This is a genomic window from Mesorhizobium sp. WSM4832 (assembly GCF_055811115.1).
In genome coordinates this window covers 54,763-98,183 of sequence record NZ_JBVVQH010000024.1, presented here as the reverse complement: position 1 = coordinate 98,183, position 43,421 = coordinate 54,763, and the positions used below count along the sequence as shown (strand labels likewise).

General features: G+C 60.1%; 47 protein-coding genes and 3 pseudogenes (1 of these 50 running past the window's edge). 26 read left to right on the top strand and 24 right to left on the bottom strand.

Going from position 1 to position 43,421, the window contains the following annotated elements; all coding sequences use genetic code 11:
* Positions 1–400: 400 nt before the first annotated feature.
* The 4 genes from tig (at position 401) to AC0L2L_RS28085 (ending at position 4,417) form a co-directional block, all read left to right on the top strand.
* On the top strand, positions 401–1,900 hold the full coding sequence (gene tig / locus AC0L2L_RS28100; protein ID WP_473583147.1) for a trigger factor: 1,500 nt from the start codon (positions 401–403) through the stop codon (positions 1,898–1,900).
* Positions 1,901–2,092: 192 nt separating this feature from the next.
* Positions 2,093–2,602 carry a hypothetical protein gene (locus tag AC0L2L_RS28095; protein WP_473583145.1) on the top strand — a complete coding sequence of 170 codons (510 nt, stop codon included), beginning with the start codon at positions 2,093–2,095 and terminating at the stop codon, positions 2,600–2,602.
* A gap of 236 nt (positions 2,603–2,838) precedes the next feature.
* Entirely contained in the window at positions 2,839–3,219 is a 381-nt protein-coding gene (locus tag AC0L2L_RS28090) for a c-type cytochrome (RefSeq protein ID WP_473583143.1), read from the top strand.
* 379 nt (positions 3,220–3,598) lie between these two features.
* A complete protein-coding gene (locus AC0L2L_RS28085; RefSeq protein WP_473583141.1) occupies positions 3,599–4,417 on the top strand; it encodes a DUF2189 domain-containing protein in 819 nt (272 codons plus the stop codon).
* A gap of 37 nt (positions 4,418–4,454) precedes the next feature.
* On the opposite strand, the gene AC0L2L_RS28080 is transcribed toward AC0L2L_RS28085, so the two are convergent.
* The 9 genes and pseudogenes from AC0L2L_RS28080 to AC0L2L_RS28040 form a co-directional block, all read right to left on the bottom strand.
* Complete coding sequence (locus tag AC0L2L_RS28080) at positions 4,455–4,928, bottom strand: aminoacyl-tRNA deacylase (protein WP_473583139.1); 474 nt, start codon at positions 4,926–4,928, stop codon at positions 4,455–4,457.
* A gap of 111 nt (positions 4,929–5,039) precedes the next feature.
* Positions 5,040–5,444, bottom strand: a complete 405-nt coding sequence (locus tag AC0L2L_RS28075) for a cytochrome C oxidase subunit IV family protein (RefSeq protein ID WP_473583137.1) — start codon at positions 5,442–5,444, stop codon at positions 5,040–5,042.
* A gap of 26 nt (positions 5,445–5,470) precedes the next feature.
* On the bottom strand, positions 5,471–6,190 hold the full coding sequence (locus AC0L2L_RS28070; protein WP_473583135.1) for a heme-copper oxidase subunit III family protein: 720 nt from the start codon (positions 6,188–6,190) through the stop codon (positions 5,471–5,473).
* Between the two features lie 12 nt (positions 6,191–6,202).
* The gene (locus AC0L2L_RS28065) at positions 6,203–6,907 is read right to left on the bottom strand and encodes a cytochrome c oxidase subunit 3 (protein WP_473583133.1); all 705 of its coding nucleotides are present in this window, start codon (positions 6,905–6,907) and stop codon (positions 6,203–6,205) included.
* Positions 6,904–8,673 (bottom strand): cytochrome c oxidase subunit I, encoded by a 1,770-nt coding sequence (gene ctaD, locus AC0L2L_RS28060; protein ID WP_473583131.1) that lies wholly within the window; start codon positions 8,671–8,673, stop codon positions 6,904–6,906. The genes AC0L2L_RS28065 and ctaD overlap by 4 nt, the downstream gene beginning before the upstream one ends.
* 21 nt (positions 8,674–8,694) lie before the next feature.
* On the bottom strand, positions 8,695–9,579 hold the full coding sequence (locus AC0L2L_RS28055; protein WP_473583129.1) for a cytochrome c oxidase subunit II: 885 nt from the start codon (positions 9,577–9,579) through the stop codon (positions 8,695–8,697).
* Between the two features lie 258 nt (positions 9,580–9,837).
* Positions 9,838–10,146, bottom strand: a pseudogene (locus tag AC0L2L_RS28050) (JAB domain-containing protein); the annotation flags it as partial.
* Positions 10,147–10,217: 71 nt separating this feature from the next.
* Positions 10,218–11,435 (bottom strand): tyrosine-type recombinase/integrase, encoded by a 1,218-nt coding sequence (locus AC0L2L_RS28045; protein ID WP_473583127.1) that lies wholly within the window; start codon positions 11,433–11,435, stop codon positions 10,218–10,220.
* Between the two features lie 332 nt (positions 11,436–11,767).
* Entirely contained in the window at positions 11,768–11,956 is a 189-nt protein-coding gene (locus AC0L2L_RS28040) for a hypothetical protein (RefSeq protein ID WP_473583125.1), read from the bottom strand.
* A 69-nt stretch (positions 11,957–12,025) separates the two neighbouring features.
* On the opposite strand from AC0L2L_RS28040, the gene AC0L2L_RS28035 reads away from it, so the two are divergent.
* The 7 genes from AC0L2L_RS28035 (at position 12,026) to AC0L2L_RS28005 (ending at position 15,511) form a co-directional block, all read left to right on the top strand.
* Positions 12,026–12,220 (top strand): hypothetical protein, encoded by a 195-nt coding sequence (locus AC0L2L_RS28035; protein ID WP_473583123.1) that lies wholly within the window; start codon positions 12,026–12,028, stop codon positions 12,218–12,220.
* Positions 12,221–12,489: 269 nt separating this feature from the next.
* Entirely contained in the window at positions 12,490–12,654 is a 165-nt protein-coding gene (locus AC0L2L_RS28030; RefSeq protein ID WP_473583121.1) for a hypothetical protein, read from the top strand.
* An 807-nt stretch (positions 12,655–13,461) separates the two neighbouring features.
* Positions 13,462–13,785, top strand: a complete 324-nt coding sequence (locus AC0L2L_RS28025; RefSeq protein ID WP_473583119.1) for a hypothetical protein — start codon at positions 13,462–13,464, stop codon at positions 13,783–13,785.
* A 130-nt stretch (positions 13,786–13,915) separates the two neighbouring features.
* Positions 13,916–14,416, top strand: coding sequence for a hypothetical protein (locus AC0L2L_RS28020; protein WP_473583117.1), 501 nt, complete (start codon positions 13,916–13,918; stop codon positions 14,414–14,416).
* Between the two features lie 35 nt (positions 14,417–14,451).
* Positions 14,452–14,808: a calcium-binding protein gene (locus AC0L2L_RS28015; protein WP_473583115.1), complete on the top strand. Its 357-nt coding sequence runs from the start codon at positions 14,452–14,454 to the stop codon at positions 14,806–14,808.
* 1 nt (position 14,809) lies between these two features.
* Positions 14,810–15,169, top strand: a complete 360-nt coding sequence (locus tag AC0L2L_RS28010) for a sunset domain-containing protein (protein ID WP_473583113.1) — start codon at positions 14,810–14,812, stop codon at positions 15,167–15,169.
* A 129-nt stretch (positions 15,170–15,298) separates the two neighbouring features.
* Positions 15,299–15,511: a hypothetical protein gene (locus AC0L2L_RS28005; RefSeq protein ID WP_473583111.1), complete on the top strand. Its 213-nt coding sequence runs from the start codon at positions 15,299–15,301 to the stop codon at positions 15,509–15,511.
* A 4-nt stretch (positions 15,512–15,515) separates the two neighbouring features.
* Here the strand turns inward: AC0L2L_RS28005 and AC0L2L_RS28000 are convergent, their stop codons facing one another.
* The 4 genes from AC0L2L_RS28000 to AC0L2L_RS27985 all read right to left on the bottom strand — a co-directional run bounded on the left by AC0L2L_RS28000 (position 15,516) and on the right by AC0L2L_RS27985 (position 19,618).
* The gene (locus AC0L2L_RS28000; RefSeq protein ID WP_473583109.1) at positions 15,516–16,211 is read right to left on the bottom strand and encodes a hypothetical protein; all 696 of its coding nucleotides are present in this window, start codon (positions 16,209–16,211) and stop codon (positions 15,516–15,518) included.
* A 12-nt stretch (positions 16,212–16,223) separates the two neighbouring features.
* A complete protein-coding gene (locus tag AC0L2L_RS27995; RefSeq protein ID WP_473583107.1) occupies positions 16,224–16,355 on the bottom strand; it encodes a hypothetical protein in 132 nt (43 codons plus the stop codon).
* Between the two features lie 184 nt (positions 16,356–16,539).
* Entirely contained in the window at positions 16,540–19,428 is a 2,889-nt protein-coding gene (locus tag AC0L2L_RS27990; RefSeq protein WP_473583105.1) for a tape measure protein, read from the bottom strand.
* A complete protein-coding gene (locus tag AC0L2L_RS27985) occupies positions 19,418–19,618 on the bottom strand; it encodes a hypothetical protein (protein WP_473583103.1) in 201 nt (66 codons plus the stop codon). Before AC0L2L_RS27985 ends, AC0L2L_RS27990 begins: the two co-directional genes overlap by 11 nt.
* Positions 19,619–19,686: 68 nt before the next feature.
* Between AC0L2L_RS27985 and AC0L2L_RS27980 the strand changes: the two genes are divergently transcribed.
* Positions 19,687–20,025 (top strand): hypothetical protein, encoded by a 339-nt coding sequence (locus AC0L2L_RS27980; protein ID WP_473583101.1) that lies wholly within the window; start codon positions 19,687–19,689, stop codon positions 20,023–20,025.
* On the opposite strand, the gene AC0L2L_RS27975 is transcribed toward AC0L2L_RS27980, so the two are convergent.
* From AC0L2L_RS27975 to AC0L2L_RS27950, 6 genes are all read right to left on the bottom strand, one after another.
* Positions 20,022–20,555 carry an HK97 family phage prohead protease gene (locus AC0L2L_RS27975; RefSeq protein ID WP_473583099.1) on the bottom strand — a complete coding sequence of 178 codons (534 nt, stop codon included), beginning with the start codon at positions 20,553–20,555 and terminating at the stop codon, positions 20,022–20,024. The genes AC0L2L_RS27980 and AC0L2L_RS27975 overlap by 4 nt on opposite strands.
* A complete protein-coding gene (locus tag AC0L2L_RS27970) occupies positions 20,542–20,730 on the bottom strand; it encodes a hypothetical protein (RefSeq protein WP_473583097.1) in 189 nt (62 codons plus the stop codon). Before AC0L2L_RS27970 ends, AC0L2L_RS27975 begins: the two co-directional genes overlap by 14 nt.
* A complete protein-coding gene (locus AC0L2L_RS27965; protein ID WP_473583096.1) occupies positions 20,723–21,271 on the bottom strand; it encodes a hypothetical protein in 549 nt (182 codons plus the stop codon). Before AC0L2L_RS27965 ends, AC0L2L_RS27970 begins: the two co-directional genes overlap by 8 nt.
* Positions 21,271–21,804 carry a hypothetical protein gene (locus AC0L2L_RS27960; protein WP_473583094.1) on the bottom strand — a complete coding sequence of 178 codons (534 nt, stop codon included), beginning with the start codon at positions 21,802–21,804 and terminating at the stop codon, positions 21,271–21,273. The genes AC0L2L_RS27965 and AC0L2L_RS27960 overlap by 1 nt, the downstream gene beginning before the upstream one ends.
* A gap of 279 nt (positions 21,805–22,083) precedes the next feature.
* Positions 22,084–23,145, bottom strand: a complete 1,062-nt coding sequence (locus AC0L2L_RS27955) for a hypothetical protein (protein WP_473583092.1) — start codon at positions 23,143–23,145, stop codon at positions 22,084–22,086.
* 101 nt (positions 23,146–23,246) lie between these two features.
* Positions 23,247–23,732: a toll/interleukin-1 receptor domain-containing protein gene (locus AC0L2L_RS27950; protein WP_473583090.1), complete on the bottom strand. Its 486-nt coding sequence runs from the start codon at positions 23,730–23,732 to the stop codon at positions 23,247–23,249.
* A gap of 942 nt (positions 23,733–24,674) precedes the next feature.
* Here AC0L2L_RS27950 and AC0L2L_RS27945 point away from each other — a divergent pair.
* Complete coding sequence (locus tag AC0L2L_RS27945) at positions 24,675–25,697, top strand: exonuclease domain-containing protein (protein ID WP_473583088.1); 1,023 nt, start codon at positions 24,675–24,677, stop codon at positions 25,695–25,697.
* Between the two features lie 126 nt (positions 25,698–25,823).
* On the opposite strand, the gene AC0L2L_RS27940 is transcribed toward AC0L2L_RS27945, so the two are convergent.
* Complete coding sequence (locus AC0L2L_RS27940) at positions 25,824–26,960, bottom strand: hypothetical protein (protein ID WP_473583086.1); 1,137 nt, start codon at positions 26,958–26,960, stop codon at positions 25,824–25,826.
* On the opposite strand from AC0L2L_RS27940, the gene AC0L2L_RS27935 reads away from it, so the two are divergent.
* Entirely contained in the window at positions 26,959–27,165 is a 207-nt protein-coding gene (locus AC0L2L_RS27935; protein WP_473583084.1) for a hypothetical protein, read from the top strand. The genes AC0L2L_RS27940 and AC0L2L_RS27935 overlap by 2 nt on opposite strands.
* A gap of 136 nt (positions 27,166–27,301) precedes the next feature.
* Here AC0L2L_RS27935 and AC0L2L_RS27930 read toward each other — a convergent pair.
* Both AC0L2L_RS27930 and map read right to left on the bottom strand, forming a co-directional pair.
* Positions 27,302–27,772: pseudogene (locus AC0L2L_RS27930) on the bottom strand (UPF0758 domain-containing protein); the annotation flags it as partial.
* A gap of 137 nt (positions 27,773–27,909) precedes the next feature.
* Positions 27,910–28,737 carry a type I methionyl aminopeptidase gene (gene map, locus AC0L2L_RS27925; RefSeq protein WP_027167289.1) on the bottom strand — a complete coding sequence of 276 codons (828 nt, stop codon included), beginning with the start codon at positions 28,735–28,737 and terminating at the stop codon, positions 27,910–27,912.
* Positions 28,738–29,090: 353 nt separating this feature from the next.
* Here map and AC0L2L_RS27920 point away from each other — a divergent pair, with 353 nt between their 5' ends.
* Entirely contained in the window at positions 29,091–29,396 is a 306-nt protein-coding gene (locus AC0L2L_RS27920; protein WP_473583082.1) for a DUF982 domain-containing protein, read from the top strand.
* Positions 29,397–29,506: 110 nt separating this feature from the next.
* On the opposite strand, the gene AC0L2L_RS27915 is transcribed toward AC0L2L_RS27920, so the two are convergent.
* Positions 29,507–30,193, bottom strand: coding sequence for an aspartyl/asparaginyl beta-hydroxylase domain-containing protein (locus AC0L2L_RS27915; protein ID WP_473583080.1), 687 nt, complete (start codon positions 30,191–30,193; stop codon positions 29,507–29,509).
* 171 nt (positions 30,194–30,364) lie between these two features.
* On the opposite strand from AC0L2L_RS27915, the pseudogene AC0L2L_RS27910 reads away from it, so the two are divergent.
* Positions 30,365–30,551: pseudogene (locus AC0L2L_RS27910) on the top strand (ATP-binding protein); the annotation flags it as partial.
* A gap of 422 nt (positions 30,552–30,973) precedes the next feature.
* Here the strand turns inward: AC0L2L_RS27910 and AC0L2L_RS27905 are convergent.
* Positions 30,974–31,930 (bottom strand): LysR family transcriptional regulator, encoded by a 957-nt coding sequence (locus AC0L2L_RS27905; protein ID WP_473583078.1) that lies wholly within the window; start codon positions 31,928–31,930, stop codon positions 30,974–30,976.
* 99 nt (positions 31,931–32,029) lie between these two features.
* On the opposite strand from AC0L2L_RS27905, the gene AC0L2L_RS27900 reads away from it, so the two are divergent.
* From AC0L2L_RS27900 to AC0L2L_RS27855, 10 genes are all read left to right on the top strand, one after another.
* Entirely contained in the window at positions 32,030–32,479 is a 450-nt protein-coding gene (locus AC0L2L_RS27900; RefSeq protein WP_473583076.1) for a cupin domain-containing protein, read from the top strand.
* A gap of 416 nt (positions 32,480–32,895) precedes the next feature.
* Positions 32,896–34,158, top strand: coding sequence for an FAD-dependent oxidoreductase (locus tag AC0L2L_RS27895; RefSeq protein ID WP_473583074.1), 1,263 nt, complete (start codon positions 32,896–32,898; stop codon positions 34,156–34,158).
* Entirely contained in the window at positions 34,155–36,011 is a 1,857-nt protein-coding gene (locus AC0L2L_RS27890; RefSeq protein WP_473583072.1) for a thioesterase domain-containing protein, read from the top strand. Before AC0L2L_RS27895 ends, AC0L2L_RS27890 begins: the two co-directional genes overlap by 4 nt.
* A gap of 427 nt (positions 36,012–36,438) precedes the next feature.
* Complete coding sequence (locus tag AC0L2L_RS27885; protein WP_473583070.1) at positions 36,439–37,830, top strand: tyrosine-type recombinase/integrase; 1,392 nt, start codon at positions 36,439–36,441, stop codon at positions 37,828–37,830.
* A gap of 346 nt (positions 37,831–38,176) precedes the next feature.
* Positions 38,177–38,389: a helix-turn-helix domain-containing protein gene (locus AC0L2L_RS27880; protein WP_473583068.1), complete on the top strand. Its 213-nt coding sequence runs from the start codon at positions 38,177–38,179 to the stop codon at positions 38,387–38,389.
* 80 nt (positions 38,390–38,469) lie between these two features.
* Positions 38,470–39,492 carry a bifunctional DNA primase/polymerase gene (locus AC0L2L_RS27875; RefSeq protein ID WP_473583066.1) on the top strand — a complete coding sequence of 341 codons (1,023 nt, stop codon included), beginning with the start codon at positions 38,470–38,472 and terminating at the stop codon, positions 39,490–39,492.
* A gap of 315 nt (positions 39,493–39,807) precedes the next feature.
* Positions 39,808–41,412, top strand: a complete 1,605-nt coding sequence (locus AC0L2L_RS27870; RefSeq protein ID WP_473583064.1) for a terminase TerL endonuclease subunit — start codon at positions 39,808–39,810, stop codon at positions 41,410–41,412.
* Positions 41,403–41,687, top strand: coding sequence for an HNH endonuclease (locus AC0L2L_RS27865; protein WP_473583062.1), 285 nt, complete (start codon positions 41,403–41,405; stop codon positions 41,685–41,687). Before AC0L2L_RS27870 ends, AC0L2L_RS27865 begins: the two co-directional genes overlap by 10 nt.
* Positions 41,684–42,964 (top strand): phage major capsid protein, encoded by a 1,281-nt coding sequence (locus AC0L2L_RS27860; RefSeq protein WP_473583060.1) that lies wholly within the window; start codon positions 41,684–41,686, stop codon positions 42,962–42,964. Before AC0L2L_RS27865 ends, AC0L2L_RS27860 begins: the two co-directional genes overlap by 4 nt.
* A 1-nt stretch (position 42,965) precedes the next feature.
* A protein-coding gene (locus AC0L2L_RS27855; protein WP_473583058.1) for an HK97 family phage prohead protease crosses the window boundary here: on the top strand, positions 42,966–43,421 show its 5' portion. It continues 99 nt past the right edge of the window; only the first 456 of its 555 coding nucleotides appear in the window; its start codon is at positions 42,966–42,968; the stop codon falls past the right edge of the window.

The window sequence follows — 43,421 nt, the reverse complement described above, 5'->3', positions numbered from 1 at the left end:
GGTTCGCCCCCCCGGCCCCCTTCCCCCGGCCGGGTTTTATAAACGGGGTCCTTCCGCTTTTTTTTTTTTGTTGTTTTGATGCATGTCGTTCCCCCAAAACCGCTGCGCACTTTTGGGCGACATGCATTGGAGCGAAGATAGTTGAAAATTAGCCTAGCCTGTGACAAAAGGCGTGTCGAATGTGACGGAAAGTGAATTTCCGCTTCTGCAAGATGTGAAAAGTTCCAGGAAAAACAAAAACTTATTCGCATTTGGCAAGGCGCAGTTCAGGGAGTTTGAGCCGCATCAGCGGTCAAATCGCCAGGTTCCGTACCAAAAGCCATTTCCGGCAACATCATACCGGCAGGCTGTAAACGGCTAAGACCGTTTGGCAGTCTCATTGTGAAACAAAGGTTCTAGGATGCAGGTCACCGAAACGCTCAACTCCGGTCTCAAGCGCGAGATCAAGATCACCGTGCCGGCCGGTGACATGGAAGCCAAGCTGATGGCGCGGCTGACCGATGCCCGCGCCAAGGTGCGCATCAACGGCTTCCGCCCCGGCAAGGTGCCGGTGCAGCACCTGCGCAAGGTGTATGGCAAGTCGTTCATGGCCGAGGTCGTCAACGAGATCCTCAACGATTCGACCCGCTCCATCATCTCGGAGCGCGGCGAGAAGGCCGCCATGCAGCCCGAAGTGATCATGACCGAGGACGAGAAAGAGGCCGAGAAGATCCTGGCCGGCGGCTCCGACTTCGAATTCAGCCTCAACTACGAAGTCATTCCGGCGATCGAAATCAAGGACTTTTCCGACATCAAGGTGACGCGTCAGGTCTATGACGTGCCGGAATCGGAAGTCGAGGATCAGGTCAAGCGCGTTGCCGAATCGGCGCGCAGCTATGAGCCGAAGACCGGCAAGGCCGCCGAAGGCGACCGCGTCAGCATCGACTATGTCGGCAAGATCGGCGGCGAGGCTTTCGCCGGCGGTGCCGGCAACGACCAGCCGCTTGTGCTCGGCTCCAAGGAGTTCATCCCGGGCTTCGAGGACCAGTTGGTCGGCTCGAAGGCCGGCGACGAGAAGCAGGTCACCGTCACATTCCCCGAAAACTACCAGGCGGCGCATCTGGCCGGCAAGGAAGCCACCTTCGACGTCACGGTGAAGGAAGTGTCGGCGCCCGGCGAGCTTGAAGTCAATGACGAGACGGCCAAGAATCTCGGCCTGGAATCGCTTGAGCGCCTACGCGAGATCGTGCGCGGCCAGATCGAGAACCAGTTCGGCTCGATGACCCGTCAGAAGGTGAAGCGGCAGCTGCTCGACCAGCTCGATTCCGCCTATTCCTTCGAAGCGCCCTCGAAGCTCGTCGAGGCCGAGTTCAACAACATCTGGGCTCAGGTCAACCGCGACCTTGAAGCCGCAGGCCGTACTTTCACCGATGAGGAGACGACGGAAGAAGAGGCGCGCGCCGAATATATGCGCCTTGCCGAGCGCCGCGTGCGCCTCGGCCTGGTTCTGGCCGAGATCGGCGAGAAGGCCGGCGTCACAGTGTCGGACGAGGAACTTCAGCGCGGTCTGCTCGAACAGGTGCGCCGCTTCCCGGCCAACCAGCAGCAGGAAGCATTCGAGTATTATCGCAGCAACCCGGAAGCCATCAACGCTCTGCGGGCGCCGATGTTCGAGGAGAAGGTCGTCGACTATCTGCTCGGCCAGATCTCGGTCAACGACGTCAAGGTCAGCAAGGACGAGCTGATGGCCGACGACGAAGAGGCCGAAACCACGACCAAGGCAAAGCCGGCCAAGAAGGCTTCTTCGAAGAAGACCGAAGCCAAGGCAAGTGAAGCAAAGGCGGGCGAAGCCACCGATGAGGTGGAAGAGCCGAAGAAGAAGGCCGCGCCGAAGAAGAAGGCTGCCAAGGAAGCCGAGTGACAGGTTTCAATACCGCGATTTCGAAGGCCGCCTCCGGGCGGCCTTTTTTCATTGCGGGGCATTTCATTGTGGCGGCGCGGCAACACAGGCAACTTGTCTTGATGGTCTGACGCTGGCGATACCAACCGTTGAACATTATCTGCGCTTCATCGCATCCGCGGGCATCTGGAGGCATTGGTGAGGTTGGGGTTCATGATGAGAGACGTGGTCGTTGCCGCGGCGCTCTTGTTTGCGGCCGCAGGCGCCGCCCGGGCCGAGCCGAATCTCGGCAACTGGAGCGTCGGCGCCGGCGATGATGGCCAGATCACGGCATCGCTCCATGCCAGCAACAAGCTGATCACCGGCGGTGGGGCATTGGGCTACAGTCCGGTGCTGACTTTGGCCTGCCGGCCGGATGGCGAGCCACGCTGGAGCGAATGGCTTCAGCTCAACGATGCCGTCTCCGCCAGCCGCAAGATCACCATCTCCGTCATTGTCGACGGTGGCGGCAAAACCGATGAAAGCTGGGAGGTCGGCCCACGCCGCAGAACGCTGGTCAGGGATGGCGACGACGGCATCAAGCGCCTGGTCTCAGCGAACCGGCTGACACTGTCATGGCGCTTCGGCCTGCTGTCGGGACGTGGCGAGGCCGATTTCGAACTTGCGGGTCTCTCGGAGGCGGTCGGCAGGATCGCGGCAAGCTGCAAAACCGATCCGCCTTGAGCATTGCCGTTCAGAACAGGCTTGCACCGCTTTTGCCCTTTTGGGGCAGCTAGTCTCCCCGACGCACAGCCTAAACCTTCGCAAAAATTGGCTTTTTTTACCTGCTTGGTCGATTCTGTGGTATGTAGGTGCCGCAATTCCACTGGAGAGACGCGGACGCCTCCTATGCAGGGTATGCCAGCGGGCCGGCCTGACGCGGATCGTCCGACGTAAACGACGATCAGAGAGGAAATGCGATGCGTGCAATTGCGCTTTTCATCGTCTTGTTCGCCACGACCTCCTTCGTGAGCTCATCGCAGGCACAGGATGCTGCGGCGGGCGAGAAGGTCTTCACCAAATGCAAGGTCTGCCATGTCGCGGACAAGGACCAGAACAAAGTCGGTCCTTCATTGAACGGCGTTATCGGCCGCACGGCCGGCACGCATCCGGGATTCAGCTATTCCGCGGCCATGACCGCGGCTGGCAAATCCGGCGTCAAATGGGACGAACCGACCCTGACGACCTACCTTCACGCCCCTCAGGCGATGGTCAAAGGGACGAAAATGACGTTTCCAGGCCTCAAGGATGACAAGGACATTGCCAATGTCATCGCTTACCTGAAACAGTTTTCCAAGTAGGCAGCCGTTGCAGGTCCCATTTAGTGGTCGCCCGCCGAGACAAGGCCGGCAATTGCGCAGTTGAGATGTTGCGACCCGTGCCGCTATGCCGGCAGCGCAAAGAACCCCAACAGCAACAGAATGACGATGCCAAGGCCGAGTATGAGAAGCGTCCGAGTATCCATGACGTTCACCTTCGCACCCCGAGAATACCGAAAAAGAACCTCTGGAGCCAGCACCCCGCTGTGGCTGACCATTAGCCGGCGCTGACGGAAGGCGACAAATCGGGCGTAAAGGAGTATGTTGGCGTCAGTGCAGGTCGCGGTTTGCGTGGCCAGTCTCGCAGAGCGCTAGCACCGTGAAATCCGCGACCTTGCCGGAGCCTATCTGGAGGAAGGCCATGGCAAGTTTTCACGTGATTGCAGGCGCCAGCGAAACGCTGGAGCATACCAGGGTGAGAAAGATCGGCGTTTCCGATCTTTTCGATGCGCTTAGACACGGTGTCGACGACTTCATGGTCAAGCCTTCGCACATCGTGTTTCTGTGCATGATCTATCCACTTGTCGGCGTGGTGCTTGCCACCTGGACATCGGGAGCAAACGCGTTGCCGCTGCTGTTTCCGCTCGTGTCCGGCTTTGCGCTGATCGGTCCATTCGCAGCGATCGGACTCTACGAAATCAGCCGCAGACGGGAGGCCGGGCTCGATGCGTCCTGGCGCCACGCGTTCGAGGTCAGGAATTCCCCGGCTGTGCCGGCCATAGCCGCAGTCGGGATCATGTTGTTTGCGATCTTCATCATGTGGCTTTTGACCGCAAAGCTTTTCTACGAGTATCTGTTCGGGTCCGAGCCGCCAGCGTCACTGTCCGGTTTCATAACCGAGATATTCGCGACCGGGAGCGGCTGGACGCTGATCATACTGGGTCACGCGATCGGGTTTGCGTTCGCCGTGGTCGTGTTGTGCACGACCGTGGTCGCTTTCCCGCTGCTGCTCGATCGCGACGTCGGCGCCTACGAAGCCGTTCATACGTCGGTGCGCGTGGTCCTGGCCAACCCGATTGCGATGGCGGTCTGGGGACTTATCGTCGCCATTGGGCTGATCATCGGCTCGCTGCCTGTGTTCGCGGGGCTTGCGGTAGTGCTGCCAATCCTCGGCCATGCGACCTGGCATGTGTACCGCAAGGTGTTGGAGCCGCCGGCCGTCCCAAGACCAGCGAACTGAGCGAACCTGTGAGAGCACCACCGGAGCGCTGGCGCTCTCACGGGGCCGGGTGGCTGAACCGTGCCTGACGCGCGCCCGTGGTCAGGTCGCGGAAATCCTTGCCGCTGACATGCACGAGCGTCTTGTGGTCGCCGCCCTCGAAATAGATATCGGCGGCGTCGCCGAGGCTTTCGTCCAGGATGACGGGCACGTCATAGGCCGCGCCGATCGGCGGCACGGCGCCGATGTCGCAATCATCGAAGAGCGATACCACCTCGTCCTCGGAAGCGAGCCCGAGGCGCCTGTCCATGACGTCCTGCAGCCTGGCGAGTTCGATCCTGTGGGTGCTTGGGACCACAGCCAGCGCATAACCGAGCTCGTGGTGAACGACCACGGACTTGGCCATGATACTGCCGGGCACATGCGCGGCGATGGCGGCCTGCCTGCTGGTGGCGGTCCGATGATGGGCGACTGTGTCGTACGGAATTCCCTTGCCGTCGATAAAATTCCTCAGTCTGTTTGCTATCGTCATTTTCCGCGTCCTTTGCTCGAGTTCACGACGCAACCAAAACGAACCCGCTGGCCTGTTGTTTCGAGGCGTCGGCTATTCCCGGCTGGTTTTGTTGTGGCGGTGTCCGAACCGTCAGGGGCCGGGCCCGAAATGTGCGATACGGGTCAGCAGCGTATAGTCGGCCTCGAAGACCATCATCGTCACGAAAACCAGCACCAGTATCGGCGGCAGGATGATCGCATACATCATCGCCAGCCGCTCCCAGGCCATGTGCATGAAGACGGCGACGATCAGTCCCGCCTTGAGCATCATGAAGATCAGGATCAGCGACCATCTGAGGTAGCCGTGGATACCAAAATAGTCGACCAGATAGGAGCAGGTGCTGAGAATGAACAGCCACGCCCAGACCACCAGGTAGAGCTTGATCGGGTGCTCCTGATGGACCTCGGGGTGAGCGACCGCTGTCGCAGCCGCTTGCTCCGCATGGGTGGCGTGCAGTGCGTGTTGTCCGAGACCGTTTGCGGTTGCTTCAGCCATATCTTCCTCTCAACAAATGCTGCCTCTCACCAAAGATAGAAGAAGGCGAAAATAAACACCCAGACCAGATCGACGAAGTGCCAGTAGAGTCCCATGATCTCGACATTCTCGTAGCGGCCCTTGCGGCTGGTGAAGAAGCCGGGACGACCGGTGTCGAAGTCGCCGCGCCAGACCTTTCGCGCCACGATGATGAGGAAGATCACGCCGATCGTCACGTGGGTGCCGTGGAAACCGGTGATCATGAAAAAGCACGAGCCGAATTGCGCGGCTCCCCACGGGTTGCCCCAGGGCCGGACCCCTTCGGTGATCAGCTTGGTCCATTCGAAGGCCTGCATGCCGACGAAGGTCGCGCCGAGCGCGGCGGTCAAAAGCATCAGGATCGCAGTTTTGCGGCGGTCGTGGCGGTAGCCGAAATTGACCGCCATGGCCATGGTTCCGCTGCTCGAGATCAGCACGAAGGTCATGATGGCGATAAGGATAAGCGGGATCTCGGAGCCGCCGATGCGAAGGGCAAAGACCTCGCTCGGGTTCGGCCAGGGCACGCGCGTCGACATGCGCGCGGTCATATAGGAGAGCAGGAAGCAACCGAAAATGAAGGTGTCGCTGAGCAGGAAGATCCACATCATGGCCTTGCCCCAGGACACGTTCTTGAATGCGCGCTGATCCGAGGCCCAGTCGGCGGTAATTCCCCGCCAGCCCTTGGGGCGATCCAGTTGGTCGGTATGCGTCGCGGTCGTCTCCGTCATCGCCTGCCCCTCCTAGGTCAGCAATTTTCGGCAAATGTCGATGAACGTCGCTGCCCAACCGGCCAGAACGGCGAAGATGCACAGCCAGACGAAAAGCAGGAAATGCCAATACATGGCACAGAGCTCGACGCTGAGGCTGAGCCGCTGCGGACGCGCTCCGTTCCAGGCGCTGGCGCTCGTCCTGCCAAGGCCGATCAGACCGCCCAATATGTGCAGGCCATGCATTGCGGTGATCAGATAGAAGAAGCTGTTGGCCGGATTGGACGCCAGCAGGTAGCCATTTTCGGTCAGCTGCCGCCAGGCCATCAACTGACCGGCAAGGAAGGCGAGGGCGGTCAGTCCGGCCGTTGCAAGACCGAGCCTGACCATGTCCGTCTGGCCTCTGCGCGCGGCGATCACCGCGCATTGCAGCGAGACGCTGCTCAAGACGAGCACGCCGGTGTTGAGCCAGAGCAGGCGCGGCAGCGGCAGCGGCTGCCAGTCCGGCAGGCCCATGCGCATGAAATAGGCGCTGGTGAACAGGGAGAACAGGCAGCCGACGACGGCGAGGAAGACGCCGAGACCGATCTTGGCGGTAGGCAGGGCCGATCGGTCGAAGCCGACGAAGTCCCCGGCCATGCCTTGCTCAAGCCATGGCTTGGCCATCAGCCGCTGGTGCGAAAGCCACCATCCGGCAAAGCCGGCAATCACCAGCAGGAAGACCAGGATGACGCTCATGCCGGCTCCCTCGAGGGAGCGAAGGCGCCCGGCACGTTCTGCGGGATGAAGTCCTCCTTGGCGCCCGGCACGCTGTAGTCATAGGCCCAGCGATAGACGATCGGCAGCTCCTTGCCGAAATTGCCGTGCGCCGGCGGCGTCTGCGGCGTTTGCCATTCGAGCGTCGTTGCACGCCACGGGTTGCCGCCGGCCTCGCGACCATGGCGGATGCTCCAGATCAGGTTGAACACGAACACAATCTGCGCGAAGCCGACGATGAAGGCCATGATGCTGATGAACGAGTTCAGATGATGCGCCGATTCCGTCATTATGGTCATGTCGGTCAGCTCTGCGTAACGCCGCGGAACGCCCATCAGGCCGAGATAGTGCATTGGGAAGAAGATCAGGTACGCGCCGATGAAGGTGACCCAGAAATGGAAGCGGCCGAGCGTCTCGTCCAGCATTCGTCCAGTGACCTTCGGATACCAGTGATAGATCGCGCCGAAGATCACCAGGATCGGCGCGACACCCATGACCATGTGGAAATGGGCGACGACGAACATCGTGTCGGAGAGCGGCACGTCGACGACGACGTTGCCGAGAAAAAGACCCGTCAGGCCGCCGTTGACGAAGGTGACGATGAAGGCGAGCGCGAACAGCATAGGGATGGTGAGGTGGATATCGCCGCGCCAGAGCGTCAGCACCCAGTTATAGACCTTGATCGCGGTCGGCACGGCAATGATCAAGGTGGTGGTGGCAAAGAAGAAGCCAAAATAGGGATTCATGCCGCTGACATACATGTGGTGCGCCCAGACCACGAAGCTCAGCGCGCCGATGGCGATGATGGCCCAGACCATCATGCGATAGCCGAAGATGTTCTTGCGCGCATGCGTGCTGATCAGGTCGGACACGATGCCGAAGGCCGGTAGCGCCACGATGTAGACTTCCGGGTGGCCGAAGAACCAGAACAGGTGCTGGAACAGGATCGGGCTGCCGCCATTGTGCTGCAACTGCTCGCCCATCTCGACGATCGCCGGCATGAAGAAGGAAGTGCCGAGCGCGCGGTCGAGCAGCATCATCACGCACGCCACAAACAGCGCCGGGAAGGCGAGCAACGCCATGACGGTGGCGGTGAAGATGCCCCAGACGGTGAGCGGCAGGCGCATCAAGGTCATGCCGCGCGTGCGGCCCTGCAGCACCGTCACCACATAGTTCAGACCACCCATGGTGAAGCCGATGATGAACAGGATGAGCGAAGAGAGCATCAGTATGATGCCCCAGTCCTGGCCGCCCGGCGTTCCGGACATGATGGCCTGAGGCGGGTAGAGCGTCCACCCGGCGCCTGTCGGCCCGCCCGGCGCGAAGAAGCTCGACACCAGAACCAGAACGGCCAGCAGATAGATCCAGTAGCTCAGCATGTTGACATAGGGGAAAACCATGTCGCGGGCGCCGACCATCAGCGGGATGAGGTAGTTGCCGAAGCCGCCAAGGAAAAGCGCCGTGAGCAGGTAGATCACCATGATCATGCCGTGCATGGTGATGAACTGGTAGTAGGCTTCGGGGGTGATGAAGTCGAACGTGCCGGGGAAGCCGAGCTGCAGCCGCATCAGCCAGGAGAGCACCAGCGCCACAAGGCCGATTGACGTTGCCGTCGCCGAATACTGGATGGCAATGACCTTGGCGTCCTGCGAGAAGACGTATTTGGTCCACCAACTATGCGGATGGTAGAGTTCCATCTCCCCGACTTCGGCGGGCGGAACGGCATCTGCGGGTGTGACGTCGACCATGGGAGCACCTCCGTGCCTTGTTCAGCGAGCCTCAAGCGTTTCGAGTTTTGCCGCGACGTCCAAACCGGACGCCATCGCCTTTCCTGACGGTTGGTTCGCCGAGCCCGTTTGCTTGGGCGCAGACAATTGCGCAAAGGTCTGCTGCTGGCCGAGCCAAGCCAGATAGTCCTGCTCGGTGTCGACCATGACCACGCCATGCATCAGCGGATGTCCCTGGCCGCAGAGCTCGGCGCACAAAACCTGAAAGGTTCCGGTCCTCGTTGGCGTGAACCAGAAATACGTGACCGACCCGGGGATCATGTCCATCTTGGCGCGGAATTCCGGGATGTAGAAATCGTGCAGCACGTCGATCGAGCGCAACAGCACCTTGACCGGCTTGCCGACCGGAAGATGTAGATCGGTGGCTTCGACCACGACGTCGTCCTGGCCGTTTGGATCTTTGGGGGCGATGCCCAACGGATTGTCAGCGGTGACGTCGCGAGTGTCCGAAGTACCGAGCTTCCCGTCCTTGCCGGGCAAGCGGAAGCTCCACTGCCACTGCTGGGCGACGACCTCTATCTCGGTCGCATCGCCCGGGACGGTGACGAAGCGGCTCCAGACGAACAGGCCGGGAACCAGCAAGGCAGTAACGCCTGCCGCGGTGACGACCATGAGCCACCATTCGAGCCGCTTGTTCTCCGGTTCATATGCCGCGCGGTTGCCTTCCCGATGCCGGAAGCGGAAGACGCAATAGGCCATAAAGAGCACGACAGCGGCAAAGACGATGCCGGTGATCCAGAAGCTGATGATGATGGTGTTGTCGATATAGTCCCAGTTCGAGGCAATCGGCGTCCACCACCATGGGCTCAGCAGGTGGAACAACACCGAGCCCACGACGACCAAAACGAGTACAAGCACAACGGCCATGTCCCGTCCTCCCGGTATTTCACCCGAGCGCGTAGCATCCTAGGGAGATACCAAGCCGCATCATGCTCGATTTCCCGTTGAAATTCCAGAGCCGACTATCTGATTGGCAAAACGCTGCTTTTGCGTCCGTAGCTTCGGGCGGTGGGCTGGGTCTTGAAGCGCGTCGCGCTGAAACGGATTCAGGCGATGCGCTTCAAATCTTTGTATTTGCGCATGTCGTTTTCCCAAAACCGCTGCGCACTTTTTGGGCGACATGCGTCAGATCAGCAGCAGCCCCTTCATCGAGGCGTTGCCCTTACGGCCGATGATGATGTGATCGTGCACGGAAATTCCCAGCGACTTGGCCGTGTCGATGATCTGCTTGGTCATCTCGATGTCCGCGCGGGAAGGTGTGGGATCCCCTGACGGATGGTTGTGCACCAGGATGACGGCGCTGGCCGAGAGTTCGAGCGCCCGCTTCACCACCTCGCGCGGATAGACCGGCGTGTGGTCGACGGTGCCGGTCTGCTGCACTTCGTCGGCGATCAGCCCGTTTTTCTTGTCGAGGAACAGGATGCGGATGTGTTTCCCTCCTCAAATTTCGACAAGGATTACAAATGCTTGCAAGGGACGTCCCTTAAACGTCCCTTGCACGTCCCTTATTGTGTGTTCGTGTTGCGTTTCGTCAAGCGCAGTTGGGCAACGCGGCTGGTTTGCTCGATGGTGCCGCGGTTGTACCTGGCGCTCGTCTGGCGGTTCTTGTGACCGGCAGATTTCATGACGTCTGTTTCCGTTGCGCCCAGGTCGTAGGCCTCGGTGATAGCGCCTGCTCGGGCGTCCATGCTCCACACGGAGGAGGGGACGCCAGCCTTGTTGGCGATCTTGCGCCAACGTTCGGTGAACTTGCGGTGCTTGTACGGCTCGCCTGTGGTCTCGGCCAAAATCATCGGGCCAACACGTTTTTCCATCGGCACTAGCGCAATTTCCTTGAGCACCATCGGATGCAGTTTCAGGTCATGCTCCACTTCGAAACCGGTCTTCGTATGCACCTTGCGCAAGACCAGATTTGAATCGATGTCCGACCACACCATGCCATTTGCCCACCTAGTATCACGATGGACAATGCCGCCCTTGGCGGCTGCGACTGGCTCCCATTCGCCGATTACGTCCTTCTGACGCATCGCGAGTTCGAATTGCAGAACTGTTGCCAACGCGATCGATGACCAGCCTTCCGCGTGTGCCGTCTTTCGTATTGCTTCGACGTGCTGCGCCGTCATGATAGATTTGCGTGCCGGTGGCGTCTTGAAGCGGATCTTGGAAAGGATGGTGTCAGCACGAAAGCAATCGTCGTAACCAAGCGTCACACCATAGCCGATCAGTTGGCGGACGGCGTCCATGCAGTGCTTTGCACGCCAAGGGCGGGCAGGGGGACTCGGTACTTTCTCAGTCGGCTCTATCGGTGCGCCCCACTTGCTGTGCCATCCTTTGAAGTCGGGTCCGAGCAGCTTGCCGATCTGACGGGCGCCAACCGTGTGCTCAATGATGGCTAGGCACTTGGTGATGTTCTCTCGGCTGTTCCATTTCATCGAGAGGTAGGGGGAATCTTCGTTGGTCTGAAACAGACGCGAGAGGCTCTTAAGCGTGCCGTCAAAACTTGGCGCGGAATGTCCGTCGCGCGTAGCCCAAGCCAGCATTTCGGCCTGCAATATCTTGCAGCGTGCTGATAGCTCCTGACGACCCTGTGGCGTCTCGGGATAGTGCAGCCGGATAGACGACGGGCGGAAACCTCGTGCGGCCAAATCGCCGCGTGCTTCCCAATACTCGCGTACCGCGCCGTCCTTGTTTCTCTTTCGCTTCAGGCCGGGAAAATCGGTCAATTCCAATTCTCCGCGCCGTCAACGGTTGAGGGGATGTGCCCTTGGTGCAGGCCGTGGCGCCTGTCTAGAAAGGAGCGTACCGCGGGCCAATAGCGATAGCCAGTCACTGGGTCTATTCGCGGAAGGCCCTCGCGCTCCCACACGGCTGAAATCGCGATCCATCGTGTAATGGCGCGCGGCCCGAGCACCCGCTGCGCAATAGCCTCTTCTGAGAGGTAGAGAGGTGAGTTATCATTCGCGGCTGCCCTGGCCATGCGCGTTCCCTATCGTCTTCGAATGCCTGCCGATCGGCAACATCATCTAGTTGCCAAGTGATTTGCAAACGGCGACCGTCACGCGGCGACCAGTACCTCACCCAAAATCATCAAATCCCGCACCTCACACTCGTCCTGGCGACGCACGCCGTATATCTCGCCGTGTCTGCCTGCCTTGCCCCGATAAAGAACCTCGGCAAGCAGCGGCTCGCTGCGATGGGTGACCAGAGCGCCAATCTCGAACTTCCATTTTGTTGCGTTAAGCATGGTGGTCGACTCCTCGTTGCGTTGTGATGTTGAACGTCATATAACCATGTTCAACAATCGTCAACAATAATGTTCAACATCGTTCAACAGGAGCAAAAAATGGTTCGCGCAACAAGCATCGGTATCCGCCTGTCGGAGGAGGTCAAGGCCGCGCTCGATAAGGCAGCTAGGGCCGACCGTCGCACGATATCGGCGTATGTTGAATTGCTGATAGTCTCTGACCTCGAGGCCAAGGGCTTTCTACCCAAAGGCGCTGCGGAGTAGCGGCGCGCACCTATTATCAAGTTCAGTGCGCGCCTGGTTGGCGAAGCGTCACCGACCGGCCTTCCGAACCAGCCCGCCCGATCTCGGCAGGCCGTCCAGAAGAATAGGCTAGCGCTACAGTCGACGCAACTAGAAATACCAAGGCGTTTTCGCCTAAACAGTCAAGTCGAATAGGCGAAAACGCCTATTTATACTCCTTTCAGATTCCGACTGGACTCCAACGTTGTTCTATGGAATCGATATAAGCAGCAAACATCGGGGCTGGATCCATGAAAGACGCGCTTATCTTCGATGACATTTCGACAGCTGTTGCAAAGCCGCGGAGCGACTGGCGCCGGAAGGCCATCGCCGCCGCTTTTGAATATGGCGGCAAGTTCGTGGCTGGTCTGATGATGGGCCTTGGTTTCGCTATCGGCCTGGCGCTGGCGGGCTGATGCCGCCCTCGAACCTGCCGGCGTTGAGTTCATCCCAGAGAATGGCGGCGGCGCTGGGGTGAGGCTGAGGAAGGGGCACCTATGAGCGGTCCTAAGTGGTCCTCTACCTACTTCAATGGGGTGCTATAGTCCCGTTCCAGCAACCGGGCTTGCGTTAAGCAGCCATGAAGGCCACTCTGCAGACGGGCTGGGTAAAGAATGGACTCTTCCGGCCCTCGGCTCGGCTGTTTTTTACTTCCCCTAGGTTGTTCGGCAGCCGGGCCGCCCCGCTCAAAATGCTTAGCGCTGCCGCTTGTCGGGCGTCACTGCATGGTTCGTGAACTGAAGGTTCCGATCGTCACGGCCGGCGGCGCGGCACTCGTGGCAATAGATCACCTTGATCAGATCCCAGTGCAGGCACCCGCGATCCGGCCCGAGCCGCTTCACCAGTTCGGCAATGGCGCTTGCATGTCAGGCAGTTCACCGAAAGGCCTGTGCCGGCCTGCAGCTTCTTGCCGAGAGTGTCTTCAACGAAGGGATATTTGTTCGACATTGGCGATCCTCGTTAGAGTGGGTCGCCGCACCGAGTCTGGAATATATTCCTGCCGGCAATTCTGCCAAGGGGGGGTCACATGGCCTGCGAAAAAGAAACAGGCCCGCCCAGGGGGTGGGTCAACCGGACAGGCCCATCTCGGAGCCAAAGGGGATTGAGCTCCTCGCGGCCGGAGATACAACGAACCGTGCCGCGCGACCCCAACCGGCTGGCCCGTCGATTGTTCCATTAGCGATCGCTTTAGAACCAACTCGCCTGTTAGGAGTTAAATGCGCATGGCTAAGGGCAGCATCAAAGTTGGCGACGAGGTCGCGATCACGGCAACCGTGCGCAAGCGCGTGACAGAGGATAGGGTCAGCGTACTGATCCCTTCCTACAGCCAACCGCACTCGATCGTGGACACCACACCGAACATCAGCAGCGGACAGAAGATCGAGCTAGTGGGGGAAGTCCTTCGCGTCGATGAGGACACGGTGACGGTGGGTGGCAAGGATCTCGGGATCACAGTGAAGCGCAGTGCCGTGCGGCTCGTCACCAGCCATGTGGCGCCGAAGCGGAAGACGCCGCCGGTCGATAAGGCCATGCAGTTACGAAGGTAATATCGGCCTATATCTAGATCGACGACTTGTCTTGTCGAGACGCAGCGCCGTTTACTGAGAACTGCACTCCCCCTTGCGCAAATATTCGCTTTAAGAGATGCTTAACCCTAAGCCGTGGGAGGGCTGGGGTATGAGAGTAAAGGCGTTGATGGCACTTTGTGCCACTGCCGCGCTGTGCGGCTGTCAAACTAGCAATCAAGCAGATTATGTTCAGATCGGCTACGGGCCGAGTTTCGATGTTGCCCACGCCCAGTGCGAAATGCAAAAGGGGTCCGCTGACCAAGGCTATATTGCTATCGGATCCCCTGGCTTTGTCGCGGGCGCCGGGATCGGCAATGCCCTGGGCAACTTGGCCCTTGAAGATCAATACATGAAAAACTGCCTTATCCTAAGTGGATGGAAGCGGGCACCGCATGGCCAGGCAGCAGCTGCCGCCACCGCCGCGGTTGCTGCCGGCGCGTCGCCAACACCCTACGGAGTGGCGCGGGCTCCCGGCAGCTGGCTCAATACGGCTCTATTGGACTGGTCGGACGCCAACAAGAATTGCACCGCCGGCGACAAGACAGCGTGCGCAACTCGCGCAAAGCTGGGCGCGCGACTGCGGGCCGCTGGCATGAATCCCTCGGGTTGATGATTGTGCAAAAGCAGATATATCGAAGCCTCGCGATGGCTTTGGCGCTCAGCGGCTGCGCGGCTGACTACCTCAACAACTACGACACGATGACCTTGGCGTCTGGCGATTCAAGTCGGCAGAACCAGCTCTTGCAGACCGTTGATCCCTTCAATCCGAACAGCAACAATACCCACATCGAGGGCGACGGCCAGAGACTGGCGACTGTCGTCCAGAGGTATCGAGGCGTAGCGCCTGCTGCCGCGCTCGGGACAGTGCCGAACAGCAGCGTCGACCTCGATTGCGCTGGTGGCAAGGGGAATAATCCTGTCGTCAACGGTCCGGTGGCCGTCGGGCCTTCAGACCCTAACCACCTCGACGCCAATCATAACGGCATCGGGTGCGAGAAATAAGATGGGATCGCGGCCGCATAAGGCAAACAAGCATCCCCATGCAGGCAGAGTCCAGATAGCTGACAACGAATATAACCGCCGGCGTTACCGCCGACGGCGCGCTCCCGATCGTGTGCCTTGGTGGGTTGGTCTGCTCGGGCTCCTGACGCTGCTGGGAATCGGCCTAGCAATCCAGATCGGCCCCGAGTTCACCAGCTGCAACATCAAGGGAAACATCAGCTACAACGGCGGCCAGCGCATCTATCATGTGCCGGGTCAGGAATATTACAGCGAGACGCGCATCAGCCTGCTCAAGGGCGAGCGCTGGTTCTGCTCTGAAGCCGAGGCGCAGGCAGCCGGCTGGAGGAAGGCAAGGCGGTGAACCGCGCCTGCCTGACAACACTTTTCGTAACAGCGGCTCTACCTGCTCGACGACGATGCCGAGGGGCAGATCATCATCGACTGACCGACGTTAACCGGTTGTTCGCCGATCTTCGATTAGCATTCGCGGATGGATACCACGTTCGATGACCTGGTCGAAGCACTGAAGGCGCCCGAACGGAAGAGCGCGAGCGCGATTGCCCTCTTGCTGATGGCCATCGGCTTTGCGATCGGCATGGCCGTATTCCTTGATATGGCATTGGCCGCGAGCGGATCGAAGCAGCCTGATGTGAGCCGAAAGTCGTCGGACACCCTTGGCAACGTCTTTCACTACGTGACCTGAACCATCACGGCCCGAAACTGATCGCCCCGCCGACGAAGGTCTTCGACGTCGATAGCGTGAAGGTGAAATCGTCAGTGGTCGTTGCCGCGGTGGTCGCGATGTGCACCGCTGCAGTCGAGGTGTTGGACATCGAAGTTGGGACATCAGAATCCTCGACGGTTGTACCTGCGCCTGTCCAGGCTTCGGTGACGGAAGCACCTGTCCCCTGAGCCGCAATGCCAGCGATCAGGGCGCCGCCGACCTTTGTCTCGATGTCGTTGATGGCGCAGGTTGTGCTGGTGGTTGACGTCTTCCCGACCTGATCGACGGGCGTGGCGCTGAGGCCGGAGCAACAATAGACGTCGAAATTCGCCCTGGCTGCCGTTGTGGTCATGACAATATCCGGCGCCGCGCCGCTGGCCACGATGCCGTAATAGACCTCGAAATAGGTTACAACGCTCGTGAATAGCTGGATCCGGCCAGGGGACCAGAGCGCCAGTGCGGTGCCGCCCACGGTCACGCCGCTGGTTGAATAGTTGCCCAGGCTCTCGCCAGCAATAACGACCACGACAAGGCGATCGGCGGCAGGTGCCGTGAGGGGTGCGCTAGCATAGGTGACGGTGCCACCTGACGCTGCAGCCTGTGAACGCCCGATATAGCTGACAGGGCCTGTCGGAACACCTGCAGGCCGACGACCGCCGAATCCGATGAGTTGGTTCATCCTGAACATCTGTCACGGTCCAAAGCTGATTGCGCCACCAACGAACGTTTTGGAAGCCGACAAAGTAAAGGTGAAGTCGTCAGTCGTGGTGGCCGCCGACGTGGCGATATGCGCAGCGCCGGAGCGGACATAATATGCGGTCATCCGAGGCGAACTCCTATTTCGAGAGATTCCGAGACAATCCCCCAAGCATTTTCGGCGGTTTTCTCTTGCGGCTTGGCAGGTCGGCCAGATTGTTTCTGTTCATCGTTGTTGGGATGGCGGGTGGTAGGGCATAGCTCCGCCCGCGCTAGAATCGCTGTCATTTGTTCTCCATTGAAAAGTTCGCCTACCGCGTGCGCATGGTGCGCTCTAGGCTTGCCGCCTGCTTTGCCGCAATCTGGTTCTGCGATTCCACGAACGAATGAACGTCAGGCGTCACAACTGTGATGTAAGAATTGACGGTGCCTCCGCTGGCCCCACCCCTACCCGCACCAGCGCTGCCGCCGCCGAAACGCCTACCCGTCGCCCCGCCACCAATCCGCTCAACATACCCGCCAGATGCATAACCCGGAATGCCGGCATTCATCGCCTCTAGCATGCGCCGGTTCTTCTTGGTCGCGCGTGCGTTTACAACGAATTCCTGGCCGTGCACCACGCCGGCTGGCTGCTGTGTGCCGCCATTGCCTGTATAGCCCCCATCGGCAAAGCCAAGGAGCTTACCAATCAGGCCGAGTCCGCCGCCAGATCCACCGCCGCCAAACAAGTTGTCGAGTGCGATATCTAGGAGCCTGTCGGCAAGCCGGCCAACCGCGTCTCGGAGGGAATCCGTTAGCGACTTGCCGTGCGCCAGATCAGAAATGAAGCCCTTGAGCGCACCGGAGAAGGCGTTGTTGATATCCTCCTGCTGTGCGGCAAGGTCTTCCTGTGCCTGCTTAAGCTGCTCGGTCTTGGCGGTTGCTGCGTCATAGGCGGCAACCTGGCCGTAACGAGCATTAGCCTCCGCCTCGACTGACGCGCGAATATCGTCCGTAATCACGACGCCTTGCTTTTGAAGTTCAAGCAAGGTTTCCCGAATTACGCGCTCTTTCTCGCGCTCGGCGTTCGACATACCCATGGTTTGGGTTTCGAAGCCGATATTGGCCGTTTCGGCCTGCACCGCAGCGATGGTGTCGTTGATGAGCTTTAGCTGGTCCTGCCTCGCCTTGATATCGGCTTGGTCGACCGAGCTTGAGCCGTTCAGGAAGACGTCCGCCTCCTGATCGCGACGCGTGCGGTTTATACCGCCGTTATCGCCGCCAAGCCCTTTGATTGCGTTGACGACTGTCTCTGTATTGCCGGTTTTGATAGCCTCAACGATGCGATCCGGAAGAGAGCCGTAATTGTACGCAATCGACGTAAGCGCCGCCTGCTGATTTTCGCTCATGCCGCGGAATGTGTCCGCGCCGATCTTGCCTTCAATGCCGGTCTGGAACTCCTGAACACGCCTCGCAAGGTCGGCATTCGCCGCCGCTAACGTCGTCGTCATTCCTTGCGTGACTTTTTGGATCGATCCGTCCGAAAGAGTCACCGTGTCAGAGCCATAGCCAACACGATAAGCGTTCACGTCAAACTTGGAGGTCGAAATGAAGCCTTCGTATTTCTTGATAAGCTCCATCGCGCTCGACGCGCTGGCGTCGTTTGCTTTGGCTGTGGTCTCTGCGGCGATTTCCGACTGCGCTTGAATCCGAGCCGCGGCTTCGGTAAGAGAAACGCCGACCTTTTCAGCCGCCTTTAGGATTTCGTCGGTGCGCTGGTCGATCTGCTTTTCGACATCACCGCGCCCGGCATCATTGCCGCGCTGGGTAAATAGATCGCGCGCGCCTGCTTCATTCTTGTCGCTTGCCGACTTGAACGCAAAGCCGGCGGCTCGTCCACCCTCGCTTATTCCAAGTACCGCCGCGGCTGCCGCTTTGGCCTGCGCGACGACTTCACCTAGCTTTTCAAGAAGCGGATCAAAGGCTTTTGCCATCGCATCAAGGCGCGAGTCGCCGTTGACAATGTTGGCAATTGCTACCTTCGCCTCTTTGGCGCCGATAGTGCCGTCCGCAATCTTCTGTCGAAGGTCATCAAACGGTTTCAGTTTGTCAGGGCTGAGTGCGGCAAGACCGGCGCGGTACGCGTCAAACAGGGCAAGAACCTGCTTGGTAATGCCGGAGACTTCGCTACCGGACTTGCCAAGTGGGCCGGCAAGGATGTCGCCTATCGAACTTGCGCCAGTAAGGTCTCCAGCCGTCTTGCCGAGTTGCTGCGCCAACGAGTTAGCGCCGTTTAGAAAGTCAGCGATGTGCGCAAGGAACTGGCCGCCTGTGCCACTTGACACTGCGTCCAGCGCATCGCCGAGATTCTTAACTGCATCAACAAGATCCTTGCCGATAAAGCGCTTAACTTCTCCACCCGCGCCGGAGGCGGCATCAAGGTGGCCGACAAATTCGATAACCGCATTATTGAGTGCGGTAAAGCTGTCGCCAATCGTGGCAGTGGTCGCATCGAACTGCTTTTGGATCTGTGGTCCGGCCTTTAGGATTGCCTTGAAGACGCGATCCGACGTCAACTCGCCCGTAGAGCCAAGTTGCTTAAGTCCGCCGATAGTGGTGTTGAATTCGTCGGCAATTGCCTTGGCGAGCAGCGGCGCGTTCTCACGGATCGACCGCAATTCGTCGCCCTGCAATACTCCAGAGCTAAGCGCCTGGCTGAGCTGCAAGATGCCCGCCGCCTGCTCGCTCGTTGCGGCTCCGCCAGCCTTGAATGCCTTGTTGACGATGTCGGTGGCCTTGGCCACCTCCTCTTCAGACTTGGCAACGCCAACCGTTGAACGAAGCAACTTTGTGTAGAGGTCGACGGTTTCGGAAAGGCCAGAGCGACTCTGGTTGGCAAGCTTATTGAGGTCTGAAAGCGAACGCGCCTGAACGCCGGTTGAAGCCGATGTTGCTTTGATTTTGTTGCCAGCTTCGGTCCATGCATCGGCATATTGTCTGATTTGATCGGCACCAAAGCCAACGCCAATAGCCGCTGCGCCAGCCTTTAATCCGCCCAGACCACCAAAATTCAGCGACAGTTTCTTGTTCGTCTGCGCAAACTGGCCCTCAAGACGCTTGAGCTGCGTCTGCGCCGTGCGGTTTGCTTTGTTCAGTGCGGACTCGAAGGCACGGGTGCGTGCTTCCAATGCGACGACTAGCTTTTCAACCTCACTTGCCATCGGTGCCAGCCGCCTTTTTCGCCAGGATCAGCTTTGCGACAAGCAGTCCGCCGTCTCCTTTGCCTGCGGCGGCGACCGCAAGCGCGTTGACCAAGAGCGCCGCGGCGACGTCTTCGGCCGGGAACTGACGCAGTAGGCGTCGGGTTGAGCGCCCCGCCGCAGCGGAGGCCGCTTCGAATTTGGGAGTCATGATTTTCCTACTTTGCGCGCAAGGCGCATTTCAATATTATGGAATTAGCAAATTCACGGGGGCTTGCTATGAAGTACGCGCATGCCATTTTGCTGCTTACTGTTACACCAGCTCTGGCATCACCAAACATTGTTGATAATAGCGGTACGGAAGTTAGCGCAGACAACCTGTCAGCGGTTTCCGTCCTACTAAAGGATCCCGAATCCGCTCAGTTCAGGAATGTCTACTCGCATGGCAACCATGTCTGCGGCGAGGTTAATGCGAAGAATGGTTTCGGTGGGTATGGCGGATTCGTGCCGTTCTTCGTCGCCGATACAGGAATAGGCGCCGAAACCGCCTATTCCGCCAAGAACGACAGCGAAGTTTCGGACTTCATTCGGAAGTTCAAGATAGTTTGCGGCGACTAGATTCCCCTCAACCTCATCGCGGCCTCGGCCTTTTCCACCACGCGGCGGCGTGCATTGGCGGCGCGATCCTGCGGGGTGTTGTCTGAACGCACGAGGTCAACTTCGGACTGCATATAAGCCGGGTGAACCACGGCGGAAATTTCAAAAAGCTCGGCCTCGAGAATGGTTCTCTCTGGCAGCTTTTTGTAGTCCTCCGGATCGAACCATGCCTCCTTGACTACCCGAAAACCAAAACTCATCCCACGCGTATCGCGACGCCCGATTGACGAAAGCGCCAACGCAGCATCCGGGTTTTCAGGGTCAAGCTCGGCTGAAAAATACAGCCCCATTCGGCCTTCGTCGCGCAGGATGAGCGTGCCGCTAGTCGTGCGGGCAAGCGGCCGATCACCATCATGCGACCAGAGCAAAGTCACGTCTTCAAGCGACTTGGAGAAGGAGCCTGGGGCGATCTTCTCAATAAAGGCGCCTGCGATCGTGGTAGGTGCGTTGTATCTGATTGCCCAACCGGAAATCGAGCTATTTTCCGCCATTCTGCTTCACTCGCTTTTCCATGGCGGCCAGTGTGAGGCGCTTGGCGATAAGCTCAGGCGCGTCGTCGCGCGTGGTGTAGCCGCTGTCGCCTGGCAAACGGACTAAGCGTCGGCCCGACCCTTTACGACGTCGATTGTCTGCGTATTCGGCTCTTTCAGTGATTTGTTCACGCATTGGCAGCCTTCCTGACGGAGCCGGCAAATGCGCTGGCGTAATGCGAGAGATTGCTGTGCGGCCATTCAAAATGACCGGCGACATCATGCGCCTCGAAATCCAGCCGAAGCTCATTGAGCGAGGTCAGCGGGCCGCTGATTGCGGCGAGTACTTCTGCTGCTGCAGCGGCGCGCCGGTTGTACTCGGACTGAATGGCGGCGAGCAGCGGGCGTTTTGCGATATCGCGACGCTCACGAATGCGCTTTGCGACGATGTCGATCGCGACACCAAGGTCGCCTGAGAGCTTGCTCAATTCGGAGGCGCGTTGGCGCTTGCCGGTGACAGAGTCAGCCTCCTCGCCTAGCAGTGCGGCAATGCTGGCAGGGACCACAGGGCCTCGCGCGTCTGCCAGATCCTCGCGCAGCGCTGCTAGCTCACGATCCGTTTTCGACTTTTGGGCGTTAAGATCGTTCAGTTGCTGTTCAAGCTTTGCGAATTCCCCGTCGACCTCGGCGAGGTCGGGAACGCGGAACGGCTCGGATTTTTTGAGGAAGGAAGCCATTATTTGCTGTCTCCGAAAAGTTCATTGATGACGCCGACGAGGGCTGCGCCGTTGATTTCCACCGACTTGCGATGGCCGTAAGCCTGCCAACGGCCAGGCTCGCCTGCGCTAAAGCGGCGGGTGTCGATAGCGTCGACCAAGACGATTTCCTGCCAGTTCGACACGACGGTGACGATGGTCTTCGCAACCAGCTCCTTCGCGTCAGGCGGGCCTGTAGCGGCGATCTCGGCGATGATGTCGAGCGCTTCGCCGGCCGTGCCGCTGATGCGCTCAGGAGCGCCTTCTGGCACGCCCTCGCGTCGTAGTGCGCGGTATTCGATAACGGTGTCCGCGACGGCACGGAGCGGCACGTCTAAGGCCGTGCCAAGCATCAGCGTGGCGACGTGCTGCGGGGTTAGTTCGGGTGATTTGCCGGGCGAACCTGAAGGCAACGCGCCGTCTTCGGTTAGCACCCTGGCGACCGCGCTTACGCGGCCATGATCGAAGCCAATGCGACGCGCGAGCGCATCGACGGCTTGCTTGGTCGAAACCATCCTTGTTCCTTGATTCTCGAAAATCGCTAATGCGATAGGTTTTGAAAAATGCCTGGCCGCCGAAGCGACCAGGCTGATTGGTCCCGCCTGCGGTCTTCCGCAATGACGGGTTGCCGCAACCGTGGGGCGATCGCGGCGACGCCAGTGAACTCAGCGAACTCTGGCGGATAACCCCGCTGGACACGTGGGGACAGCGTGGAAACAAAACGGGCGACCGAAGCCGCCCGCAAAAACTCATAAACCCATTATATCATAAATAGGCAGACCGGCCCCCATCCCCTATGCCACCGCATCAATTGCTCGCATGTTCTGGTTCGCAGCGCGGTTGATACACTCTGGTAGGTCGAGAGCCTTCCGCCCAAGTGCATAGGCGATGCGGCGAGGCAAGGGCTCGTCGGATAAAATTGCCGCCTTATCTTCCCGTTCGAACGATCGTAAGTCCCAAAAGACTTCCCGCGCCAAGAGCAAGGCGTCGATAACCTTCTGACGGCCTAGCTTTGCGGCGTCTTCTTTGTTGCCGCCATACTCGCGGCCGATCTCACCCATGGTTTTCCCGAAGACTACGGCATCAATGACCGGGCGCCAGAGGTGCATTACGCGATAGCGAAGAGTTTGACATGTCTGAACAGCCCGCACGCGCCTGATGATGCTTACGGCGTTGCCAGACTGCCCGACCGACATCGCCGAAACCTCTGGCGCATTGGCCGCTTCGTAGCAATCCCGTAAGTCACCTGCGGTGTCACGCAGATATCCGGCAATTCGGCCTTCCCTGAACTCGCGATCAACTGGAAAGCCTTCAGCAGCTGACTTACGAATGCGGTCTGACGGCTTCAGCTTTTCAGCCGCCTGCCGCAGCGGTTTAGGTGCTTTGTCGTCGCCGATGGCACGCAATACCGATAGCCGGTGCCTGAAGGGCTGAGCTTCCTCCTCAAATCTCACGGCGTGCTCCTCGGCCATCCATTGTCTTCGGCGGATGGGATCCTCAATGTTCCGTGAACGAGCCGCAAGGTTGTCGTTGGCCACGGTAACCGGCTTCCACGTCACATCGGCAAAATGCGACGTCTTTCGCTTATGCTTGCGATAGGGATGCGGCTCGAAATCGGTGTAGCCTATGCCCTTATCGGTCTGGCGGAGCCAGTGCCGGCGGTCGGCGACTGCTACATCAGATGAGTTGATTTCAGGGTGATTGTCGTTTGCCGCAACGCGGCGATCCGCCAGGAGGGCGGCCACTTTCTTAGATGGCATTGTTGCTGAGTTCCCAATTGGTCGCCCCACGCGACCGTTGCGTATGCCAGCATTGCCGGCGAGCTTGCCGCCCTCGGCGGTCTTGGTCTTGGTCACAGCATCTAGCGTTGGCATGCGATGCAAACACTAAATCTTGCGTCTTAATGAGGGATGTAGGCTTTAGCGGCGATTTTTTCTAGTTCGATGGCCGGCAACAGCTAAATTTTGACCAGTTCGGCGATCTTGGCCGCGACGCTTGCCATCGGCTCTTCTGCTGTGCTCAGGCCGGATCGAGAGGCCAGCAGAAGGCTGACCTTTTCAAGCTCTTCATATGTGGTTCCATGAGCAACCGGGACGAGCCGCTCGCGCCGGAGGAGTGCAGCAAGCTCTTTGTCTGCGACGCCTTCGGCCGGAAGGCGTCGCAACATAGCCGGTGTCACCAAGACGATGCCGATGCGGGAATTGATCAAACCCTTGTCGATCGCCCGCATCATCGGCACGCCGAGACCAAGGTCTTTCTCGCTAAACCACACGCGAACACCGCGCGCTTCGAGCAGGTCATGCAGTTCTTTGGCGGAGCCTTGTCTATCATCCCACGCGTGACAGAGAAACACGTCTCGAAGGTCAGGCTGTGAGGCCGCTAGGTTCTCCACGTTTTCTCGAACCGGCGTAAGCGCCTGCACTTGTTCAGGCGTGTACCACACGGCCGAGCCTGCCCCTGACCAGCGGGGCTTTGAGGTGCGTCGCCCCGACCCGCCACTGCTTCCAGCGCCACCCGACGACGACGAGGAAGAGTATGACGGCGGCGAGTAGGACGGGTAACTACTGTAGCTGCTGTAACCACCATAACGGCGGCCATAGCGGCCACCGCATGCCGGGCAATCCGCTCCGCCGCCGCGTATATGGCCTCTTACTGGTGCAGTGCATCTTGCCATGAGGCCGACAATACTGTGGCCCATCGTCGGCCTCAAGCATTGTGTCACCGGTTACGGGCGTTTTTCCACACTTCTTATTACAGGACAAAGAAAAAGGGCACCCCGTTTCCGGGATGCCCTTCCTTCATCAGAACAGTCTGGCGAAAACTGCGAGCCACGAAGCCAAGGGCAACTGAATGCCCATAGCCAGACGACGCGTAGTCCCGTTCGACTGGCTGGTTTCGATAGCGAGGAAGACCGTCATGTGGCGGCTTCTCCTTCTACCTTGCGCGGATCTCTTGATGAGCCGAACACCGCGCACAAGACCAGCAGAGAGGTCGTTTCGGATTTAATTCAGCCCCGCGGTGACCCCTACGCCTTCGGCTGACTCGAGTTGAATCAGGAGATGGTTGTCCCGAAGTACCGCCGCAAGAGCAGACCAGCGAAATATTTCAAATCGCGCCGCTCCCATATTTTCAATTGGAAAAATGTGCGCCTTTGGGCCACGGCGGTCCGCGAAAAACCGTTTTGGCAAGGACGCCTTGCGCCCCTCCCATCCCCACGCGCACGCGCGCGCTTGCGCGCACGCGAGGGAATTCCTGTATTACCGTTAGTTGAAGCTTGCGCACGCCGGTCGGCACACAGGCTTGGCCAAGGGCATGATGGCCCCCCGCAGTCTTGACTACTGATAAGAGCGGCGCAAACCTCCCTCTGGGATTGGAGGGCAAGTAAATGGCTGGCACACAAGCTGAACGGATTCTTTTTCTAGACACCGAGACTACAGGGTTCTTCAGTTCTGACCGCATTGTCAGTCTCGGCTTGATATCGGTCGACAGAGCGTCGCTTCCTTCAGGCCAGTATGAGGTAAAAGTTGCCCACTATGTTTTTGATCCCGGCAGGAAAAGTCACCCGCGCGCCGAAGAAGTGCATGGCTATGACGACTGGACCCTCCGCCATCAGGATGAATTCGCCGCTCATGCGCAGGATCTCCGATCGCTCTTCGACGGTTCCCCAATGGTAGTCGCACACAACGTCGACTTTGACCGAAGATTTATCGAGCGGGAGTTCTCGCTCGCCGGCTGCCCACTCCCGTCTCTCGACTACTATTGCACCATGAGGGCTTATCGCGAACAGATGGGAGGGAGGTCAGGCCTGAACGCCGTGCTTGGTCAGATGGGCTTAACACGCGCCAGAAAGACCCACGGGGCATTCGAAGACGCCTGGCTAGCGATGCAGGTCTATTTGTGGATAAACGGATATCGACATTCTGGGACGAACGTCCCCGACGTGGCGCCTTCGAACTTCAAGGCACCACCACCACGCCCGGATGGCCCGTTGCCGCGACGCTCAAAGAAGCGAAAGGCAAATATCGCCGCAGGCATGGAGATAGCGGAGCCGGTCGTTGAATTGCCCGCCAACGTTCGGGCATTTGCGACCCTACTCCTGTATCTGGCGAGGGCAGACGGGCTCGTTGATAGTGAGATCGCGACATTGTCGTCCTTCTTGGAAACCGATGCAATCTCACTTGGGTTCCGACCTGATGAGAAATTGGACGCCGTTGCCGCCATGATGGATCTGCCAAGCCACGACGAAGCGATGAAAGACGCTGCGGTGGCCGTTGCAAAAGGAGACGGCATGCGACCCTTAATCGTGCCATGGTTGCGCTCTGTGGCAGACGCTGACGGCGTCCTGAGCGAGGCTGAGCGCAAGGCTATCGCTCACATAACCGCCGCCTTTCGGGGTGCGCCTCTGTAGCCTTGTTGTCGTTCGCTGGCTTGAGGTCCGGTCGGATCGCGAAGAACTCCTGCCAGGATAGGCGCCGGCCGCGGTACGCGCCGTCGAAGCGGGCCGTGTCTGCGGTGGTCGGGCTATCGAAAAAGATCATGCTGCATCTTTCCAATGGATGTTGCGAATGGCTTGGTCGTCGTCACTTTCGCGAGGGAGGTTGTCGTTTAGTTCGTCAGGGTATCGATACCAGCGCTCGAATTCCTGTTCGTCCTTGCCTGTCCAGAAGTCGGCAAGCACGCGGCGGTACTCGAGGTCGAATGCATCCTTCGCGCCGAGTTGTGTGAGCATGTCGGCAAAGCCCTCGGTCGACATCCTGTTGTCGTAGTACTCTTTCTCGCCATCTCTCGCGTCATTCCATTTGAGCCTGACAATGACGAAACGATCATCGAAGATGACCTCTTCAATTTCAGCGTCACGTCTGGTCGCGCCTTTCCGGACTTTCGGCAAAGTTGGCAACGGGCGCCGGTCGGCCTCGTCGTACTTCTCCGTAGCCAGCCACTTTTCGAGCGGCATGCGCTGCCGGCCAGGCTTTGCGCTGGCCGCCCATGAAGCGGCACGTCCGGCAATGTGGTTGACATCAGGATCCACGATGGCGGCAAAGACTTCGCGTGCGGCATCCTTGCTTCCGAGCTTCCCGTAGGCTTTCCACACGCGCTCGAAACCCGCGGCGGCGCCCGGCGCGATAGCAGCCGGTGCGACCGCAGCCGCGTATACATTACTCTTACCTGTGCCCGGATCCCGTGGACCGGTCACAGTAAGAGGGTCTTCGTTCGGAATATTACTAACGCTATCGGCCGTAGCGTTCGGATTTTCCCGAACGCTCGTGTTCCCGTTTTCCCGAACGCTAGTTTCCTTATCTTTAGTGTTGGCATTTTCCCGAACACTACAAACGCTGTCCCACACCGGCTGATAGCGGCTGGCGCGGCGGCCAGAGCCTTTTTCCTGCTCCAGATAGCCCCAGGCGACCAGATCGGTCAGCGCTTCGTGGATGTCGCCAATGTAGAGGCCTCTGCCAGCCGGATCGCGCTCTTTGAGCTTCTCAGCCACATGGCGCACGCTGGCGAGGGCATCGCCGTACTTGGAGTGAAACCAGTCCAGAATGAAGCCGTAGACAAGCATGTGTTTGCGCTTGGCGCGTGCATCATACGGCAGCGAAATGGCGAGTTTGAACTTGGCCTCTAGGCTTTCGACTTTTGGAAGCCGGGGCGTCGCAGCATCAGGCTCCACCATGGCTGCAGCCCTCCAGCGCAGCTACGGCAGCGCGGGTTATTTGATCGGCCAAGGTAGGGTGAAAGCTCGCGACGCGGACGCCGCTATTCCGGGGCGCATACGTACGCCAGGCACCCTCGGCGTTCTTGGTCAAGCACAAGCCAAAGAGGCGCAGTTGATCGGTTATGGCAATGTCAAAGCGCGCGTCAGCGCCCGGCGCCTGTGAGCGTCGAATGGATAGGATTTTCAAAGTTGGTGTTCCCGTTAGATGTGGGGTTGCGCGCCGGTTGGTCTGGCCAAACGGGGCAGGGACGCCAAACCCGCCGTGCGGGACGTCCATTAATCAAATCAATAATTTAACACAGGATGCGGAACTGCTCGCGGCTCTCGAAGGCCATGGCCGAGCGGCAATAGTCGAGCAGTTGCGTCCAGTTGGACAGGACTTCGCGGCCGCGCACCTCGCCGCGGGCCATGCGCTGGGCCGTCGCGGCGATGACCTTGAGATCGGTCGCGACAGCCGGCCCGATGCCTTTGACCTCCTCAAGCAGGGATGCCGGCGCGCCGAGCACTTCGGCCAGCGAGCCGAAACGGGCAATGAGCGCCTTGGCGATCGGCTTGGTATCGACGCGCGGGATCAGCCGGAAAAGCAGGAGTTCCAACAGTTCATAATCAGGCAGGGCGTCCGGTCCACCGGCGGCAAAACGTTCGCGCAGGCGGTCACGGTGTCCGTGATAGTGGGGCTTGTCTTCCGCCGCCGCCTTTTTCACGGATTTTTGCGGCGGTTCGACCCAGCCTTCTGAAAAGAACGCCCGCTCGTCCTCGACTTTGCCCATTCCTGCCTGTCCCCCAAAAGGCTTTGGCTGAAAACCTAAAGCAATTCCAGGAAAAGTGTGAAGCGGTTTTCCGTTCGGAATTGCGTGAAAACACGAGGATAGGGCGGATCATCGTTTCCATGAAACGATGATCCGCCCTATCCCGGCAAGCCGGGCCGGTCGAGCTTTTTCGGCGACAGCGTGAAAATCTCGCAGCCGGTGTCGGTGACCCCGATCGTGTGCTCGTATTGCGCCGACAGCGAGCGGTCGCGCGTCACAGCGGTCCAGCCGTCGGAGAGCACCTTCACATGCGGGCGGCCGAGATTGATCATCGGCTCGACGGTAAAAATCATGCCGGGGCGCATCTCGACGCCTTCATTGACGGTGCCGTAATGCAGGATGTTCGGCGCGTCGTGGAAAAGCTGGCCGACGCCGTGGCCGCAGAAGTCGCGCACCACCGAGCAGCGCTCGGCCTCGGCATAGGTCTGGATCGCGGCGCCGATGGCACCGGTGCGGGCGCCGGGCTTGATCGCGGCGATGCCGCGCATCAGGCATTCATAGGTCACTTCGAGCAGGCGCTCGGCAGCGCGCTTGATCGTGCCCACCGGATACATGCGTGAGGAATCGCCGTGCCAGCCGTCGAGGATGTAGGTGACGTCGATGTTGACGATGTCGCCTTCCTTCAGCGGCTTGTTGTCGGGGATACCATGGCAGACGACATGGTTGATCGAGGTGCAGGACGACTTGGTGTAGCCGCGATAGTTGAGCGTCGCCGGCAGCGCGCCATGGTCCATGCCGAATTCGAAGACGAAGCGGTCGATGGTTTCCGTCGTCACGCCGGGCTTCACCATGGGCACAAGTTCGTCGAGGCAGCGCGCGGTTAGATCGCAGGCCTTGCGCATGCCGGCAAAGCCTTCCTCAGCATAGAGGCGGATCTGGCCGGTATTTCGAAGGGGGGCCGTGGAAGCGTCGAGATAGGTAACCATTTTTGTCCGTTTGCCGGCTTCGGCTTCGAAGGGAGCGAAGAGCGAGAAATCTGCTCCAGATTTGGCACCGGAAGCCGCAAGGTTCAAGGACGAAGTGCGATTGCAGCGCATCAAGACATTCACGCGCGCGGCCGCCGCGGCCTCTTCGCGGTGCCAGCCCCTATGTGCTGATGGTCGTTATCCATCTGGCCTATGACGCGGAGACAGATCCGGCCAACCAGTAGCGGCAGTGCCGCACCCGCGGGATGTCCGTTCACCGCACTGAGGTCACATTCCCGAGTCAGAAGGCCGCTTTGGGCAACTTTTCACATCGAGCGGCGTTGCTGGGGCGGCGCCAGTTCGGGAGACAGGGAATGGACAGACTGCAATTCGAGGTGCCGGTGCGTATCACGCCCGCGCCCGGCCTGCCCGTCGAGGAAATCTACAGCGTCGAGCAAGCGCTCGATTTCCTGCAGGACTGGCCGAAGCGCCGGCAAGGCAAGGTCTACGAAGCCGCCTTCAACGCCTGCTTCGGCGCGACGGTAGACGTGGCCAGCGCTGAGGAAGCCTGCCGCGCCTTCGCGGCCTTCTGCCGCGTCAGCGGCCTGCTTGCGAGGGATGCGATGTTCCCCGGCAAGCTTGGCAGCAAGGCAGGGGCGTATCGCGACGCGCGCGCTTAGAGCAATTCCAGGAAAAGTGTGACTCGGTTTTCCGTCAGGAATTGCGTCAAGACAAAGAGATAGAGCGGTTCGCCGTTTCCGTGAAACGCTCGAGAGCGCGATCACGGCTATCAGCCGCCGAACGACACGCCGCGATAACGCATTCCCACCTGCACGCCGCGCACGATCACGCGTGACAGGATTTCCATATCCAGCGGCATTTGCGGACGCCACACGTCGAGCAGCAGCGCGACGCGCGGCTGGTCCGAGTTGTTCATGACTTCGTGCTCGAAAGTGTCGTCCCAGAGCATGCATTCGCCGTCGGCGATACGCCTTTCCTGGCGGTTGACCATCATGATCGTTGCCGGTCGGCCGTCCGGCTGTTTCGGGATGACCAGACCAAGATGGAAGCGCATGATGCCGCGGAAAGGTCCGCGGTGTGGCGGTATGTGCTTGCGAGGGGCCAGGAACGAGACAGCCGCCGATTTGACCTCGGGGCATTCCGAAAGCAGCCTGCTGAGGATCGGCATGCGTGCGATGTTTTCCGGGATGGCCATGTCGTACGCCTTGAGCACGAACATGCGCCAGTCGAGACCGTCATTGGCCGAGATTCCGGCCTGTTCGGGCATGATGTCGTGGAAGCGTGGAACCTTGTTCAGCTTAACCGCGAGAGCTTCATCGCGGATGCTCTGCCAGGCGGCGGTGAACTTCGCCGCATTGGGAAAATGCGTGCCGGTATCAAGAATCGCCGGTGCATCTATGCGCTTTTCATAGATACGGCGGACCAGACCGGTTCCAAGATCGTAGGCGCTCGACATCTCATTACCTCGACGACGCTGTTATATAGTGGGATATTGCTTGCTGACATCGCTCACGGAGATTTGTTCGAGCGGTTAACGGCCGATAGACATCGCGCCTCGGGTCTCACTGGGCCTTCGACGCGAAGCGCGGACGGGTGCGGACATCGATGATTTCGGGTCTGGCGGTGGGACCTCCTGGACAAAGCCTTCGGGCCGTTTTTCCGGGTCGGTCCGGCGCGTACGCAATTCATTGCGGGCGCGGGTCTCGGTCTCGCCATCGCCAAGGAGATCATCAAACGCCACGGCGGAACGATCACGCTGGAGAACAGGCGGGGGAGGGTTGGTGCAGACGGTGGTTTTCGACGTCGTTTCCTAACGAGACGGATTGCCTATTTGGCCTTTTCAATCACCGGGCCGCTCGGCTGGTCGGTCGCTGGAGCCAGCGTGCAATCCTGTCCCTTGCACTCCAGGGCAGGGTCGTCCTTCGGAGGCAGGCAATTCTGCCCCTGGCAGTGTATGGCCGGCTGCTGTTGCGATGCGTCCCCGTTCGGCTGGGCAGGCTTGTCCTCGGCGCGGACGGGCTGTAGCCCCGCCAGGCCGGTCATGGCCGCGCATAAGAGCGCTGTTCGAAGCAAGTTCATTCCCGCCTCCATGGTCGAGAGCGAGCAGAACTTTACACTTTCGGGTTGAGGCCGACATCCTGTCAGCCGCGAACGGCGTTAACAGCGGGTTTCCGCTCACTGAGCCTGGTGGGCCGATCGCGTGTAAATTGCATCGATCCAGGTCAGGTGTGGTGGTTCATAGGCTCGGGCTGTCGGTTTCGCCGGCACTCAGTTGCGAGAGCAGCTTCACCACCACTTCCCGCAGCCAGCGGTGTGTAGGATCGGTCGTATTGCGTTTGTGCCACACGACGCAGATGAGGGCGGGATTGATCGGCATGGGCGGAATGTAGATCGCCAGCCCCAAGCGGGATGCCACCTTGCGCGCGAGTTGTTCCGGTACGAGCGCGACCAGATCGCTTGCCGCCACTGCGTTACAGACGCCGCCGAACACCGGCATTGTCATGGCCACTCGTCGTTCGCGCCCCATCCGAGCCAGCGCGGCGTCGCCCATGGCCTTGAGCTTGCCCTCCGGCGAAAAGACGACATGGCCGAGGTCGCAGAACAGGTCGATCGGAATAACGTCGCCCGGCTTCACCTTTGCGCGCTCGAGCCTTGGATGCCCAGCGCGGGCAATCGTCACGAATGTCGACCGGAAGGCAGGAAGATAGTCGATCCAGGTCGGGAAATCGGTCTTGGGAACGAGGGCAAGGTCGATGCCATGCTTTTCGAGCGTGCCGACATAGTCGTCGGGCACAAGGTCCACCAGTTGGATCAGTATTTTTGGAGCAAGCTGGGAGATTGCATTGGCCAAGGCAGGCATCAGCATCTCGGCAAAAAAATCCGAACCTGCGATCTTGAAACTTTGCTCGGCGTCGGCTGGATTGAAGCTCGCAGGCCCGGCAAGCAACGCCGACAATTCATCCAGGATACGGCGAAGCGGAAGTTCGAGATCCCGGGCGTATTGCGTCGGCACGATGCGCTGCCCTTCGCGCACAAACAGCGGATCGCCCAGAAAATTTCGAAGCCGTCCGAGACTGGCCGAAACCGCCGGCTGCGACAGTCCGATGCGTTCTGCGGCCCTTACGGTCGATTGCTCGTGCAGCAGCGCGTCGAGTACCCGTAGAAGGTTGAGGTCGAAGTTCGATAAATTCATCGGTCGAATTTATTTTATACCAGCTATCGATTTCAATTATGAAATTGGCTCTGGCAATTTCATGCAGCGAAAATGGCATCGGATTCGCGGGAGGTTTCGGTGGCTGGTATTTCGGTACCCTATAGCGTCGAGTGGCTCGGCACGTCTTACAGGATTTGCCTGAGCGCGGAACAAACGGCTTCGCGGCTCGGAATGTTCGAAAGTCTCGATCAGCCCGGCTATGGTCCTCCGCGCCATATCCATAACGACGAAGACGAGACCTTCCAGATACAGTCGGGCGAAGTAGAGTTCTGGATGAACGGTCAAACGCGCATAGTCGGCCCGGGCTGTGTCGTGCACGTTCCGCGCGGAACCGAGCATACATTCCGGGTGGTTGGCGACCGACCCGCCAGGATGCTCACCATCATGACACCCGGCGGCTTCGAAGGCTTCTTCGCCGAGATGGCGAAACACAAGTGCCGAATCCCTGAAGACATGGATCAGATCGCAGCCATCGGGTCGCGTTTCGGCCTGACCTTTACAGGCCCACCTCTGGGCGCGGCCAGGTGAAACGGCAAGAAGACAGACCGCCTTTCGGATACTTCATCGGGACCGAACGTTGGCCGGGGTTGCAAAGAAAATGGTCGCCGATCCGGGCCGCACCGGCTCGAAATTCTCGCTGCCTGACGGATCGCCAAAGCGGCAAAACCACCTCAACACTTCAGGTCTGCGACAGAGCACTTATAACCATCGGTGGTACAGCACACAAACTAACGATGTAGCACTCTACCGCTCACTGTTTCGGTCGTTGGGCGGGCGGCGATGATATCGAAACATTACTTGTTGAGGACGGAATCGACCAGTGCGTCGTGTTCACTGGCAGGCGGGTTCTCCTAGTTGGGGTCGGGAATCACTCAGAGTGTTTAAGTTCTCCGGCGAGAGAGCGGTGCTGTGGCAATGAGGGGCTTCACGGCCTGAGGTGAGAAATGACTGTAGTCGGCCAATCCAGCATAGATGTCGCCGTTATAGGGGCAGGCCCGTATGGTCTGTCCGCCGCCGCAAATATTGGCGCGAGCGACCGCAGTATTCGGATCTTCGGACGGCCGCTTCAGACTTGGACCGATACCATGCCGGCCGGCATGAAGCTTAAATCCGATGGCTTCGCGTCCAACCTGTCGGCGCCTGCTCCAGGGGCGAGCTTGGCCGAGTTTTGCCGGGATAGGGGCATTCCCTACCACGATACCGAACACCCGGTATCACTCGAGACTTTCGTTGCGTATGGTCTCGAATTTCAGCGACGGTTTGTACCCTATCTCGAAACCGCAGATGTCCAGCATGTCGAGCGAAGTGGCGACGGGTTCAGGCTGACGGTCGGAGAAGGCCAAACTTTGCTCGCCCGACGCGTCGTCTTGGCGGTGGGCGTAACGCACTTCAGAGTAATGCCGAAACAATTGATGGGCCTACCTGCTTCGTTAGTCAGTCATAGCGCCGACTGCGGCCGTGTGGATCGGTTCGCTGGGCGCAACGTTGCCATCTTGGGAGCGGGCGCTTCCGCGATCGATCTGGCCGCGGCCTTGATTGACGTGGGGGCCACCGCGACTATTGTCGCGCGGGCGGGCAGCATTCGTTTTAATTCGGAGCCAACCGGAGGTCGGCCGACACTGCTAAGCCGGTTCACGAACCCTAGAACCCCGCTGGGCCCGGGTTGGCGATCCCGTTTTGCGTGCAATATGCCGCAGGTGTACCGCCAGTTGCCGGATCGCTTGCGGCTGGCCATCCTGCATCGCCACCTCGGCCCCCGATCAGCATGGTATCTTCGTGACAAAGTGCTCAGCGGAGCCAACGTCCTTGTCGCACAACACCTTGAAGAGGCTGGATTGGCCGGCGATCGTATCTGCCTAAAGCTGCGAGACGAATCGGGTTCGTTGAAGAGCCTTGAGGTCGAGCATGTGATCGCTGCGACAGGCTATTGGCCTCAAATCGAGCGCCTTCATTTTCTCGACCAGAGATTACGACAAGCCATCCGCCATTCGGCAGGCGTGCCGATCCTATCGCAGTATTTCGAGACTTCGGTTGCCGGCCTTTACGCCACAGGATTGACCGCTGCTGGGAGTTTCGGTCCCTTGATGCGTTTTGTTGCTGGCGCGGATTATGCAGCTCGACAGCTTAGCAGGCATTTAGAGAAGGCCCGGGGGAGCCGGCATACTCTCGTAGCAGGCGCCAGGGTGCCACAAGCAATCCGATCATGAATGACACCGCCGCCCTTGAGTTTGAAGATGGTCCAACGTCGACAGCCGAAAGAGCCCGAGAGGTGGTGTTGCCGTTGGAACTCTTGCGCGATGGCGCAGGCGACGAGTTTGTGTTCCTCTTTCCAGGTACGGGAGGCGAGGCTCGCGAACTGGCGCCTTTGGCTGAACGGCTGACCACGTCCGGGCGTATTTTCGGCCTTTCCTACTTGCCCGAGAGCGAAGGCGCCGAAGCTGTCGATCGCCAAGCAACTTATGCTGTCGCTGCCTTGCGCAGCATCCAGCCGCATGGCCCGTATCGGCTGGTCGGTTATTCATTCGGGGCCCTCGTTGCTGTGGAAGTGGCACGGCAGTTGAGGCGGGCGGGTGAGTTGTTGGAACCGCCGATCCTAATCGATGCATATTACGATCAGAAGTTCTGGCCTGCCAAGGCGTGGTGGATCGGGCAAGCACGCCGGACCGGAGCCCACCTCGCTCAAATCCGCCGGCAGCCGCCGGCCATGGCCCTGAGGGAATTTGCGCTCCGAGCCGGGCGGCTAGCGCAACGGTTCTGGTCGAGATGGCGGGAATTGCCACCAGTATCTGGCACGTCCACCGCAACGACAATTGCTGCCGCTAACGTCGCCGCGTTGCGCGCCTACGTTCCTTCGCTTTATCCGAGTTCACTCGCACTCGTGGAGGCTGCCGAAACGACGATGTTTGGCTGCCGGCCGTCAGACCTCTGGCGGCCGATAAGCAGGAAACTCCTCGTCGAAGATATCGCCGGCGATCACCTTGACCTCGTGCGCAATCCAACATCGCTCAAACTCCTGGGACGGGCGGTCGACAGGCACTTGGCGCAAGGAGGACGCGGGCAACAGCCTCTTGCTCTCATCGTCACTACCTTTCGATGGTCGGCAACCGCAGATCTCGCCGAGTCCCTGACTCGCGCAGGCTTTCGGGTAGCAGCGCTTTGTCCGTGGCGGCATCCCATGCATCGCCAGTCAAATCCAGTATTGTACCGCATGCCATGGCTGCATCCCGAGCGCACGCTAAAGTCCCTGATCGAGTGCAGTGATCCGGATCTGGTCCTTCCCTGTGATGAGCCTGCCTTGGACCTGGTTCGGAGTATTGGGGGCGCCGGATCTCAAAGTTTCTGGCCGGATATCTCTCGCTCGGAGATGATCGACATCGCGCGCGCGGCTGGAGTTGATGCGCCGCCAATGCGACCTGTCGACAACCTTGCCGAACTCGACAAATGGATCGAAGACCACGGATTCCCAGTCGTGCTAAAAACGGACGGAAGTTGGGGTGGCAGAGGAGTGGCTATCGTCAACGACCGAGCAGAAGCTGTCCGGGCATGGCGACGCCTCGCGCGTGGCCCGAGCCCACTCCGCATCATAAAACGCGCCATTGTCCATGCGAATCCCAACTGCCTGCGGGACCTGTGGCGTCGCCGCAGGCCTGGCGTAAATGCCCAGGTCTACGTGGCGGGGCGAGATGCCAACGTTGCCCTCGCGGTTAAGGACGGGAGAGTGTTGGCGGCGGTGGCTGTGGAGGTTTTGGAGACTCAGTATAAAAACGGCCCGGCCAAGATCGTGCGCGTGATCGACCATCCTGGAATTGTTACTACCGCCGGCAAGATTATGGATCACCTACATTTGACGGGACTCGTCGGGATAGACTTTATTCTTGATGTTGAGGGTGCTGCGCATCTGATCGAAGTCAACGCCCGCGTGACTCCGACCTGTCGGTTGGCGCTCGGTTCCGGCCGCGACCCGGTCGGAGCGTTGCGCAGTTTGTTCCCGGGCGGGACAACACCTGCTGCGGTTCCGGATTCCGTTGGCAGTATCATCGACCTCGACGCACTCGACTGAGTACGAGCGAAAACGGTCCCCCTCGCTGAACGCGTGCTCCGCGGCTCCGTGACCTTTTCGCTGCGGCAACGCGCTCTTGACGAGGAACGCACCGTCGGCCGAGCGCCTGCTACTGGATTATCGTAACGTGCAAGGCCGCGCGCAGGAGCGCCATCCGAAGCAAGTTCATTCTCACCTCTTTGACCGAGAGAGGAGAACTTCATGCTTTCGAATCGAGACCGATGGATCGTTGGAAGCTGGTACGCCCAAGGGGAATCGAACCCCTGTTACCGCCGTGAAAGGGCTGGCTTTTCGGGATAACAGCGTCCGCCGCCGTCCGCAGAAATCCAATCTGTGCAAGGGTTTCGTTCTCTAGCGTCCGCCGATGTACACGGACGTATATTCGACCTATATTCGACGTGTTTTCAAACCGGGAGCGGGAAACACGATGGCAAAGACACTCAAGGAAGCCCCAATCACCACGGCAAGTGCCCGTTCGAAACTGGCGGCTGGCGAATATCCCCGGCGCCTCGATGCCGATGCGGCTGTCTGGTATCGGAAGGGCAAGCGCGGCGGCGTCTGGTTTGCCCGCTGGCGCAACTGGGGAGAAGGCGCCAACTATTTGCAATCGTCTGTTGGCCCTGCGAACGACGTCAACGACAAGCCGACTGACGGCCTGCTGACCTTTCCGCAGGCAGAGACACTTGCCCGCCAGATCGTTCAACAGGCCCGCCAGGAACAAAAAGCCGCTGCGGCCGGTCCAGCTCTTACCGTTCGGGGCACTGTCGAAACCTACATTGCCGAGCGCGATGCGCGGGACAGCCGCAGGAAAGGCCGTGCGGTGCGTTCTGACGCTGGCCAGCGGCTTCGGCGGTATGTGCTCGGGCAGGACAAGCGCGGCAGTCAGGAGGCCGTGCCAGAGGCAGCGCTGGCGTCCGTGACCTTGCATATGTTGAAGGAAAGCGACCTCCTTGCGTGGCGGGCAGACTTGCCCGAAGAATTGAAGGGCTCGACCGAACAGCGGCTGATCAACGATCTTAAGGCAGCGCTCAACGGAGCATATTCCACACATCGGGAGCGGCTGGAGCCGACGCTGCCCGCCATCATCAAGCACGGCCTCAAGGCCGAGAAATCGGACAGCGATGACGCCGTACCGCTTGCCCGCGACAATCAGATTTTGACCGCCGCTCAAGTGGGGGCGGTGATCAGCGCTGCCCGCGTGATCGACGCCGAACAAGATTGGGACGGTGACCTGTTTCGCTTCGTCGTGGTGCTCGCAGCGACCGGCGCGCGGTTTTCGCAGATCGCCCGCATGAAAGTTGGCGATGTGCAGCGAGCTCAAGGGCGCCTGATGATACCAAGCTCGCGCAAGGGCAGGGGAGGCAAGATTGCCAGTGTGCCCTATCCAGTCGGCAAGGACGTGCTGGACGCGCTGCTGCCGGCCACGTCAGGCCGCGGGAATGGTGAAACCCTGCTTGAGCGCTGGCGCAGCAAACAGGTTGCAGGCTCGATTGGCTGGGAACGCGCTGGCCGTGCAGCGTGGCAGTCGCCTAGCGAGTTGCAGCGGCCTTGGAACGATGTCCGGCAGCGGGCAGGAATGCCGGCGGTGATCCCCTATGGCCTTCGGCATAGTTCGATCGTGCGAGGCATCCGGGCGAACCTACCGATCAGGCTTGTTGCTGCTCTCCATGACACCTCCGTTCCGATGATCGAAAGGCATTATGGCCGATGGATTGTCGACGGCCTGGAAGATCTTGCCGCCGCTGCAGTGGTGCCACTAGTACCTCACGAAGGCAGCAACGTCTTCCAAATGGGCGGAGTTGAAAAAGTTTGGGGTTAAAGTCTCTTTTCACACGCAAAACCTTTGACAGAGGCCAGCGGCCTCTTGCGAACGAACAAAAACAACGTAGATTCTAGCCTGAGAGATCGCAGCTAGTCGCGCACGCCCGTTTGAGGGTTGGTAGTTAGGTTGTCAAACCGAGGCGCACCCGACGAACCTGTCTATCGCTAGATAACGACTTTGAGCTGAGCCAATACGGTTTGCACGGACCTGAGGCTGCTTTTCCGTGGGGCGGAGGGCAACAGTTCGAATTCGTAACAGATCCGAAGACCGTGCCGGATTCCCTGTCAAGTGGGGGTTCGGCGCGGTCTTTTTTTATGCCTCGAGTTCTGAAAAGGAGCGAATGATGAACGAGGTCGGAAGCGCAGAAGTAGGAGCCAAAAAGGCAGCCTACACAATCTTGGAATTCGGTGCCTCGCATGGCATCGGGCGGTCGCTAGTCTATGAAGAGATCGCGGCTGGTCGCTTGAAGTGCCGCAAGGTCGGACGCCGCACCTTGATTTTGGCAAAGGACGCAGAGGCCTGGCGTGATGCCCTGCCAGAAGGGCGGGCTGCATAGTGACCAAGCTGCATGACGGACGACGCCAGCATAGAACGTCGTCTCCGCTCCACGTCCTGGGCCGGTAGGAAGAACGGCAGATGGGCTTGTTTGCTGATTGGCAGCCTACCTATGGAGCGCACGGCGTCGCAACATTTCCGGTGCGCGACAAGCGGCCTGCCGTCAAAGGTTATCTCCGGGTAGGCGACCGGACGAGCGAACAGTTGGCGCTTAAGTTCTCCAATGACAACGCCTTCGGCTTCGCCTGCAAGCGCAGCCGGATAACCGTGCTGGACGTGGACGCGCCCGACGAGAAGTTGCTTGCCGATGCGCTCGACCGCCACGGCCCGACGCCGCTGATCATCAGATCCGGCTCGGGCAATTTCCAAGCGTGGTATCGCAACAATGGCGAACGCCGGAAGGTGCGGCCGGAACCCGACAAGCCGATCGACATCTTAGGCGATGGCTTTGTGGTGGCGCCGCCGTCTCAGGGAAGCAAGGGCCAATATCAAATCATTGCCGGCACGCTTGACGACCTCGACCGGCTGCCGACGATGAAGGGGGTAATTTCTGACCCCAATAAGAAACTGAACACCCTCTCCCCTCTCTCTCCTCCTCCTCCTCCGGTGCGGGCTTCCGAGAAATCGGACGGCGCCCGCAACGACACGCTTTGGCGGGAGTGCATGAAGATGGCTCGGGGCAGTCGCAACATAGAGGAACTGATGGTGAGGACGATGGAACATAATCGGGGATTTTACGAGCCGCTGCCTGCGGACGAGGTGTTGAAGATCGTAGCTTCGGCCTGGAGCTACGAATGCGAGGGCAAAAACTGGTTCGGCCACGGTGCGCGTGTCGTCGTCGGGCATTCGATCGTTGACGACCTGGCGGCATCCGATCCGCGCGCCTACGCGCTGCTGTCACTGCTGATGCGCCATCATTGGGGGCGCGACTTCTATCTTGCCAAGGCATATGCCGAGACGCTGGGCTGGGCCACCAATACCATGAAGGCGGCGCGCAACGCCCTGGTGGAGCGCGGGCTGATAGAGTGCGTCCATCCGGGCGGACGCGGGCCAAACGATCCGCCCGTCTATCGGCTCACCACGGCAGTGGCCGGTGCAGCATGAACGAGCACAAGGAATTCCTGTTTGTGTTCGATAAGATGACGCTGGAGGAGCAAGACAATCTCCTAGGGCTATTCGCAAGGCTATCGGAGCTCGGCCTGCTGCCAAGTGGGACGCACTCTGTAAAGCACCCCGACGGCCGTACCCTTGAGCCTGTGCCGAATGACATGGAGGAATTCCTCCAACTGACTCGACCGGTATCGAGGCATTAGCGATGACCCGCAAGACGGCGTGGCGTAGGATCGTATTCCTATAAGCCATTGCTTATCGGACGCCATTCCGGTATAGGTAGAAATTCCTACATCGGCGCGGCGGCGAATGGCGGTTCCCAAGCAGACGCATCTGGTCCCAATGCCGCGAAAACCTCGCGGGGGGCGCAACCGCTTGGGGGTTTTCCTTTCGCGCTCCCAAGTTTCGGGGCCGAAAGCCATCCGCTTCATTGAAAAGCTGGAAGTCCCGACCGGCGCAAGGGCGGGCAAGCGCATCAAACTTGCGCCCTACCAGAAGGATTTCCTTCGCGGCGCCCTGGCCAAGGACATCTCGATCGGCGTTCTCAGCGTTGCTCGCGGTGGCGGCAAGTCGGCGCTCACTGCCGGCGTTGCGCTCGCGCATCTCCTGGGCGAAGTCGACCCGCAGCCACGCCGCGAATGTCTCATAGGCGCCCGCACGCGCGAGCAGGGCAGAATCGTATGGGACTACGTTGCAGGCCTTGCGCGATCCCTTCCCGACGACCTTCAAAAGCGGCTGACCTTCCGCCGTGCTCCAAGGCTCGAAATCGAGTTCGAGGACGAAACCGGGCCGCATCTCATTCGCGTACTCGCCGCCGACGGCAAGAATGCGCTGGGCACCTCGCCGACATTGTGCATCTGCGACGAACGCGGACACTGGCCGCTCGACAAGGGCAACGCATTGGAAGACGCGCTTTTGAGTGGCAGCGGCAAGCGCAATGGCCGGACCCTGCTCATCAGCACTTCCGCAAGTGACAGCTCGCATCCTTTCAGCCGGTGGCTCGATGAGGATCAGCAAGGTGTTTACCGGCAAGAGCACCGCGCTGACGACGGCTGCGCGCCGGATGACCTGGCACAGATCAGGAAAGCGAACCCCGGTGCCGAGCACGGCGTGGGCGCTTCGCTGGAATGGCTACAGGCGCAAGCCCGGCGCGCAGTCGAGCGGGGCGGCTCCGCGCTTACGTCCTGGCGGCTCTACAATCTCAATCAGCGCATTGCCGGCGAAGACCGCGACGTCCTTCTGACGACTGACCAATGGCTGGTCTGCGAGGCCTCCGAGCTTCCGGCGCGCTCTGGCCCGGTGGTCATCGGCGCGGACCTGGGCGGCTCCGCCAGCATGTCGGCCGCCGCGTACTACTGGCCGGAAACCGGAAGGCTGGAGGCGCGTGGCTGGTTTCCGTCGAAACCGACCCTCATTGCCCGAGGACAGGCAGATGGCGTTGGCGATCGATACGGCGAGATGGAACGCCGGGGCGAGCTGACGACGCTCGGCGATCAAACCGTGCCGGTGGCGCTGTGGCTTGCGGACGTCATGGATCACGTAGCCGGCCAAGCCGTCGCGGCATTTATCGCGGACCGCTTCAAACAGGCGGAAATCGGCGAGGCGCTCGACAAGGCGGGCATCCGTGTTCCGATCATCTGGCGCGGCATGGGATTCAGGGACGGTAGCGAAGACGTCGAGCGCTTCCGCCGCGCCTGCTATGACGGCAGCGTCAAGGCCAACCCGTCCCTGTTGCTCCGCTCCGCTTTCGCCGATGCAATCTGCCTCCGCGACCCCGCCAACAATTTCAAACTGGCGAAGGCTCGAAGCAAAGGGCGCATCGACGCGGCATGCGCAAGCGTCCTGGCTGTGGCCGAAGGCTCCCGCCGCATTGGCCGTCCGAACCGGCAAGCGAGGGCCGCCACATGGGCGTGACGCACCACGACAAACGATGGTCGGCGCTGCGGCTTCTGGCCAAGCGCCGTGACGGTTTCCAGTGCGTGAAATGCGGCGAGCGTCACCGGCTCGAAGTCGACCATATCCAGCCGGCGAAGAAAGCGCCGGAATTGGCCTATGACCTCGCCAATTTGCAAACACTTTGCTCCGGCTGTCACGGCCGGAAAACCGCAATCGAGAACGGCGTCGCGCCCCTCGATCCTCAGCGCCGGATGTGGCGCGACCTCATCAAAAAAGGACTTCAAACATGTTGAAAAGTACTGAAATTCAGCGCCGGCAATCTGAGATCCGGCAATCGCTCGCTACCCTCGTCGGAAAAGAAAAGCCGACCGAAGACGAAACGCGTTCCATGGAGACCATGGACGCGGAATATCGGCAAAATGAGCTGCGCTATCGTGCCAGCCTCATTGCCGAAGACGTCGAGCGCAGGGACGCAAAAGGCGAGCTCGAAACCCGGGGCGACCGCGAATATGCCGACCTGATCGGCAAATTTGAGCTCCGGCAAGTCGCCTTGGCCTTGGACGAAGGCCGGCCGCTCGACGGCGCCACGGCTGAAATCGTGGAGGAAATGCGTTCCAAGGGCGGCTATCGCGGTGTTCCCGTGCCGTGGCTCGCTCTCGAGCGCCGCACCGGCGAGACGGTCGCCAGCGGCACGCCGGACCCAATCATGACCCGGCCGACCATCGACCGCCTCTTCCCCGACAGCGTGGCGGCCCGCATGGGTGCGCAGATGATCACGATCGACAGCGGCGCCCAAGAATGGCCCGTGGTCACGTCCAGCGTGTCGGCCGGCTGGGCCGATGGTGAAACCGCCTCTGTCGCCGGGCCCACCGCCTTTGCCACAACCGATAAGGCGCTGAAGCCCGAGCAGAATCTCGGCATCACGATGAAAATCACCCGGAAGACCATGAAGCAATCGGGGGATGCCCTTGAGGCCGCCGTGAGGCGGGATATGAACAGCGCGATCGGCGCGGCCCTGGACGCCGCGACCTTTCTCGGCACTGGCGCGAACGGCCAGCCGCTGGGTGTCATCACCGGCTATTCCACCTACGGCATCACGTCCACCGATGCCGGCGCCGCCGCCTCCTGGGCCGCGCTGCGGGCCGCCGTGGTTCGCTTCATGATCGCCAATGCCGCCGGCTCGCCGGGCGCGGTGCAGGCGATGATCCGCCCCGAACTGTGGGACGCGCTCGACGGTACCTATGTCGGCGACGTCACGGTCGGAATCACCGAGTGGGACCGGCTGCTGAAGAATATCCCCGCCGGCAACGTCGTGATGACCAGCAACGCGCTCGCCGCGCCGTCCGGCTCGCCGCTCGAAACTCAGGCGCTGCTCACCACGTCGGCCGGCGGCGTCGCGCCGATCTTCGTAGGCGTCTGGGGCGGTGTCGACCTCATCCGCGATCCGTATTCCGATGCGGCAAGCGGCGGGCTTCGCCTGACCGCGCTGACCACGGCCGATGTCACCGTGGCGCGGCCGGCACAGCTCCAGATCGTCACCGGCCTCGAACTGCCGGGGGCTGCGTCCTAACATGCTTTACGGTGTCCCGATTGCCTTCGAAGTCCGCGCCGAGGGCGGGGCGACCCGGCTTTCGGGGCGCTTTCCTTATGGTGCCGAAACCGACCTGGGCGGAGGCCGGCGAGAACGGTTCGCCGCCCAGGCCTTCCGCTCGCGTATCGACGCCGGCGAGAACGTCTTCTTGCTTGCCGGCCACGACCAGGAAAAACCGCTGGCGTCGACAGAGGCCGGTAGCCTTGTGCTCCGAGACAGCGAGGACGCCTTGCACATCGAGGCCCGCGTGGTGCCGTCGACAAGCTGGGCAAACGACGCTCTCGCCGCCTTGGCGGCCGGCCTCACTAAAGGCCTTTCCCCTGGCTTCCGCGTCCCGCCGGGCGGCGACATGGTGACCCGCTCTGATGGCGGAATCCTGCGGACCGTCAACCGGGCCGATTTGTTCGAAATCTCCATGGTCACGCGGGCCGCCTAC

Excerpts from the sequence above, each read along its gene's own strand:
- AC0L2L_RS28075 (WP_473583137.1), bottom strand. The coding sequence starts at position 5,444 with ATGGCTGAAGCAACCGCAAACGGTCTCGGACAACACGCACTGCACGCC.
- AC0L2L_RS27920 (WP_473583082.1), top strand. The coding sequence starts at position 29,091 with ATGGACAGACTGCAATTCGAGGTGCCGGTGCGTATCACGCCCGCGCCC.
- AC0L2L_RS28010 (WP_473583113.1), top strand. The coding sequence starts at position 14,810 with ATGGGATCGCGGCCGCATAAGGCAAACAAGCATCCCCATGCAGGCAGA.
- AC0L2L_RS27870 (WP_473583064.1), top strand. The coding sequence starts at position 39,808 with ATGGCGGTTCCCAAGCAGACGCATCTGGTCCCAATGCCGCGAAAACCT.
- AC0L2L_RS27915 (WP_473583080.1), bottom strand. The coding sequence starts at position 30,193 with ATGTCGAGCGCCTACGATCTTGGAACCGGTCTGGTCCGCCGTATCTAT.
- AC0L2L_RS27960 (WP_473583094.1), bottom strand. The coding sequence starts at position 21,804 with ATGGTTTCGACCAAGCAAGCCGTCGATGCGCTCGCGCGTCGCATTGGC.
- AC0L2L_RS27975 (WP_473583099.1), bottom strand. The coding sequence starts at position 20,555 with ATGGCGGAAAATAGCTCGATTTCCGGTTGGGCAATCAGATACAACGCA.
- AC0L2L_RS27865 (WP_473583062.1), top strand. The coding sequence starts at position 41,403 with ATGGGCGTGACGCACCACGACAAACGATGGTCGGCGCTGCGGCTTCTG.
- AC0L2L_RS28085 (WP_473583141.1), top strand. The coding sequence starts at position 3,599 with ATGGCAAGTTTTCACGTGATTGCAGGCGCCAGCGAAACGCTGGAGCAT.
- AC0L2L_RS27970 (WP_473583097.1), bottom strand. The coding sequence starts at position 20,730 with ATGCGTGAACAAATCACTGAAAGAGCCGAATACGCAGACAATCGACGT.
- AC0L2L_RS27940 (WP_473583086.1), bottom strand. The coding sequence starts at position 26,960 with ATGGTGGAGCCTGATGCTGCGACGCCCCGGCTTCCAAAAGTCGAAAGC.
- AC0L2L_RS28035 (WP_473583123.1), top strand. The coding sequence starts at position 12,026 with ATGTTCAACATCGTTCAACAGGAGCAAAAAATGGTTCGCGCAACAAGC.
- AC0L2L_RS28055 (WP_473583129.1), bottom strand. The coding sequence starts at position 9,579 with ATGGCCGTTGTGCTTGTACTCGTTTTGGTCGTCGTGGGCTCGGTGTTG.
- AC0L2L_RS27935 (WP_473583084.1), top strand. The coding sequence starts at position 26,959 with ATGGCTGCAGCCCTCCAGCGCAGCTACGGCAGCGCGGGTTATTTGATC.
- AC0L2L_RS27945 (WP_473583088.1), top strand. The coding sequence starts at position 24,675 with ATGGCTGGCACACAAGCTGAACGGATTCTTTTTCTAGACACCGAGACT.
- AC0L2L_RS28030 (WP_473583121.1), top strand. The coding sequence starts at position 12,490 with ATGAAAGACGCGCTTATCTTCGATGACATTTCGACAGCTGTTGCAAAG.
- AC0L2L_RS28005 (WP_473583111.1), top strand. The coding sequence starts at position 15,299 with ATGGATACCACGTTCGATGACCTGGTCGAAGCACTGAAGGCGCCCGAA.
- AC0L2L_RS28070 (WP_473583135.1), bottom strand. The coding sequence starts at position 6,190 with ATGACGGAGACGACCGCGACGCATACCGACCAACTGGATCGCCCCAAG.
- AC0L2L_RS27885 (WP_473583070.1), top strand. The coding sequence starts at position 36,439 with ATGGCAAAGACACTCAAGGAAGCCCCAATCACCACGGCAAGTGCCCGT.
- AC0L2L_RS28090 (WP_473583143.1), top strand. The coding sequence starts at position 2,839 with ATGCGTGCAATTGCGCTTTTCATCGTCTTGTTCGCCACGACCTCCTTC.
- AC0L2L_RS28020 (WP_473583117.1), top strand. The coding sequence starts at position 13,916 with ATGAGAGTAAAGGCGTTGATGGCACTTTGTGCCACTGCCGCGCTGTGC.
- AC0L2L_RS27880 (WP_473583068.1), top strand. The coding sequence starts at position 38,177 with ATGAACGAGGTCGGAAGCGCAGAAGTAGGAGCCAAAAAGGCAGCCTAC.
- AC0L2L_RS27980 (WP_473583101.1), top strand. The coding sequence starts at position 19,687 with ATGAAGTACGCGCATGCCATTTTGCTGCTTACTGTTACACCAGCTCTG.
- AC0L2L_RS28015 (WP_473583115.1), top strand. The coding sequence starts at position 14,452 with ATGGCTTTGGCGCTCAGCGGCTGCGCGGCTGACTACCTCAACAACTAC.
- AC0L2L_RS27965 (WP_473583096.1), bottom strand. The coding sequence starts at position 21,271 with ATGGCTTCCTTCCTCAAAAAATCCGAGCCGTTCCGCGTTCCCGACCTC.
- AC0L2L_RS27985 (WP_473583103.1), bottom strand. The coding sequence starts at position 19,618 with ATGACTCCCAAATTCGAAGCGGCCTCCGCTGCGGCGGGGCGCTCAACC.
- AC0L2L_RS27875 (WP_473583066.1), top strand. The coding sequence starts at position 38,470 with ATGGGCTTGTTTGCTGATTGGCAGCCTACCTATGGAGCGCACGGCGTC.
- AC0L2L_RS27995 (WP_473583107.1), bottom strand. The coding sequence starts at position 16,355 with ATGACCGCATATTATGTCCGCTCCGGCGCTGCGCATATCGCCACGTCG.
- AC0L2L_RS27990 (WP_473583105.1), bottom strand. The coding sequence starts at position 19,428 with ATGGCAAGTGAGGTTGAAAAGCTAGTCGTCGCATTGGAAGCACGCACC.
- AC0L2L_RS28025 (WP_473583119.1), top strand. The coding sequence starts at position 13,462 with ATGGCTAAGGGCAGCATCAAAGTTGGCGACGAGGTCGCGATCACGGCA.
- AC0L2L_RS28080 (WP_473583139.1), bottom strand. The coding sequence starts at position 4,928 with ATGACGATAGCAAACAGACTGAGGAATTTTATCGACGGCAAGGGAATT.
- tig (WP_473583147.1), top strand. The coding sequence starts at position 401 with ATGCAGGTCACCGAAACGCTCAACTCCGGTCTCAAGCGCGAGATCAAG.
- map (WP_027167289.1), bottom strand. The coding sequence starts at position 28,737 with ATGGTTACCTATCTCGACGCTTCCACGGCCCCCCTTCGAAATACCGGC.
- AC0L2L_RS28040 (WP_473583125.1), bottom strand. The coding sequence starts at position 11,956 with ATGCTTAACGCAACAAAATGGAAGTTCGAGATTGGCGCTCTGGTCACC.
- AC0L2L_RS27890 (WP_473583072.1), top strand. The coding sequence starts at position 34,155 with ATGAATGACACCGCCGCCCTTGAGTTTGAAGATGGTCCAACGTCGACA.
- ctaD (WP_473583131.1), bottom strand. The coding sequence starts at position 8,673 with ATGGTCGACGTCACACCCGCAGATGCCGTTCCGCCCGCCGAAGTCGGG.
- AC0L2L_RS28065 (WP_473583133.1), bottom strand. The coding sequence starts at position 6,907 with ATGAGCGTCATCCTGGTCTTCCTGCTGGTGATTGCCGGCTTTGCCGGA.
- AC0L2L_RS28000 (WP_473583109.1), bottom strand. The coding sequence starts at position 16,211 with ATGAACCAACTCATCGGATTCGGCGGTCGTCGGCCTGCAGGTGTTCCG.
- AC0L2L_RS28095 (WP_473583145.1), top strand. The coding sequence starts at position 2,093 with ATGATGAGAGACGTGGTCGTTGCCGCGGCGCTCTTGTTTGCGGCCGCA.
- AC0L2L_RS27905 (WP_473583078.1), bottom strand. The coding sequence starts at position 31,930 with ATGAATTTATCGAACTTCGACCTCAACCTTCTACGGGTACTCGACGCG.
- AC0L2L_RS27895 (WP_473583074.1), top strand. The coding sequence starts at position 32,896 with ATGACTGTAGTCGGCCAATCCAGCATAGATGTCGCCGTTATAGGGGCA.